51 protein-coding genes, 1 tRNA gene and 2 pseudogenes (1 of these 54 only partly in view) are annotated in these 56445 nt (G+C 63.0%); 24 read left to right on the forward strand and 30 right to left on the reverse strand.

Features of this window, described 5'->3' with window-relative positions:
- Positions 1-98: 98 nt before the first annotated feature.
- The 5 genes and pseudogenes from JV551A3_RS00005 to JV551A3_RS00025 form a co-directional block, all read right to left on the reverse strand.
- Positions 99-731 carry a hypothetical protein gene (locus JV551A3_RS00005; RefSeq protein ID WP_235874528.1) on the reverse strand — a complete coding sequence of 211 codons (633 nt, stop codon included), beginning with the start codon at positions 729-731 and terminating at the stop codon, positions 99-101.
- Positions 706-1287 carry a DUF6036 family nucleotidyltransferase gene (locus JV551A3_RS00010; RefSeq protein WP_133978218.1) on the reverse strand — a complete coding sequence of 194 codons (582 nt, stop codon included), beginning with the start codon at positions 1285-1287 and terminating at the stop codon, positions 706-708. Before JV551A3_RS00010 ends, JV551A3_RS00005 begins: the two co-directional genes overlap by 26 nt.
- Before the next feature lie 172 nt (positions 1288-1459).
- Positions 1460-1618, reverse strand: a pseudogene (locus tag JV551A3_RS00015) (helix-turn-helix domain-containing protein); the annotation flags it as partial.
- Positions 1619-2000: 382 nt separating this feature from the next.
- A tRNA-Thr gene (locus JV551A3_RS00020) sits at positions 2001-2076 on the reverse strand.
- A 98-nt stretch (positions 2077-2174) separates the two neighbouring features.
- The gene (locus tag JV551A3_RS00025) at positions 2175-2423 is read right to left on the reverse strand and encodes a hypothetical protein (RefSeq protein ID WP_112251364.1); all 249 of its coding nucleotides are present in this window, start codon (positions 2421-2423) and stop codon (positions 2175-2177) included.
- A gap of 306 nt (positions 2424-2729) precedes the next feature.
- On the opposite strand from JV551A3_RS00025, the gene JV551A3_RS30865 reads away from it, so the two are divergent.
- Together JV551A3_RS30865 and JV551A3_RS00030 are read left to right on the forward strand one after the other, a co-directional pair.
- Positions 2730-3038 carry a transposase gene (locus tag JV551A3_RS30865; RefSeq protein WP_133970486.1) on the forward strand — a complete coding sequence of 103 codons (309 nt, stop codon included), beginning with the start codon at positions 2730-2732 and terminating at the stop codon, positions 3036-3038.
- An 8-nt stretch (positions 3039-3046) separates the two neighbouring features.
- On the forward strand, positions 3047-3877 hold the full coding sequence (locus JV551A3_RS00030) for an IS3 family transposase (protein WP_235874529.1): 831 nt from the start codon (positions 3047-3049) through the stop codon (positions 3875-3877).
- 186 nt (positions 3878-4063) lie between these two features.
- Here JV551A3_RS00030 and ycaC (JV551A3_RS00035) read toward each other — a convergent pair whose 3' ends face one another.
- Complete coding sequence (ycaC, locus tag JV551A3_RS00035; protein WP_013974760.1) at positions 4064-4693, reverse strand: isochorismate family cysteine hydrolase YcaC; 630 nt, start codon at positions 4691-4693, stop codon at positions 4064-4066.
- Positions 4694-4972: 279 nt separating this feature from the next.
- On the opposite strand from ycaC (JV551A3_RS00035), the gene JV551A3_RS00045 reads away from it, so the two are divergent.
- From JV551A3_RS00045 to JV551A3_RS00055, 3 genes are all read left to right on the forward strand, one after another.
- Entirely contained in the window at positions 4973-5884 is a 912-nt protein-coding gene (locus tag JV551A3_RS00045; protein WP_133976284.1) for a LysR substrate-binding domain-containing protein, read from the forward strand.
- A gap of 289 nt (positions 5885-6173) precedes the next feature.
- The gene (locus JV551A3_RS00050; protein ID WP_133976286.1) at positions 6174-7436 is read left to right on the forward strand and encodes an OprD family porin; all 1263 of its coding nucleotides are present in this window, start codon (positions 6174-6176) and stop codon (positions 7434-7436) included.
- A 1-nt stretch (position 7437) separates the two neighbouring features.
- The gene (locus JV551A3_RS00055; protein ID WP_133976288.1) at positions 7438-9036 is read left to right on the forward strand and encodes an MFS transporter; all 1599 of its coding nucleotides are present in this window, start codon (positions 7438-7440) and stop codon (positions 9034-9036) included.
- 167 nt (positions 9037-9203) lie between these two features.
- On the opposite strand, the gene JV551A3_RS00065 is transcribed toward JV551A3_RS00055, so the two are convergent.
- From JV551A3_RS00065 to ycaC (JV551A3_RS00080), 4 genes are all read right to left on the reverse strand, one after another.
- The gene (locus JV551A3_RS00065) at positions 9204-11045 is read right to left on the reverse strand and encodes an amidohydrolase (protein ID WP_038410295.1); all 1842 of its coding nucleotides are present in this window, start codon (positions 11043-11045) and stop codon (positions 9204-9206) included.
- Positions 11046-11422: 377 nt separating this feature from the next.
- Positions 11423-12241: an alpha/beta fold hydrolase gene (locus JV551A3_RS00070; protein WP_133976290.1), complete on the reverse strand. Its 819-nt coding sequence runs from the start codon at positions 12239-12241 to the stop codon at positions 11423-11425.
- 39 nt (positions 12242-12280) lie between these two features.
- Positions 12281-12847, reverse strand: a complete 567-nt coding sequence (locus JV551A3_RS00075; RefSeq protein ID WP_133976292.1) for an antibiotic biosynthesis monooxygenase — start codon at positions 12845-12847, stop codon at positions 12281-12283.
- 114 nt (positions 12848-12961) lie between these two features.
- Positions 12962-13591, reverse strand: coding sequence for an isochorismate family cysteine hydrolase YcaC (ycaC, locus tag JV551A3_RS00080; RefSeq protein WP_133976294.1), 630 nt, complete (start codon positions 13589-13591; stop codon positions 12962-12964).
- A 313-nt stretch (positions 13592-13904) separates the two neighbouring features.
- Between ycaC (JV551A3_RS00080) and JV551A3_RS00085 the strand changes: the two genes are divergently transcribed.
- A complete protein-coding gene (locus JV551A3_RS00085; RefSeq protein ID WP_133976296.1) occupies positions 13905-15332 on the forward strand; it encodes a mechanosensitive ion channel family protein in 1428 nt (475 codons plus the stop codon).
- 108 nt (positions 15333-15440) lie between these two features.
- On the opposite strand, the gene amaA is transcribed toward JV551A3_RS00085, so the two are convergent.
- On the reverse strand, positions 15441-16727 hold the full coding sequence (gene amaA / locus JV551A3_RS00090; RefSeq protein ID WP_133976298.1) for an L-pipecolate oxidase: 1287 nt from the start codon (positions 16725-16727) through the stop codon (positions 15441-15443).
- 166 nt (positions 16728-16893) lie between these two features.
- Complete coding sequence (gene amaB / locus JV551A3_RS00095; protein ID WP_003253547.1) at positions 16894-18384, reverse strand: L-piperidine-6-carboxylate dehydrogenase; 1491 nt, start codon at positions 18382-18384, stop codon at positions 16894-16896.
- Between the two features lie 136 nt (positions 18385-18520).
- On the opposite strand from amaB, the gene JV551A3_RS00100 reads away from it, so the two are divergent.
- The gene (locus JV551A3_RS00100) at positions 18521-19411 is read left to right on the forward strand and encodes a LysR family transcriptional regulator (protein WP_133976300.1); all 891 of its coding nucleotides are present in this window, start codon (positions 18521-18523) and stop codon (positions 19409-19411) included.
- 202 nt (positions 19412-19613) lie between these two features.
- Complete coding sequence (hglS, locus tag JV551A3_RS00105; RefSeq protein ID WP_133976302.1) at positions 19614-21008, forward strand: 2-oxoadipate dioxygenase/decarboxylase HglS; 1395 nt, start codon at positions 19614-19616, stop codon at positions 21006-21008.
- 113 nt (positions 21009-21121) lie between these two features.
- Here the strand turns inward: hglS and JV551A3_RS00110 are convergent, their stop codons facing one another.
- Positions 21122-22048, reverse strand: a complete 927-nt coding sequence (locus tag JV551A3_RS00110; RefSeq protein WP_133976304.1) for a LysR substrate-binding domain-containing protein — start codon at positions 22046-22048, stop codon at positions 21122-21124.
- Between the two features lie 155 nt (positions 22049-22203).
- Here JV551A3_RS00110 and JV551A3_RS00115 point away from each other — a divergent pair, with 155 nt between their 5' ends.
- Positions 22204-23592: a NorM family multidrug efflux MATE transporter gene (locus JV551A3_RS00115; protein ID WP_133976307.1), complete on the forward strand. Its 1389-nt coding sequence runs from the start codon at positions 22204-22206 to the stop codon at positions 23590-23592.
- A gap of 122 nt (positions 23593-23714) precedes the next feature.
- On the opposite strand, the gene JV551A3_RS00120 is transcribed toward JV551A3_RS00115, so the two are convergent.
- The gene (locus JV551A3_RS00120) at positions 23715-25379 is read right to left on the reverse strand and encodes a putative bifunctional diguanylate cyclase/phosphodiesterase (RefSeq protein WP_133976309.1); all 1665 of its coding nucleotides are present in this window, start codon (positions 25377-25379) and stop codon (positions 23715-23717) included.
- A 254-nt stretch (positions 25380-25633) separates the two neighbouring features.
- Between JV551A3_RS00120 and rep the strand changes: the two genes are divergently transcribed.
- Positions 25634-27643, forward strand: a complete 2010-nt coding sequence (gene rep / locus JV551A3_RS00125; RefSeq protein WP_085621535.1) for a DNA helicase Rep — start codon at positions 25634-25636, stop codon at positions 27641-27643.
- 64 nt (positions 27644-27707) lie between these two features.
- A complete protein-coding gene (locus JV551A3_RS00130) occupies positions 27708-28280 on the forward strand; it encodes a xanthine phosphoribosyltransferase (RefSeq protein ID WP_133976311.1) in 573 nt (190 codons plus the stop codon).
- 111 nt (positions 28281-28391) lie between these two features.
- Here the strand turns inward: JV551A3_RS00130 and JV551A3_RS00135 are convergent, their stop codons facing one another.
- The 5 genes from JV551A3_RS00135 to dadA all read right to left on the reverse strand — a co-directional run bounded on the left by JV551A3_RS00135 (position 28392) and on the right by dadA (position 34221).
- Positions 28392-30254 (reverse strand): acetyl-CoA hydrolase/transferase C-terminal domain-containing protein, encoded by a 1863-nt coding sequence (locus tag JV551A3_RS00135; protein WP_133976313.1) that lies wholly within the window; start codon positions 30252-30254, stop codon positions 28392-28394.
- Positions 30255-30481: 227 nt separating this feature from the next.
- The gene (locus JV551A3_RS00140; protein WP_038408395.1) at positions 30482-30886 is read right to left on the reverse strand and encodes a c-type cytochrome; all 405 of its coding nucleotides are present in this window, start codon (positions 30884-30886) and stop codon (positions 30482-30484) included.
- 154 nt (positions 30887-31040) lie between these two features.
- Positions 31041-31589: a cupin domain-containing protein gene (locus JV551A3_RS00145; protein ID WP_013974777.1), complete on the reverse strand. Its 549-nt coding sequence runs from the start codon at positions 31587-31589 to the stop codon at positions 31041-31043.
- A 109-nt stretch (positions 31590-31698) separates the two neighbouring features.
- Positions 31699-32772, reverse strand: a complete 1074-nt coding sequence (gene alr / locus JV551A3_RS00150) for an alanine racemase (RefSeq protein ID WP_133976317.1) — start codon at positions 32770-32772, stop codon at positions 31699-31701.
- Positions 32773-32916: 144 nt separating this feature from the next.
- A complete protein-coding gene (dadA, locus tag JV551A3_RS00155; protein WP_112249918.1) occupies positions 32917-34221 on the reverse strand; it encodes a D-amino acid dehydrogenase in 1305 nt (434 codons plus the stop codon).
- A gap of 156 nt (positions 34222-34377) precedes the next feature.
- On the opposite strand from dadA, the gene dadR reads away from it, so the two are divergent.
- Positions 34378-34866 carry a transcriptional regulator DadR gene (dadR, locus tag JV551A3_RS00160; RefSeq protein ID WP_003258963.1) on the forward strand — a complete coding sequence of 163 codons (489 nt, stop codon included), beginning with the start codon at positions 34378-34380 and terminating at the stop codon, positions 34864-34866.
- 2 nt (positions 34867-34868) lie between these two features.
- On the opposite strand, the gene JV551A3_RS00165 is transcribed toward dadR, so the two are convergent.
- Entirely contained in the window at positions 34869-35222 is a 354-nt protein-coding gene (locus JV551A3_RS00165) for a YkgJ family cysteine cluster protein (protein ID WP_013974780.1), read from the reverse strand.
- 210 nt (positions 35223-35432) lie between these two features.
- Between JV551A3_RS00165 and JV551A3_RS00170 the strand changes: the two genes are divergently transcribed.
- Positions 35433-36725, forward strand: coding sequence for an NAD(P)/FAD-dependent oxidoreductase (locus JV551A3_RS00170; RefSeq protein WP_133969729.1), 1293 nt, complete (start codon positions 35433-35435; stop codon positions 36723-36725).
- A 143-nt stretch (positions 36726-36868) separates the two neighbouring features.
- Here the strand turns inward: JV551A3_RS00170 and JV551A3_RS00175 are convergent, their stop codons facing one another.
- Positions 36869-37099 carry a DUF1127 domain-containing protein gene (locus JV551A3_RS00175; RefSeq protein WP_133969866.1) on the reverse strand — a complete coding sequence of 77 codons (231 nt, stop codon included), beginning with the start codon at positions 37097-37099 and terminating at the stop codon, positions 36869-36871.
- A 177-nt stretch (positions 37100-37276) separates the two neighbouring features.
- On the opposite strand from JV551A3_RS00175, the gene JV551A3_RS00180 reads away from it, so the two are divergent.
- Entirely contained in the window at positions 37277-38707 is a 1431-nt protein-coding gene (locus JV551A3_RS00180; RefSeq protein ID WP_166674199.1) for an aminotransferase-like domain-containing protein, read from the forward strand.
- A gap of 60 nt (positions 38708-38767) precedes the next feature.
- On the forward strand, positions 38768-40321 hold the full coding sequence (locus tag JV551A3_RS00185; protein ID WP_133969731.1) for a phospholipase D family protein: 1554 nt from the start codon (positions 38768-38770) through the stop codon (positions 40319-40321).
- Positions 40322-40451: 130 nt separating this feature from the next.
- On the opposite strand, the gene JV551A3_RS00190 is transcribed toward JV551A3_RS00185, so the two are convergent.
- Positions 40452-41591 (reverse strand): MFS transporter, encoded by a 1140-nt coding sequence (locus JV551A3_RS00190; RefSeq protein ID WP_133969732.1) that lies wholly within the window; start codon positions 41589-41591, stop codon positions 40452-40454.
- A gap of 141 nt (positions 41592-41732) precedes the next feature.
- Positions 41733-43226: an aldehyde dehydrogenase gene (locus JV551A3_RS00195; protein WP_133969733.1), complete on the reverse strand. Its 1494-nt coding sequence runs from the start codon at positions 43224-43226 to the stop codon at positions 41733-41735.
- Positions 43227-43422: 196 nt separating this feature from the next.
- Between JV551A3_RS00195 and JV551A3_RS00200 the strand changes: the two genes are divergently transcribed.
- Positions 43423-43782 carry a cupin domain-containing protein gene (locus JV551A3_RS00200; RefSeq protein WP_112249410.1) on the forward strand — a complete coding sequence of 120 codons (360 nt, stop codon included), beginning with the start codon at positions 43423-43425 and terminating at the stop codon, positions 43780-43782.
- A 169-nt stretch (positions 43783-43951) separates the two neighbouring features.
- On the opposite strand, the gene rpmG is transcribed toward JV551A3_RS00200, so the two are convergent.
- Positions 43952-44107 carry a 50S ribosomal protein L33 gene (rpmG, locus tag JV551A3_RS00210; RefSeq protein ID WP_003253507.1) on the reverse strand — a complete coding sequence of 52 codons (156 nt, stop codon included), beginning with the start codon at positions 44105-44107 and terminating at the stop codon, positions 43952-43954.
- A gap of 11 nt (positions 44108-44118) precedes the next feature.
- The gene (gene rpmB, locus JV551A3_RS00215; protein ID WP_003253504.1) at positions 44119-44355 is read right to left on the reverse strand and encodes a 50S ribosomal protein L28; all 237 of its coding nucleotides are present in this window, start codon (positions 44353-44355) and stop codon (positions 44119-44121) included.
- A 361-nt stretch (positions 44356-44716) separates the two neighbouring features.
- Between rpmB and JV551A3_RS00220 the strand changes: the two genes are divergently transcribed.
- Positions 44717-46324 carry an ABC transporter substrate-binding protein gene (locus JV551A3_RS00220; RefSeq protein ID WP_133969734.1) on the forward strand — a complete coding sequence of 536 codons (1608 nt, stop codon included), beginning with the start codon at positions 44717-44719 and terminating at the stop codon, positions 46322-46324.
- A 123-nt stretch (positions 46325-46447) separates the two neighbouring features.
- Here the strand turns inward: JV551A3_RS00220 and radC are convergent, their stop codons facing one another.
- Positions 46448-47128, reverse strand: coding sequence for a RadC family protein (gene radC, locus JV551A3_RS00230; protein WP_133969736.1), 681 nt, complete (start codon positions 47126-47128; stop codon positions 46448-46450).
- 128 nt (positions 47129-47256) lie between these two features.
- Here radC and coaBC point away from each other — a divergent pair, with 128 nt between their 5' ends.
- The 4 genes and pseudogenes from coaBC to argB all read left to right on the forward strand — a co-directional run bounded on the left by coaBC (position 47257) and on the right by argB (position 51377).
- On the forward strand, positions 47257-48468 hold the full coding sequence (gene coaBC / locus JV551A3_RS00235) for a bifunctional phosphopantothenoylcysteine decarboxylase/phosphopantothenate--cysteine ligase CoaBC (protein ID WP_112249413.1): 1212 nt from the start codon (positions 47257-47259) through the stop codon (positions 48466-48468).
- Between the two features lie 5 nt (positions 48469-48473).
- Positions 48474-48929 (forward strand): dUTP diphosphatase, encoded by a 456-nt coding sequence (gene dut, locus JV551A3_RS00240; protein WP_133969737.1) that lies wholly within the window; start codon positions 48474-48476, stop codon positions 48927-48929.
- 144 nt (positions 48930-49073) lie between these two features.
- Positions 49074-50441: pseudogene (locus tag JV551A3_RS00245) on the forward strand (phosphomannomutase/phosphoglucomutase); the annotation flags it as partial.
- A gap of 30 nt (positions 50442-50471) precedes the next feature.
- Positions 50472-51377, forward strand: coding sequence for an acetylglutamate kinase (argB, locus tag JV551A3_RS00250; protein ID WP_085621522.1), 906 nt, complete (start codon positions 50472-50474; stop codon positions 51375-51377).
- 161 nt (positions 51378-51538) lie between these two features.
- Here argB and pyrE read toward each other — a convergent pair whose 3' ends face one another.
- Positions 51539-52180 carry an orotate phosphoribosyltransferase gene (gene pyrE / locus JV551A3_RS00255; protein ID WP_003253405.1) on the reverse strand — a complete coding sequence of 214 codons (642 nt, stop codon included), beginning with the start codon at positions 52178-52180 and terminating at the stop codon, positions 51539-51541.
- Between the two features lie 80 nt (positions 52181-52260).
- Between pyrE and JV551A3_RS00260 the strand changes: the two genes are divergently transcribed.
- On the forward strand, positions 52261-53040 hold the full coding sequence (locus tag JV551A3_RS00260) for an exodeoxyribonuclease III (protein WP_003253401.1): 780 nt from the start codon (positions 52261-52263) through the stop codon (positions 53038-53040).
- Positions 53041-53155: 115 nt separating this feature from the next.
- Here the strand turns inward: JV551A3_RS00260 and JV551A3_RS00265 are convergent, their stop codons facing one another.
- The gene (locus tag JV551A3_RS00265; protein WP_133969739.1) at positions 53156-53524 is read right to left on the reverse strand and encodes a DUF4870 domain-containing protein; all 369 of its coding nucleotides are present in this window, start codon (positions 53522-53524) and stop codon (positions 53156-53158) included.
- A 23-nt stretch (positions 53525-53547) separates the two neighbouring features.
- Positions 53548-54270 carry a ribonuclease PH gene (gene rph / locus JV551A3_RS00270; RefSeq protein ID WP_051096411.1) on the reverse strand — a complete coding sequence of 241 codons (723 nt, stop codon included), beginning with the start codon at positions 54268-54270 and terminating at the stop codon, positions 53548-53550.
- Positions 54271-54498: 228 nt separating this feature from the next.
- On the opposite strand from rph, the gene JV551A3_RS00275 reads away from it, so the two are divergent.
- Both JV551A3_RS00275 and gmk read left to right on the forward strand, forming a co-directional pair.
- On the forward strand, positions 54499-55362 hold the full coding sequence (locus JV551A3_RS00275) for a YicC/YloC family endoribonuclease (RefSeq protein WP_025341114.1): 864 nt from the start codon (positions 54499-54501) through the stop codon (positions 55360-55362).
- Positions 55363-55375: 13 nt separating this feature from the next.
- The gene (gmk, locus tag JV551A3_RS00280) at positions 55376-55996 is read left to right on the forward strand and encodes a guanylate kinase (RefSeq protein ID WP_133969740.1); all 621 of its coding nucleotides are present in this window, start codon (positions 55376-55378) and stop codon (positions 55994-55996) included.
- A gap of 125 nt (positions 55997-56121) precedes the next feature.
- Here gmk and JV551A3_RS00285 read toward each other — a convergent pair whose 3' ends face one another.
- Positions 56122-56445, reverse strand: partial view of an APC family permease gene (locus JV551A3_RS00285; protein WP_112249420.1) — the 3' end only. It continues 1218 nt past the right edge of the window; the window shows 324 of its 1542 coding nt (coding positions 1219-1542); its start codon lies beyond the right edge, outside the window — the gene reads right to left on this strand; the stop codon is at positions 56122-56124.

Raw genomic sequence — 56445 nt, forward strand, 5'->3', positions numbered from 1 at the left:
ACTTCACAGCGAGTTTGATGCGGTGGTGCGTTAGGCTTGATTGAGATCAATCTGGGAGGAGTACAGCCACTACAAACAACTGACCCAACATTACCGGATCAGTGGTGAGGGGGACGCGTTGCCAACTGGGCATAGCCGTTCGGCAGATGATGGGCATCCACGAAGTGCCGGGTTTGCAGTTCTAGCACCATGTTCATCAGACTGGATACGGGCTCAGCCACGCCCCACGTAGCAGCAACCTTGTCGTAACGGTTTACCGCTTGCGCCTTTTCTACCTGTTTTCCATTCAGAGCTTGAGCCAGGTCCTTCCAGCGGGTGACCAGCTTCTTCATCTGCTCGGCTTGTTCCGGCTTCATGCATGGAAAACGGCGAAGCCGGTCAACCAGATACATCAGGCGCCGCTTCCTTACGGGGGCGAGCCTTGGCATGTTCAAGCGATTTTCCAGCGCTTCGCGCATATCCTCATTTCTGTACCAGAAGAGGAGAGCGAAGGTCTCGGCGACGGCCTTGTCGAGCTTGTCCAGGGAGGTTTTTGTAGCTTGAACGACGAGGTGATCGAGTGCCTGACGGGCATGTTGATCAGAGGAGGGCATGTCAGAGGACACAAGCGCCCAGAGTTTTTCTAGCGAGTAATCGAGCGAGGAGGTGTCGCAATGCCGGGCCCCATGCGCCGTATTCGAGGGCACAGTCATCGCCTCACTGGTATTACTGGCCCCACTCTCGCGCTTCATCGAGAATCAACCTCAGGCAGCTGGTTACGGTGCTTCTATCACAGGGGTAATAGTCGATTGCCTCCCTGGCAAGCCTATCAAATTCCTTGAGGTTCAGCTTGCCTGACCTGATAAGCAGATTGATGTCATCCTGGTCGCGTTCGGTGAATCTCCCGAGTTTCGAAATGGCGAGATCGATCGGGTGAGCGATGAAAACCTGTAAAGGAGAGGACTCTTGGCCGGGAAGGAGGATTGCCCGCGCATCGTAGTCTTCATGCAAGGGGCATAGCGAGTTATTGAATTGCTGGTCGAACACCACGGACAGGTCCTGACCATCCTGCTCGTAGTCTTCCGGCGCGGCATAAACTGCCTTTATTTCCTCCCTGAGCAGGTGTTCGCTGGCCTGAATCTCCGCATCGACGTCCGCACTGCCGCGGGCATTCGTCAGCATGTGCAAGGCGCACCCGCCAAATACATAGATCTTGACTGTTCCCGAACGCTGTCCAGCCAGTAGTGGCAAGGCTCTATCGAAGAGTTGGCGCACAGCCTGCGCCAAAGGGGTTTGCAGGTGCAGCATGAGGCAGGCTCCTGAGGTAGGCAGGGCACTTTAACCACGGATGGCGCCAGAGTTGTTTCGTTGAAACATCGCTTTGCAAAAAGCAGAGTTGTGGCTCTTTAGCACGCTGTGCGTAGGGTCTGCGCTACGTCTTTATTGCTCAAACACGAGCAGCAGGAAATGGGGTGTTGGTTCAGCTGCCAGGTGCCTGAGTGATCACGATCTGCGGCGGTGAACCGGCATCGTTCGAGGGCAGGGTGAGGCTGGTACGAAAGCCGAGCTTGTCGAGCATGTCTATCATGGCGTCGAGGGTGAACTTCTCGATCCTGCCATTTGCAAGTTCAGATATTCGTTTTGGGTGTTGATAAGAGAGTGGTGTCTTCTTTGGGATTGCTGGGGCCGCTGCGCAGCCCATCGCAGGCAAGCCAGCTCCTACACCGACCGCATTGACCTCAAGCCTTGCGCTAATTCTGTAGGCTTTAGCCGCGAAAATCGGTGCAGCCGGTGCCCTCCACCGAGTCGCCTGATTCGCGGGTGAACCCGCTCCCACAGGTACTGCGCTGGCTTCGGGTTAACGCTGTACATGTGGAGCCTGGCTTGCCAGCGATGGGGTCGGTACAGGCGATACAAGCCATTTGCCCCTGTCCCAGCCTGGGCCAAGGCTGAGACGTGCTTTGGCGACCCTGAAAACAAAAAAGGCCCACCTTTCGGTGAGCCTTTTTTGATACTTCGTATGGTGCCGGCACCAGGAATCGAACCCGGGACCTACTGATTACAAGTCAGTTGCTCTACCATCTGAGCTATACCGGCAATGGGGCGTCATTATAACGATCGGTTGGCGCCTGTAAACCACTTCCTTGCGAATGTTCGCAAATGACCTAAGTCACCGGCCTGAAAGAAGAATTTTCCTACCAGCCACGGTGGATGGTGGTGACGCTCGGCTCGGTTTTGCCCGGGTTGAAGAACAGCTTGTCGTTGTCGCAGCCGCGCTTGCGGCAGGGGCTTTCCGTGCGCAGTGGCAGGCCGTTGTCGCCGCCCAGCTGCATGGCGGGGTGGTTCCAGCCCAGGCTGCTGGTGGGATGGGGCGCGGTGCCGCTGGCGCAGCCGGTCAGGGCCAGGGCGAGGGTCAGCAGGGCGAGGGGCTTGGTCTGGGTCACGATGGTCGGGTCCGTTAGTCCATTGTCGGTTCTGGCGCAACGCCAGAAGGTCGCGGGGCTGGCGGGCAGCGCGCGACGTCACTTTTTAATCATTTGGGGGGCGGATGATACACCGTAGGGCGGGATCAGCGGTGAGGCTTTAGCTTTTTTGTTGCCTGTTCTGGCCTCTTCGCGGGTGAACCCGCTCCCACAGGGAATATCACTATTCTTACGTCCTGGTGAGTACGTGTGGGAGCGGGTTTGAACTGGCCTAATGATCCCGGACACCTCTTAAGGGCGATATGATTCGCCCAATCAGGAGGTTTCATGCAAGAACGAAAGACCTACACCCGCGAGTTCAAGCAACGTGCCGCCAGCATGGTTCTAGATGACCACTGCTCGATTCCCGACGTCTGCGCTTCAATGGACGTCGGCCCTACAGCCCTGCGCCGCTGGGTTGATCAGGTACGTAAAGAGCGACAGAAGGGCCAGCCAGTAGCCGGTACCAAAGCGATCAGCGACGAACAGCGAGAGCTCCAGCAGCTGCGAGCCAAGATCAAGCGCCTGGAGACCGAGGCTGAAATCTTAAAAAAGGCTACGGCTCTCTTGATGTCGGATCCCGATCGTTTTTCCTGATCGAGGAACTGAGAGAGTCAGGCTCGTATCCGACCAGCCTCCTTTGCAGTGCGCTGAGCGTGTCCCGTAGCGCGTTTTATGACTGGCTTCGCCGCCGTTCAGCACCGAATACCAAGCGTGACGAACTCAGAGAAAAAGTCGTTCAGCTGCACGTCGAAAGCAGGGGAAGCGCGGGTGCGAGAATGATCTCTGAGTACCTGAAGGCCCAGCAGCTCAAGGTGGGACGGTATCTGGCCGGAAAACTCATGGAGGAGGCGAATCTGGACAGCAAGCAACGCCGTCCGCATCGAAATCGCTCCAAAGGCGTTGAAGCGTTTGTGGCCAAGAATCTGCTCGCGCGTAACTTTGAGCCAACAGCAATTAACCAGGTCTGGTGCGGTGATGTGACCAGTTTGATGGTCGGGAAGCGCTGGTATCACCTAGCAGTAGTGATTGATTTGTTCGCGCGTCGGATCGTTGGCTGGGCGTTTTCTCTGATCAACGACGCCAACCTGGTTAGCAAGGCGCTGAGGATGGCAGTAGGGGTCAGGGGCAAGCATGCAGGCTTGATGTTTCACTCGGATCAAGGCTGCCAATACACCAGCCAGCGCTTCCAGTCCGAGCTGCTTGAGCATGGGATAACGCAGAGCATGAGCCGCAGGGGACAATGCTGGGACAACGCACCGACAGAGCGTTTCTTTGGGACGCTAAAGTCAGAATGGGTGCCGCCTAAGGGCTACAAGGAAGTTGAAGAGGCCAAGCAGGACATGACCAGCTTCTTCATGCGATACAACCGAATCAGGCTCCATAGCTACAACAACTACTTGTCGCCAATAGCTATGGAGCAGCAGGCGGCTTGATCACCGTAACTGGTGTCCGGAAATACTTGACCAGAACAAACCCGCTCCCACAAGGATCACCACAGGCGCTGAAACTGTGCAGTACCTGTGGGAGCGGGTTTACCCACGAAAGGGCCAGCGCAGCAAACAAAAAAGGCCAGCTCCCTACAGAGGAAGCCGGCCTTTTTGCATTCAACTAACGGGCTGTTACTTACCCGCAGTCAGCGCGTTGTAGCTGGTAATCAGGTTGCGATAATCCGGAATGTGGTTGGAGCACAGCGCCGCCAGCCCTTCGATGTCGTTGCGCCAGTCGCGGTGCAGCTCACAGGCCACGCCGAACCAGGTCATCATTTGCGCGCCGGCGCGGCTCATGCGGTCATGGGCAGCATCGCGGGTCATTTCGTTGAAGGTGCCGGAAGCATCGGTCACCACGAACACTTCGAACTCCTCTTCCAGGGCCGACAGCGCCGGGAAGGCTACGCACACTTCGGTCACCACGCCGGCGATGATCAGCTGCTTCTTGCCGGTGGCCTTCACCGCCTTGACGAAGTCTTCGTTGTCCCAAGCATTGATCTGGCCTGGGCGGGCGATGTACGGGGCGTCCGGGAACAGGGCCTTCAGCTCTGGTACCAGCGGGCCGTTGGGGCCTTGCTCGAAGCTCGTAGTGAGGATGGTCGGCAGGTTGAAGAACTTGGCCAGGTCGGCCAGGGCCAGTACGTTGTTCTTGAACTTGTCCGGCTCGATGTCACGGACCAGGGACAGCAGGCCAGCCTGGTGGTCAACCAGCAGGACAGCGGCGTCGTCTTTGTTCAGGCGGTTGTAGGTGAATTTGCTCATGGTCTGTGCTCCTAAGGGTTATGAATTTTTCAGCAATCTGGGGTGTTTCGCGTTGATGGGCACAGATTAAAATCATCACCTTTGTGGCGGTAGATAGCAGAATTTGGCTTTAGCGTTCCGTTTTATGAACGATGGATTTGTGGGGGCTGTGCCGGCCTCTTCGCGGGTAAACCCGCTCCCACAGGGATGGCGCCGGGTTTGAGCCCTGTGCAGTACCTGTGGGAGCGGGCGTGTCCGCGAAGAGGCCAGTACAGGCAACCAACAACCGGAGACCGATCATTGGAAGACCTCAACTCCCTCTACTACTTCACCCAGGTAGTCGAGCACGGCGGCTTCGCCCCGGCTGGCCGGGCGCTGGACATGCCCAAGTCGAAGCTCAGCCGGCGCATTGCCGATCTCGAAGACCGACTGGGCGTACGCCTGCTGCACCGCACCAGCCGCCACTGCTCGCTCACCGAGATCGGCCAGGCCTACTACAATCGCTGCCTGGCCATGCGCGTGGAGGCCGAGGGCGCGGCGGAGATCATCGAGCGCAACCGCAGCGAACCGCGCGGTCTGGTGCGTATCAGTTGCCCGACCACCCTGCTCAATTCCTGGGTCGGGCCGATGCTGACCCGCTACATGCTCAAGTACCCGCAAGTGGAACTGTTCATAGAGAGCACCAACCGCCGCGTCGACCTGCTGCACGAGGGTTTCGACGTCGCCCTGCGGGTGCGCTTTCCACCGCTGGAGAACACCGACATGGTGATGAAGGTACTGAGCAACAGTACCCAGTGCCTGGTCGGTCAGCCGCAGTACCTGGAGCAACTGCCCAAGGGGTTTGACCCACAGTTGCTGGGCACGCTGCCCAGCGTGCATTGGGGCAGCGCGCAGCGGGAGTATCAATGGGAGCTGTTCCAGGGCGAGGACAGCAGCCGCAGCATCGTCATCCCGCACACGCCACGCATGGTGACTGACGACCTGTTCGCCTTGCGCCATTTCGTGGTGGCGGGGGTGGGCATTGCGCACCTGCCGCGGGTGGCGGTGCGCGAGGACCTGGCGGCAGGGCGGCTGGTGGAGTTGCTGCCGGACTGGCACCCGCGCTGCGGCATCGTGCATGCGATCTTCCCGTCGCGGCGCGGGTTGCTGCCGTCGGTGCGGGCGCTGATCGACCATCTGGCCGAGGAGTTTGCGATCAGCGACATGGCTTGAGCCGGTTGCCGCCTGTGCCGGCCTCTTCGCGGGTAAACCCGCTCCCACAGGGTCATCACTAGCTCCAAGGCCTGTGCAGTACCTGTGAAAGCAGGTCACCATTAGCTCCAAGTCCTGTGCAGTACCTGTGAAAGCAGGTCACCATTAGCTCCAAGTCCTGTGCAGTACCTGTGGGAGCGGGTTTACCCGCGAAGAGGCCGGCACCGGCAAAACCAGCCAGAGCACACATATACAAGACCCCTGGCCTATCCTTCATTCACAGTCCCGGATCATTCCCCCAGGAGCCTCCATGATCCGCGCCACTCACGGACCAGGCCGCACCCTGCTCGCCACCCTCGCCCTGTGCCCGGCGCTCAGCCAGGCCGAAGAGCCCGGCTGGTCGCTGCTCAGCCGCAACTACTTCCTGCACAGCGACTTCCGCTCGCCCTCCGGTAGTGGCCAGAACTACCGCCAGGAATGGGCCCAGGGCTTCATTGGCGAAATCCGCTCCGGCTTCACCGAGGGCACGCTCGGCGTCGGCATCGATGTCCATGGTTTTCTCGGCCTCAAGCTCGACGGCGGCCGCGGCCATGCCGGCACTGGCCTGCTGCCGCGCGACAGCGATGGCCGGGCCGAGTCCGACTACTCCAGCGCCGGCGCGGCACTCAAGCTACGCCTGGGCAACACCCAGCTGCGCTACGGCGAAATGACCGTGGAAACCCCGGTGTTCGACACCAGCGACAAACGCCTGCACCCGGAATACGCCACCGGCTGGTTCCTGGACAACACCGACCTGCCAGACTGGCGCCTGCAGGCCGGGCGCTTCACCGCCTTCAACAACCAGGACAACAGCTCCAGCCATGATGACTTCAGCGGCTACGGCGCTACCACCGACAACCGCGCCATCAGCCTGGCCGGTGCCGCGTTCGCTCCCGACGGGCCATTCGGCGGCGCGCTGTACGCTGGCCAGCTGGAGGACACCTGGCGCCAGGCTTACCTCAACCTGAACCTGGCCGAAGGCAACTGGCGCCTGGACGGCAACCTGTACAAGACCCGCGACACCGGCAATGCCAGTGCCGGGGCAATCGACACCCTCGCCTACAGCCTGCTGGCCAGATACAGCGTCGGCGCCCAGGCGCTGAGCCTGGCCTACCAGAAGGTCGAGGGCGACACCCCGTTCGACTTCGTCGGCGGCGATTCCATTTACCTGGCCAACTCGATCAAGTACGCCGACTTCAACGGCCCCGGCGAGCGCTCGTGGCAACTGCGCTACGACCTCGACTTCGCCACCCTCGGCGCCCCCGGCCTGAGCCTGATGGGCCGCTACGTCAGCGGCCGTGGCATCGACGGCAGCCATGCTCCGGCCGGCGGCGCCTATGTGGACCAGTACGGCGACGGCGGCAAGCACTGGGAGCGCGACATCGACCTGAAATACGTGGTGCAGTCCGGCGCCGCCAAGGACCTGAGCCTGTCGTTTTCCCACGTCAGCCACCGCGCCAACCAGGCCCAGGCCGGCGATGACATCGACCGGATCTACCTGATCATCGAATACCCACTCAAAGGCAGCTTCTGACATGAGCACGTCCCCTTCAGGCGCCTGGAGCCCATTGCGCAACACCACCTTCCGCATGCTGTGGATCGCCACCATCGCTTCCAACATCGGCACCTGGATGCATGAGGTAGGCGCCGGCTGGCTGATGACCACGCTGTCGGCCAGCCCGTTGCATGTGGCTCTGATCCAGGTAGCCGGCTCGCTACCGATGTTCTTCCTCGCCCTGCCGGCCGGCGCGGCGGCGGATATCGTCGACAAGCGCCGCTACCTGTTGCTGGTGCAGTTGTGGATGTCGTCGGTGGCTGTGGTGCTGGCGGCCCTGACCCTGCTCGGGCTGATGAACGTCACCCTGCTGCTGGCGCTTACCCTGGCGCTGGGCATCGGCACGGCACTGATGATGCCGGCCTGGAGTGCGCTGACACCGGAGCTGGTGGGCAAGGACGACCTGGCCAACGCGGTGGCGCTATCCAGTGTCGGTATCAACGTGTCGCGCGCCATCGGCCCGGCTTTGGCGGGCGTGGTGGTGAGCATGGTCGGCCCGTGGCTGACCTTCGCCCTGAATGCCATCTCGTTCGCCGGGGTGATCCTGGTGCTGTTCCTGTGGAAACGCGAGGTGAAGGAACCGCTGCTGCCGGCCGAGCGCTTCGTCGGCGCCATGCGCACCGGGCTGCGTTTCGCGCGCAGCGCCAAGCCCTTGCAAGCCGTGATATTGCGCGCCTTGGCGTTCTTTTTCTGCGCCAGCGCCGGCACCTCGCTGCTGCCGTTGATCGTGCGTGGCGAGATGCACGGCACCGCCGCCGATTTCGGCCTGCTGCTGGCGGCCATCGGCATTGGCGCGGTGGCCGGCGCCACCTTGCTGCCACGCCTGCGCGAACGCATCAGCCGCGACCGCCTTGTGCTGCTCGCCAGCCTGCTGTATGCCCTGTTCCTGCTGGCACTGGCGCTGGTGCGCAATTTCTATGTGCTGCTGCCGGCGATGCTGCTCAGCGGCGCGGCGTGGATCGCCGTGCTGTCCAACCTGCAGGTGGCGGCGCAGACCTCGGTGCCGGCCTGGGTACGGGCGCGGGCGTTGTCGGTGTACATCCTGATCTTCTTTGGTGCCATGGCCAGTGGCGGGTTGCTGTGGGGCACGCTGGCCAGCCATGCGACGATCACCTTGAGCCTGCTGCTGGCCGCAGGTGGCCTGGCGCTGGGCACGCTGCTGACCTGCAAGGTAGCGCTGCCGGAAACCGCAGCCGAGGAGCTGACGCCGTCACTGCATTGGCCAGTGCCGCTGCTGAGCGACGACATGGACAAGGAAAGCGGGCCGGTGATGGTCACCGTGGAATACCACATCGAGCCAGCCAAGGCGGACGCGTTCCAGCAGGCTGCGCGGGAGCTGGAGGCGATGCGCAAGCGCAATGGCGCGTTGTCGTGGGGGTTGATGCGCGACAGTGCGGACCCGGCGTTGTGGCTGGAGTTCTTCTTCGAGGAATCGTGGCTGGAGCATTTGAGGCATCACCACCGGGTAACCCGGGGTGAGCTGAAGATCGAGGCCCGGGTGCGGATGTTGCAGACCGAGGGTGTGGAAGTGAAGATTCGGCATCTGTTGGCTGGAGCTGAGCACAAGGCTCACCATTGATGTTGGCCTTTCTGGCCTCTTCGCGGGCTCGCCCGCTCCCACAGGTACAACGACAACCTTGAGGTTTGTGTTATCCCTGTGGGAGCGGGCGAGCCCGCGAAGAGGCCAGCACAGAAGGAACAAAAAAGGGGGCCAATAACTGGCCCCCTTCTCCACATCAGCTCAGCTTAGAAAGCAAAGCACGAACAACCCAACGCCCCCCAGAAGCCCTGGAAGTCATTCACCGGCACATTCGAATGCCGTGCCTTCTCATGGCTGTGCGCATGCACCCCGCAAGGCCCCACACACTGGTGCGCCACCGCTGCCAGCGATGGCGTGCCCACGCGCCAGTGGCCCGGCACCTTGGTCACCGGCGACCATTCCGGCAGCACTGGCACCTGGGGCGGGCCGAGCTTGTCGAATTCCGCCGCGCCATACACCACCTTGCCGTCGACCACGGTCAGCACCGACTCGATGCCCTTGATCGCCTCTTCATCGACACTGAAGAAGTCCAGCGACAGCGCCGCCAGGTCGGCCAGCTGGCCCACCTTGATCTGGCCTTTCTTGCCCTGTTCGCTGGAGAACCAGGCGCTGCCTTGGGTGAACAGCTGCAGCGCAGTGTCTCGGCTGAGGCCTTCCGGGTACAGCTCCATGCCACCGACGGTCTTGCCGCTGACCAGCCAGTACAGCGAGGTCCACGGGTTGTAGCTGGACACGCGGGTAGCGTCGGTACCGGCGCCCACCGGCACGCCCATGTCGAGCATGCGCTTGATCGGCGGGGTCTGCTCGGCGGCCTTGGCACCGTAGCGGTCGACGAAATACTCACCCTGGAAGGCCATGCGGTCCTGGATGGCGATACCGCCGCCCAGCGCACGCACTCGCTCGATGTTCTGCGGGGTGATGGTTTCGGCGTGGTCGAAGAACCACGGCAGGCCATTGAACGGGATGTCGCGGTTCACCTTCTCGAACACATCGAGCATGCGCGTGATCGATTCGTTGTAAGTGGCATGCAGGCGGAACGGCCAGCGCTGCTCGACCAGGTGGCGCACCACCGGTTCCAGCTCTTGTTCCATGGTCTGCGGCAGGTCCGGGCGCGGCTCGAGGAAGTCCTCGAAGTCGGCGGCGGAGAACACCAGCATTTCGCCAGCGCCATTGTGGCGCAGGAAGTCGGTGCCGCTGTGCAGCTTCACGCTGGAGGTCCACTTGCGGAAGTCGTCCAGCTCTTCCTTGGGCTTCTGGGTGAACAGGTTATAGGCAATGCGCACGGTCAGCTGGTTGTTGTCGGCCAGCTCCTGGATCACCTGATAGTCGTCCGGGTAGTTCTGGTAGCCACCACCGGCATCGATGGCGCTGGTCAGGCCCAGGCGATTGAGCTCGCGCATGAACTGGCGAGTGGAGTTGACCTGGTATTCCAGTGGCAGTTTCGGCCCCTTGGCCAAGGTGGCGTAGAGAATCATCGCGTTGGGGCGGGCGATGAGCATGCCGGTCGGGTTGCCGAACTTGTCTCGCTGGATCTCCCCACCCGGCGGGTTGGGCGTGTCCTTGGTGTAACCGACGGCCTTGAGCGCGGCGCGGTTGAGCAGCGCACGGTCATACAGGTGCAGCAGGAATACCGGGGTGTCCGGTGCAGCCTGGTTGATTTCTTCCAGGGTGGGCATGCGTTTTTCGGCGAACTGGAACTCGTTCCAGCCACCGACCACGCGCACCCACTGCGGGGTGGGCGTACGCGCGGCCTGGTCCTTGAGCATACGCAGGGCATCGGCCACCGACGGCACACCTTCCCAGCGCAATTCCAGGTTGTAGTTCAGGCCACCACGGATCAGGTGCAGGTGCGAGTCGTTCAGGCCGGGGATTACCGTGCGCTGCTTGAGGTCGATGATCTGCGTGGTAGCGCCCTTGTGGGCCATGGCTTCGGCGTCATTGCCTACCGCGATGAAACGGCCATCCTTGATGGCGACGGCGGTCGCGGTGGGCTTTTCACGATCAACGGTGTGCAGTTTACCGTTGAACAGAATGAGATCGGCGGTCATGGAACCTCCTTGGGTGGATGCGTGAGCGGAACCGGCGGAGCCGGTAAAGGGCAATGCGGACCAGAGCGCGCCGGCGGCACCGAGCACGGTACTGGTGGCGAGGAACTGGCGACGGGTCTTGTCGTTGCGGTCCTGGGACATGGTCTTCTCCGTCCGGGTGCGGTAGCGGCAGGCGCAACTGCGGAGCATGCCGGTTGGTGTAGGGGCAAGGCTTGGATGGATGTGCGGTGGGTGGTTGAAGGTTAGCCCGGTTCAGCATTTGTGCTGCCTGGGCTGGCTTCTTCGCGGGTGAACCCGCTCCCACAGGGGATATCACAGTTTTCAAGGCCGGTGGTGTCCCTGTGGGAGCGGGTTTACCCGCGAATGCCCCAGCACAGTTACTTCTGAAGGAACGCCAGCAAGTCTTGATTGAGTTGCTGTGCATGAGTCACCGCAAACCCGTGCGGCGCCCCTGCATACACCTTCAGCTCAGCCCCGCGAATCAGTTCCGCCGCCTGCTTGCCGGTGGTCTCGAACGGCACGATCTGGTCGTCATCGCCATGGATCACCAGAGTCGGCACATCGATCTTGGCCATATCCGGGCGGAAGTCGGTTTCGGAGAACGCGGTCACGCAATCCAGGGTGCCCTTGATCGATGCCATCAGCGCAATGTTCAGGGTCTGGGTCTGCACACCTTGGGACACCTGCTGCCCATGGTTTATGCCATAGAACGGCGCAGCGAAATCGGCGATGAACTGCGCCCGGTCGGCGCGCAGGCCGGCGCGGATGCCCTCGAACACCGACAGGTCGACACCTTCAGGGTTGTCGTCACGCTTGCCGAACACCGGCGTTACCGCGCCCAGCAGCACCAGCCCTGCCACCCGCTCGCTGCCGTGTCGGGCGATGTAGCGGCTGACGTCACCGCCACCCATCGAGAAGCCCACCAAGGTCACGTCGCGCAGGTCGAGGTGCTCGATCAGCTGGGCGATGTCATCGGCGAAGGTGTCGTAGTCGTAACCGCTCCACGGCTGGCTCGAACGGCCGAAACCACGGCGGTCGAAGGCGATGGCGCGGTAGCCGCGGCTGGCCAGGAATTCCATCTGCGAATCCCACATGTCGGCATCCAGTGGCCAGCCGTGGCTGAACAGCACGGGCTTGCCACTGCCCCAGTCCTTGAAGTAGATCGAAGTGCCATCGCGGGTAACGAACGTGCTCATGTCGGTATCTCCTTGAAAATGTCGAGGTAAAGGCTTGGCTCAGCCACGCAGCCAGTTGGCGCAGCGGCGGGTTACCCAAGGCATGATGTAGAACACCACGGGCAGGATGACGAACAGGTTGACGATCAGGTTGCTGGTGATTGCGCCCCCCAGCTGCGGGAAGCGTGCGAACAGCGGCGCCAGCAGTTGCGGAATGACCATGGTCATCGGGCAGATCACCAGGTAGGTCAGCAGCGCCTGCTTCCAGCGCGGCGGCTGCGCTGCGCTGGTGCTCGGCGGGGTGAACCAGAACTCCGGGTCGTCGTGCACCTGGGTGTGGTCACCGCCCTCGAGCAGCGGCAGTACTTCGTTGACCAGTGTCTGGCGCTCGGCCGAGTTGACCCAGGCCTGCAGCAGGCTGGCATCGGCGAAGCGCACCACGGTGGTGAAATGCAGCCCGCCGTCGTCAGGGCGGATGACGTTGACGTCCAGGTGCCCCGGTTGGCGGCGCGCAGCGCTGACCGTGCGCTTGAGCCATGCTTCGTATGCGACCAGCGAAGTGGCGCGAACCTTGTGCTGGATGACCAGGGTCACCACGTTGCGGTTGTCTTGGGGTGCGGTGTTCATCGGCGTTCCTTGGGATGAGCTTGCCCGCATCCACTGTGCAACGGCGGACGGGCGCTGGATTGGACAGGTGTGCTGCCTTGGTGGGCACCGGCTGGCGGTGCCCGCGCATCTGGCTTACTTGTTGGCGTTGAAAGCGTTGTAGCTGCTGATCAGGTTGCGGTAGTCCGGGATGTGGTTGGAGCACAGCGCGGCCAGCCCTTCAATGTCGTTGCGCCAGTCGCGGTGCAGCTCACAGGCCACGCCGAACCAGGTCATCAGTTGTGCGCCGGCCTGGCTCATGCGGTCGTGGGCGGCGTCGCGGGTCATGGCGTTGAAGGTGCCGGAGGCATCGGTGACCACGAACACTTCGAACTCTTCTTCCAGGGCCGACAGTGCCGGGAAGGCTACGCACACTTCGGTCACCACACCGGCGATGATCAGCTGTTTCTTGCCGGTGGCCTTCACTGCCTTGACGAAATCCTCGTTGTCCCAGGCGTTGATCTGGCCTGGGCGGGCGATGTACGGGGCGTCCGGGAACAAGGCTTTCAGTTCCGGAACCAGCGGGCCGTTCGGGCCTTGTTCGAAGCTGGTGGTGAGTATAGTCGGCAGGTTGAAGAACTTGGCGAGATCGGCCAAGGCCAATACGTTGTTCTTGAACGCGTCCGGCTCGATATCGCGGACCAGGGACAGCAGGCCAGCCTGGTGGTCGACCAGCAGGACAGCGGCGTCGTCTTTGTTCAGGCGGTTGTATTTGAAGTTGGTCATGGTCGTTGCTCCTGAAGATTTTGATCTTTGTTGGGTGTTTCGCGTTGATGGGAGAAGATTAAAACCATGACATTTTTGGCGGTAGATAGCGGTTTTTGGCTCTAGCGTTCTGTTTTATGAACGATGGTTTTGTGTGGACTGTCCCGGCCCTTTCGCGGCTAAAGCCGCTCCCACAGGGATTGCGCTGGATTTGAATCGGGCGCAATACCTGTGGGAGCGGCTTTAGCCGCGAAGAGGCCGGCACAGGCCCCATTGCCTGCCCGGCCAACCTGCTCTATTACTACCCACAGCCCTCCCCTCACCCGAGACCACCATGCTGGCGTTCATCCAGTCATACCCGTTGTTGCTCGGCACCGCCTTGATCCTGCTCGACCTCGTGCTCTGGCAACTGATTCCTCTCCAGCAAAGGGCCTGGCGCATCGGCGCGCGGCTGGTGCTGTTCCTGCTGTTCAGCTCGGTGCTGGTGGCTGCCGGCATGAGCCCGCTGCAACCGCCACCCTGGCCCGATGATGTCTCGCGCAACCTGATCGCCACGGTACTGGCGATCGGCTGGTGGCTGTTCGGCGCACGCACGGTGACGGTGGTGTTCGGCCTGTTGCTGGTTGCCCGCGGCAGCCATGGTGGGCGTTTGCTGCAGGATGTGCTGGGGGCGCTGATCTTCCTGGCAGCCGTGGTCGCTGCCGCGGGCTATGTGTTGCAGTTGCCGGTGAAAGGCCTGCTGGCCACATCGGGGGTAATGGCCATCGTTATCGGCCTGGCGCTGCAGAGCACATTGGCCGATGTGTTCAGTGGCATCATCCTGAACACCACGCGGCCGTATCAGATTGGCGACTCGATCTCCATCGACAACACCGAAGGCAAGGTATTGGAAATCGACTGGCGTGCCACCCGCCTGCTCACCAGCACCGGCAGCCTGGCGGTGATCCCTAACTCGGTAGCGGCCAAGGCCCGGCTGCTCAACCACAGCCGCCCGGCCGATGTGCACGGGGTGTCGATCAGCGTGGTGGTGCCGGCCAAGGTGCGGCCCAAGCGGGTGTTCGATGCGCTGGAAAAGGCCTTGCAAGGGGTCAGTGCCATTCTTGCAACCCCAAAACCAAAGGTAACGGTGAAAGCCTCGACGCTGGAATCAGTGGAGTACGAAGCCAGTGGCTTCGTGGCCGACGCGGGCGCGAAGGGCGACGCGCGCAACCAGCTGTTCGACCTGGCCCACCGGCACCTGGAGGCCAGCGGGGTAATGTGGAACGCCGACCTGGCCATGCCACCACGCAGCCGACAGCGCGAGGTGCTGGACGAGGTGCGGGTGTTCCGCTCGCTGAGCGCTGAAGAGCGCGACGCGCTGAGCCAGCGCATGACGGCGGTGGAATACCTGGCGGATCAGGTAATTCTGGGCGTGGGCGAGCATTCCGATCATTTGCTGGTGATTGGCAGCGGGGTGGTTTCGGCGTCGATTCGCGATGGCGACAGGCTGGTCGAGGCCGGGCGCATGGGGCCGGGCGAGGTGCTAGGTATCGAGGGGATCATCGACGAAGAAGAATCGCTGGCCGAGTTCCGCACGTTGACCGGTTGCGTGCTGTATCGAATCGACAAGGAACAGGTGAAGAGCTGCCTCGTGCAACGCGGCGATGTGCAGACGGCGTTGAGCAAGTTGCAGCGATTTCGGCGGCAGAGCCGGGAGTCGTTGTTGTTGCAGAAGCCGGTTTCGATCAAGAAGGGCGGCTTCCTCAGCTGGTTGCACAAGTAAGCCTGTGCTGGCCTCTTCGCGGGTAAACCCGCTCCCACAGGGACCACACAGGCCTCAAGGACAGTGGAGATCCTGTGGGAGCGGGTTTACCCGCGAAGGGGCCAGTGCTTACAACACAACTCTCAGGCATTGCCCCGCGTGGTACAGCGAGAACCCGGACTCATAGAACGCAGTCCGCAGCGAGGGCGCACTCACGCCCTTCATCGGCGAGAACGGAATCGGCAGGCTGCCCTCCTCACCCTTCAGCAGGAACTCGGCAAACGCCCGGCCAATCACGGTCCCGGTGGTATTGCCCCGCCCATTGTATCCGGTCACCGCCACCAGCCCTGGCGCCGGCTCGAACAGGCGCATCAGGTGATCGGGGGTGAAATCGATACAGCCGGTCCAGTGCATTTCCCACTCGACCTTGCCCAGCTCCGGGTAGTAGTGGCTCTGGATGCGGTCGGCCCAGCTGCGCACGAACCACGCCGGCTTGTTGTCGACCCGGCCCAGGCTGCCTAGCAGCAGACGGCCCTGGTCGTCGCGACGGATGCTGCTGAGCACGGTGCGGGTGTCCCAGGAGCCTTGACCATGTGGCAGCACCTTGTCGGCTGCAGCCCCCTGCAACGGCTTGGACGCCACCTGGTAGTAATAGCCACGGAAGAACTGCTTCTGCAGGTTGCTCCAGTCGCCTTCGGTGTAGGCGCCGGTGGATATCACCACCTTGTCGGCGCGCACCGAACCACGCGCGGTCTTCACCCACCAGGCATCGCCGTCACGCTCCAGGCCTTCGACCGAAGACTGCTGGAACAGCTTGCCACCCAGGCGTGCCACCGCTGCGGCCAGGCCCTGGGTGTAGCCCATGGGGTTGATGGTGCCAGCGCGGCGGTCGAGCAGCGCGGCGGAAATCTTGTCAGTGCCGCAGTATTCCTGGCACTGGGCGCCGGTCAGCAGCTCCACATCGGCACCACGGCGGCGCCATTGTTCGTGGCGGGCTTCGAGGTCGGCGATACCGGTGGCGTTGTGCGCCATGTGCAGCGTGCCTTTGTGCTGGGCCTGGCAGTCGATGCCGAGGCGTTCGATCATGGCGAACACTTCAGCCGGGGCTTCGCCGAGCACCTTGTTCAGACGGCTGCCCTGCTGCAGGCCGAGGGTGGCCTCGACATCGTCGGGGCGGATCCATGTGCCAGCGTTGACCAGGCCGACGTTGCGCCCGGAGCCACCGTGACCGATCTTCCAGGCCTCCAGCAGGATCACCGACTTGCCCTGTTCGAGCAGGTGGATGGCCGCCGACAGGCCGGTAATGCCGCCACCGATCACGCAGACATCGGCCTTGTGCTCACCAGCCAGGGCCTGGGCGGCGACGGTCGGTTTGCTGACGAATTCCCACAAGCATTCTTGACGCAGTTCGGACATGGCCCGGCTCCAGCAACTTGTTCTTGTTAGGGGCCATTGTGCGGCCCATTCGCGGGTAAACCCGCTCCCACAGGTGCATCACAGGTTTCGAAACTGTGTTGTACCTGTGGGAGCGGGTCCACCCGCGAACCGGGGGCCAGGCCCCCGGCCATGCAGCATCAGCCGATCAGTCGAACACGATACCCTGCGCCAGCGGCAGTTCGCGCGAGTAGTTCACGGTGTTGGTCTGACGACGCATATAGCCTTTCCAGGCATCCGAACCGGACTCACGGCCACCGCCGGTCTCCTTCTCGCCACCGAACGCACCGCCGATCTCGGCGCCGCTGGTGCCGATGTTGACGTTGGCGATGCCGCAGTCGCTGCCCGAGGCGCTCTGGAAGCGTTCGGCTTCACGGATGTCGGTAGTGAAGATGCACGACGACAGGCCTTGTGGCACTTCGTTGTTCAGGCGCAGGGCCTCTTCGAAGTCGTCGTAGGCCAGCACGTACAGGATCGGGGCGAAGGTTTCGTGGCGTACCACGTCGCTTTGCGCCGGCATTTCAGCGATTGCAGGCGATACGTAGTAGGCGTTGGGGTACTGGTCGGCCAACTGACGCTCGCCACCGAATACCTGGCCACCTTCGTCGCGGGCCTTGGCCAGCGCGCCCTGCATGGCGTCGAACGACTGCTTGTCGATCAGCGGGCCCACCAGGTTGTCCTTGCGTGGGTCACCGATACGTACCTTGCCGTAGGCGGCTTTGACGCGGGCCACCACTTCGTCCTTGATCGAACGGTGCACGATCAGGCGGCGCAGGGTGGTGCAACGCTGGCCGGCGGTGCCGACTGCGGAGAACAGGATGCCACGCACGGCCAGGTCGAGGTCGGCGCTGGGGGCCAGGATCATGGCGTTGTTGCCACCCAGTTCGAGGATGCTGCGGCCGAAGCGGGCAGCCACACGTGGGCCGACTTCGCGCCCCATGCGGGTGCTGCCGGTGGCGCTGACCAGCGGAACGCGCGGGTCGTCGACCATGGCTTCGCCGGCTTCACGGCCGCCGATCACCAGTTGTGCTAGGCCTGCCGGGGCATCACCGAAGGCTTTCAGGGCTTTTTCGAACAGCGCCTGGCAGGCCAGGGCGGTCAGCGGGGTCTTCTCGGACGGTTTCCATACCACCGAGTTACCGGCGACCAGGGCCAGGGCGGTGTTCCAGGCCCAGACTGCGACCGGGAAGTTGAAGGCGCTGATCACGCCGACCACGCCCAGCGGGTGCCAGGTTTCACGCATGTGGTGGCCAGGGCGCTCGGAAGCGATGGTCAGGCCGTACAGCTGGCGCGACAGGCCAACGGCGAAATCGCAGATGTCGATCATTTCCTGCACTTCACCCAGGCCTTCCTGAGTGATCTTGCCGGCTTCGATCGAAACCAGCTCGCCGAGGTCGGCCTTGTGCTCACGCAGCACTTCGCCAAACAGACGCACCAGCTCGCCACGGCGCGGGGCCGGCACGCTGCGCCAGGCTTCGAAGGCGCTCTGGGCCTGATCGATGCGGGCGATGGTCTCGGCCTTGCCGAGCAGTTTCACCGAGGCGATCTGGCTGCCGTCGATCGGCGTGTGAACAGGGTAGTCGCCCTGGGTGTAAGCCTCGGCAGCAACGCCAAGGCGCTCGAGCAGTCCAGCAACCATTTGTGCATCTCCTACATCGGGTGATGGGGTGGAAAAATGATGTGGATCAGTATTAATCCGATCACACCAGTGCAACAAACGACCTTTATTCCGCATATCATTCCGTCAGGTAATGATTTGAGCCGCAGAGACCGCTATGTCCAAACGCCTGGTGCCCTCCATGACCGCCCTGCAGTGCTTCGAAGCTGCAGCCCGCCATTTGAGCTTTACCCGTGCCGCCGAGGAGCTGCACCTGACCCAGAGCGCGGTCAGCAAGCAGGTGGCGCAGCTTGAAGACATGCTGCGCCATCACCTGTTCCTGCGTATCCGCCGCCGCCTGCAGCTGACGCCAGCGGGCAGCCTGTACCTGGCCGAGGTCAACAAGATCCTCACCCAGGTGGATATGTCCAGCCGCTACGTGCTCACCTACGGCGAGCAGACCGAGATATTGAAGGTAGCTACTCAACCGAGTTTTGGCGTGCGCTGGTTGATCCCGCACCTCAAGGGCTTTGGCAAGCGCCACAACAACATCCACCTGGATATCCGCAACGAGATGGAGCCGTTCGCCCTGCTGCAGGGCTCGGCGGACGTGGTGTTCTTCTATGGCCAGGGCACTTGGCCGGGGGCCACCTGCGTGGAGCTGTTCGGTGAGGAGGTGGTGCCGGTGTGCGCGCCGGAGCTGCTGGCGGGGCTTGAGCTGGGCGATGCCGCGGAGCTGGCCAATTTGGTGCTATTGCAGAGCACCTCGCGGCCGGAAGCCTGGCACGAGTGGTTCCTGGAATTGGGTTTGCAGAGCGTCAGTGCCTACCATGGGCCGCGCTTCGATACGTTCTACATGGCCCTTAGTGCGGCGCAGGCCGGGTGCGGGGTGGCGTTGGTGCCGCGCTACCTGGCAGCGAAGGAGTTGGCCGAGGGGAGTTTGGTGGTGCCGTGGAACCACGCGATGCGCAGTGCCGGGGCGCATTACCTGGCGTATGCCGAGCATGCGGCCGAGGTGCCCAAGGTAAGGGCGTTGGTGGAATGGATTCGTGAGCAGTTATCGGCTTGAGGGCCTCTTCGCGGGCACGCCCGCTCCCACAGGGACCGCGCAAGTTCTGAACTCTGTGCAGTACCTGTGGGAGCGGGCGTGCCCGCGAAAGGGCCCTTGAGGTCGATCATAAAAGGAATGACACTCTCACTTTTTTTCGCTTGTGAGCCAAGTGCATTCCCAGCTTTCATGTAAGCGTCCGAACCCAACCAGGAAGCTAGCGATGCCCGCCCACGATTTCGTCAGCCCCGACAGCATCCGCGCGCAGTTCTCTGCCGCCATGTCGCTCATGTACAAACAGGAAGTGCCCCTGTACGGCACGCTGCTGGAGCTGGTGAGCGAAATCAACCAGCAGGTCATGGCCCAGCAACCTGAGGTTGCCGCGGCCCTGCGCTGGACCGGCGAAATCGAGCGCCTGGACCAGGAGCGCCATGGTGCCATCCGTGTCGGCACCGCCGCAGAGCTGGCCACCATCGCCCGGCTGTTCGCGGTCATGGGCATGCAGCCAGTCGGCTACTACGACCTCAGTTCCGCCGGCGTGCCGGTGCATTCCACCGCCTTCCGCGCTGTGCACGAGCAGTCGCTGCACGTCAGCCCGTTCCGCGTCTTCACTTCGCTGCTGCGCCTGGAGCTGATCGACAACCCGCAACTGCGCGAGCTGGCAGAGAGCATCCTGGCCAAGCGCCAGATCTTCACTGCCCGCGCCCTTGAACTGATCGACCAACGCGAGCGCGATGGTGGCCTGAACGCCGCCGATGCCGAGGCGTTCGTGCAGGAAGCGCTGCACACCTTCCGCTGGCACCATGACGCCACCGTCACTGCCGAGCAGTACCAGCAGTTGCACGACCAGCACCGCCTGATCGCCGATGTGGTGGCCTTCAAGGGCCCGCACATCAACCACCTGACCCCGCGCACCCTGGACATCGATGCAATCCAGCTTGGCATGCCGGCCAAGGGCATCCCGCCGAAGGCCGTGGTCGAAGGCCCGCCCACCCGCCGCCATCCGATCCTGCTGCGCCAGACCAGCTTCAAGGCCCTGCAGGAAAAGGTCGCCTTCAGCGACCAGCAGGGCAGCGAAGGCAGCCATACCGCGCGGTTTGGCGAAATCGAGCAGCGCGGCGCGGCGCTGACGCCTAAAGGCCGCCAGCTGTACGACAAGCTGCTCGACGCCACCCGCGCCGCCCTGGGTGGCGCCCCGGCCGAGGCCAATGCCGAACGCTACATGGCGTTGCTGAAGGACACCTTTGCCGAATTCCCGGATGACCTGGCGCAGATGCGTGAACAGGGGCTGGCCTACTTCCGCTACTTCGCCACCGAAAAAGGCCTGGCCGCGCGAGACCAGGACGGCCGCCCGACCACACTGGAAGGGTTGATCGAGGCTGGTCATGTGCACTTCGAGGCGTTGGTGTACGAGGACTTCCTGCCGGTGAGCGCGGCGGGGATCTTCCAGTCCAACCTGGGTGACGATGCGCAGGCCGAGTATGGCAGCAACGCCAATCGCGATGCGTTCGAAGCGGCGCTGGGGCTGCAGGTGCAGGATGAGCTGGCGCTGTATGCGCAGAGCGAGCGCCGGTCGCTGCAAGCCTGTGCACAGGCGTTGAACCTGGGCTCGATGTAAGGCGTTGCGGCCTCTTCGCGGGTAAACCCGCTCCCACAGGTTCGGTGCAGTCCTTGAGGCCAGCGCTGCACCTGTGGGAGCTGGCTTGCCGGCGATGAGGCCAGTACAGGCGATCAGAGTGGCGGCAGGATTTCCACATCCGGCAAATCCATCGCCGCCACCTCCTCTTCCAGAAAATCGCTCAGCCGCCGCAACCGCTCGCCCCCCGGCCGAGTGCGCGGCCACACCAGGTAATAATCCATCCCACTGGGCACCGCCGTAGGCCATGGCAGGCTCAAGCGCCCCTGCGCCACATCCTCGGCCACCATCAGCAAATCGCCCATGGAAATGCCGTAGCCACGCGCCGCAGCAATCATGCCCAGTTCCAGGGTGTCGAACACCTGCCCGCCCCTGAGCGAAACCTTGTCACTCAACCCCATGCGCTCCAACCATTCCCGCCAGTCGCGCTTGTCCACCGTGGGGTGCAGCAGTTCGATGCAGGCCAGCCGACGCTCGTCCCAGGGCTCCTCGTCGAGCAAGTCTGGCGCACCTACGGGGATCAACAACTCCGGGAACAACTTGCGCACTTCCCATTCCGGCGGGAACACCCCGTCGCTGAGCAACACCGCGCAATCGAAAGGTTCCTGATTGAAGTCCACGTGGTCGACATCCATCCAGGCGCTGGTCAGCTGCACTTCGTTGCCAGGCTGCAAGTGGCGAAAGCGGCTAAGGCGCGCCAGCAACCAGCGCATGGTCAGGGTCGAGGGGGCCTTCATGCGCAGGATGTCATCCTCACCGCGCAAGGTATCGCAAGCCCGTTCCAGCGCGGCAAAGCCTTCGCGCACGCCGGGCAGCAGCACCCGCGCCGCTTCGGTCAGTTGCAGGCTGCGGCCGCTGCGCACGAACAGGCGGCAGGCAAAGTGCTCCTCCAGTGTGCGGATATGCCGGCTGACCGCGCTCTGGGTAATCGACAGCTCTTCGCCGGCGCGGGTGAAGGAGCTTAGCCGCGCAGCGGCTTCGAATGCGCGCAGGGCATACAGCGGGGGAAGCTGACGGGACATGAGGCACCTGCCATACGGGGCTGTGGGGTGAATCACCGGGGAGCATATATGCATGAGTCATACTCATGCCAATGATCGCTTTTATCCTTTTGTGCAAAGTTGACCAAAGCCTCAGAATCGCCCTTCGTTAATCACCCCAGGAAAAGGACTGCCCCATGCATGTCGCGCCCACAACCGAACTCAAGGCTTTGCTGCGCCTGGCCGGGCCGCTGATCGCCTCGCAGTTGGCGCACATGCTGATGGTGCTGACCGATACCCTGATGATGGCCCGCATCAGCCCGCAAGCCCTGGCTGGCGGCGGTCTGGGCGCGGCAAGCTACTCGTTCGTGTCGATCTTCTGCCTGGGCGTGATCGCTGCGGTCGGTACCCTGGTAGCGATTCGCAAGGGCGCCAACGACATCGAGGGCGTCACCCGCCTGGCGCAGGGTGGCCTGTGGCTCGCCTGGGGCCTGGCCCTGTTCGCTGCGCTGGTGCTGTGGAACCTTGAGCCGGTGCTGCTGCTGTTCGGGCAAAAGCCCGAGAACGTTGCCTCGGCCGCCGAATTTCTCACCCTGCTGCCACTGGCCCTGCCCGGCTACCTGACCTTCATGGCCTTGCGCGGCTTCACCAGCGCGCTGGGCCGGTCTACCCCGGTGATGGTCATCAGCCTGATAGGCACGGTGCTCAACTACCTGTTCAACGTCGCGCTGATCGAAGGCATGTTCGGCCTGCCCAAGCTGGGCCTGATGGGCATCGGCCTGGTCACTGCGGTGGTGTCGATGGGCATGGCCATTGCCTTGGCGTTGTATATCCGCTGGCACCCGGCGTATATCGCCTACCCGCTGCGCAAGGGCCTGTCACGCCCGTCGCTGCCGGCCCTGCGCGAGCTGTGGCGGCTGGGCCTGCCGATTGGCGGCACCTACATGGTGGAAGTCGGCCTGTTCGCCTTCGCCGCGCTGTGCATGGGCGTACTGGGCAGTACCGAGCTGGCGGCGCACCAGATCGCCCTGCAGATCGTCTCCACGGCGTTCATGGTGCCGACCGGGTTGTCGTATGCGGTGACCATGCGCGTGGGGCTGTACTACGGCGCCGGCAACCTGCTGGCGGCGCGCAGCGCCGGGCGGGTGGGCATCGGCTTCGGGGCGATGATCATGTTTGCCTTCGCCGCACTGTTCTGGCTGCTGCCCGAATCGCTGGTGGGGTTGTTCATCGACCGTAATGACCCGGCATTTGCGGCGATCTTCCAGCTGGCGGTGCAGTTGCTGATGGTGGCAGCGTGGTTCGAGCTGTTCGATGGCATGCAGACGATTGCGATGGGCTCGATCCGTGGGCTGAAAGATGCCAAGACGACCTTCCTGATCGGGCTGGTGTGCTATTGGCTGGTGGGGGCACCTAGCGCCTGGCTGTTCACCTTTACCCTGGGCGGTGGCGCGGTAGGGGTCTGGTGGGGGCTGGCGTTGGGGCTGGCTTGTGCGGCGGTGGCGCTGACCTTTGGCTTTGAGTGGCGGATGAAGCGGCTTTTGAGAAAGGCTGATTTGCCTGACGGGTCTGCACTGTCTGTGTAATTGCTGGGGCTGCTTTGCAGCCCTTTCGCGACGCAAGGCCGCTCCCACATGGTCCTGCGTTCGCCGATCAATGTGGGAGCGGCCTTGTGTCGCGATGGAGGGCGAAGCCCTCCCCTGCAATGTCACATGCTAACCAGCCTCGGCTTGCTGTAATCCAGCAAGAACTCCATCAACTCCCCCACCGGCAGCGGCTTGCTGACCAGGAAGCCCTGCACCTGGTCACAGCCAAACCCGCGCAGCAAAGCCATCTGCTCTTCACTCTCCACCCCTTCGGCCACCACTTCCAGGTTGAGGTTGTGCGCCAGGTTGATCATGGCGTGCACGAGCTTGCGGTTCTCCTCGCGCATTTCCATTTCCGCGACAAAGCTGCGGTCCACCTTCAGCAAGGTGATCGGCAAGCTGTTGAGGTGCACGAACGAAGAGAACCCGGTACCGAAATCATCGAGCGAGAAGCGCACACCCAGGCGCCCCAGGGCGTCCATGGTCTGGCGCACCAGCTCGTTACGGCGCATGACCGCCGTTTCGGTCAACTCGAACTCCAGCCAGCGGGCATCCACGCCATGTTCGAGGATCAGGCGGCTCAAGGTCGCCAGCAGCTGGCTGTCCTGGAACTGGCGGAAGCTCAGGTTGACCGCCATGTGCAGTGGTTCCAGGCCGCGCTCGCACAGCGCCTGCATGTCGCGAAGGGCACGGGATATCACCCAGTACCCCAGCGGCACGATCAGGCCGCTCTGCTCGGCCAGCGGCACGAACTCGCTGGGCGGCAACAGGCCGCGCTCGGCATGCCGCCAGCGCACCAGCGCCTCGAGGCCGACGATGCGCCCGTCGGCCAGGTTCAGCCGCGGCTGGTAATGCAGCTCCAGCTCGTCCCGGCGCAAGGCGCGGCGCAGTTCGCTTTCCAGGTCGGCAAGGCTGCGGGCATTGCGGTTGATGCGCTCGTTGAACACATGGAAAGTGCAACCCTGGCTGCCCTTGGCCTGGCGCATGGCGATGTGCGCGTGCCACATCAACGGGTCGGCACCACCCTGGGCACGGGCGTGGGCCAGGCCCAGGCTGCAGCCCAGCAACAGGCTTTCGCCGTCGACCCAGTAAGGTTCGGCCAACGCCTCGACAATCCGCTCGGCTATCCATTCGGCACGGTTGGGATCGCGTCGGGTATCGATCAGCAGGGCGAACTCGTCGCTGCCCAGGCGCGCCAGCTGGTCGCCGGCCTCCAGTTGCTGTTTAAGCCGCGCCACCACCAGCAGGATCAGGCGGTCGCCACTCTGGTGGCCGAGGGCGTCGTTGACGTGGCGGAAGTTGTCCAGGTCCAGGTGGCCAAGGGCAAGGCCACCGCCGTCGTTCTCGGCCAGGCGCGCGGTCAGCAAGGCCTGGAAGCCCTGGCGGTTGGCGATGCCGGTCAACGGGTCCTGCTCGGCCAAGCGCTGCAAGGTGGCCACCAGCACACCGCGCTCGCGCACATGGCGCAACGAGCGGCGCAAGGTGTCGGCATTGAGCTGGTCACGCACCAGCCAGTCGCTGACAGCGCTGGGGGCTATCTGGGGCTCGTGGTCAAGTAGCAGGATGCTCGGCAACTCGCAGCGTCCGGGCGCGGGCTGCAGGGCCGGGGTTGCCAGCACAATGGCCTGGCGGTCCTGGTTGAACAGGCTGTCGACCGACTCCCAGTTCGGCGCTGTCAGCAGCACGGCGCTGCCACCCAGGGCAGGCATGCACGCGCGTAGCAGCGCCCCCCATTCCGGCTCATCGGCCAACAGCAGCAAACGCAATGGTTCGACAGGCGTGGACAAGCGGGCTCCTTAGGGTTTCACGGTGCAACGGAAACTGCCAGGTATGCTACTGCATTAATGAAAATGATTTTCACTTTAATGCATGTTTTTACCGCTGTAGCATCCCGACGTATTTTGTCGTGCATCCTGCGCGAAACTGCGCCAGCCGGCAAATCCCGTTTACATATTTGACTCAGACGTCAGACGGTCGCGCCACAAACGCCCCATGCCTGTTAGAATGCGCGGCTATTTTCTGGCGACCCCCGGTTTCTAGCATGTCCCGACTCAATCCCCGGCAGCAGGAAGCCCGTGACTATGTCGGCGGCCCTCTTTTGGTGCTCGCCGGTGCAGGCTCGGGCAAGACCAGCGTGATCACGCGCAAGATTGCCCACCTCATCCAGAACTGCGGCATTCGTGCCCAGTACATCGTGGCGATGACCTTCACCAACAAGGCCGCACGCGAGATGAAGGAGCGGGTCGCCACCCTGCTGCGTCCGGGGGAAGGCCGTGGCCTGACAGTGTGCACCTTCCACAACCTGGGCCTGAACATTATCCGCAAGGAGCACGAGCGCCTGGGCTACAAGCCGGGTTTCTCGATCTTCGACGAGTCCGACATCAAGGCGCTGCTGTCGGACATCATGCAGAAGGAATACTCCGGCGACGACGGCATCGACGAGATCAAGAACATGATCGGTGCCTGGAAGAACGACCTGATTCTGCCCGCAGAGGCTCTGGAGAAAGCGCGCAACCCGCGCGAGCAGACCGCCGCCATCGTCTACACCCACTACCAGCGCACGCTCAAGGCGTTCAACGCGGTAGATTTCGACGATCTGATCCTGCTGCCGGTCAAGCTGTTCCAGGAGCACCCTGATGTGCTGGAGCGCTGGCAGAACCGCGTGCGCTACCTGCTGGTGGACGAATACCAGGACACCAACGCCAGCCAGTACCTGCTGGTGAAGATGCTGATCGGCATGCGCAATCAGTTCACCGTGGTGGGCGACGACGACCAGTCGATCTATGCCTGGCGTGGCGCCCGGCCAGAAAACCTCATGCTGCTCAAGGAGGACTACCCCTCCCTGAAAGTGGTGATGCTGGAACAGAACTACCGCTCGACCAGCCGCATCCTGCGCTGCGCCAACGTGCTGATCGCCAACAACCCGCACGCGTTCGAGAAACAACTGTGGAGCGAGATGGGCGTGGGCGACGAGATCCGCGTCATCCGTTGCAAGAACGAGGAAGCCGAGGCCGAACGCGTGGCCATGGAAATCCTCACCCTGCACCTGCGTACCAACCGCCCGTACAGCGACTTTGCCATCCTCTACCGCGGCAACTACCAGGCCAAGCTGATCGAACTGAAGCTGCAGCACCATCAGGTGCCGTATCGCCTGTCGGGCGGCAACAGCTTCTTCGGCCGCCAGGAGGTCAAGGACCTGATGGCCTACCTGCGCCTGCTGGTGAACCCGGACGATGACAACGCCTACCTGCGGGTGATCAACGTACCGCGCCGCGAAATCGGCTCCACCACGCTGGAAAAACTCGGCAACTACGCCACCGAGCGCGGTATTTCGATGTACGCCGCCAGTGAGGAACTGGGCCTGGGCGAGCATCTGGACGCCCGCTACACCGAGCGTTTGCAGCGCTTCAAGCATTGGCTGGACGGGGTGCGCCACAAGGTCGCCCTGGAAGACCCGATTGCCGCGCTACACGAGATGATCCGCGATATCGACTACGAGAACTGGATCCGCCAGCAGACCGCCAGCGACAAGGCAGCTGAGTTCCGCATCAGCAACGTCTGGTTCCTGGTCGAAGCGCTGAAGAACACCCTCGAGAAGGACGAAGAGGGTGACATGACCATCGAGGACGCCATCGGCAAGCTGGTGCTGCGTGACATGCTCGAGCGTCAGCAGGAAGAGGAAGAGAACGCCGAAGGTGTGCAGATGATGACCCTGCATGCCTCCAAGGGCCTGGAGTTCCCCTACGTGTTCATCATGGGCATGGAAGAGGAAATCCTCCCGCACCGCTCCAGCATCGAGGCCGACACCATCGAAGAAGAACGCCGCCTGGCCTACGTGGGCATCACCCGCGCGCGCCAGACCCTGGCCTTCACCTTCGCCGCCAAGCGCAAGCAGTACGGTGAAATCATCGACTGCACGCCCAGCCGGTTCCTCGACGAACTGCCACCGGACGACCTGGCCTGGGAAGGCCTGGACGATGCGCCGGTCGAGGTGAAGGCCGCACGGGGCAACAACGCCCTGGCCGATATCCGGGCAATGCTCAAACGCTGATCAACCATTACTCTTTAACTTTGCCGCTATTTGCGGCCACCTTTGCTACATCGAGGAAAACAAAGTGGAAGCACTGCATCAGAAGATTCGCGAAGAAGGCATCGTGCTTTCCGATCAGGTTCTCAAAGTCGACGCGTTTCTCAACCACCAGATCGATCCGGCGCTGATGCAGCTGATCGGTGACGAGTTCGCCCGCCTGTTCGCCGACGCGGGCGTGACCAAGATCGTCACCATCGAAGCCTCGGGCATTGCCCCGGCGGTGATGACTGGCCTGAAGCTGGGCGTGCCGGTGATCTTCGCGCGCAAGCACCAGTCGCTGACCCTGACCGAGAACCTGCTGACCGCCTCGGTGTACTCCTTTACCAAGCAGACCGAGAACACCGTTGCCATCTCGCCGCGTCACCTCAACAGCAGCGACCGCGTGCTGGTGATCGATGACTTCCTGGCCAACGGCAAGGCGTCGCAGGCACTGATCTCGATCATCAAGCAGGCCGGCGCCACCGTCGCCGGCCTGGGTATCGTGATCGAGAAGTCGTTCCAGGGCGGCCGTGCCGAGCTGGACAGCCAGGGCTACCGCGTTGAATCGCTGGCCCGGGTGAAGTCGCTGGAAGGTGGTGTGGTTACCTTCATCGATTAAGGCCGCTACGCGATCTCTGTGGGAGCGGGTTTACCCGCGAATGCGATGGCACATTCCCTACCGCATTCGCGGGTAAACCCGCTCCCACAGGGGGCCGATGCACCCAGGGATCTATTGGGTTGCCGCCAACCCCGCCAGCAACAACCGTTGGTAAAGCTCTTCCTTCATCCCCTGCGGCTGATCCAGCCCCATCCGCGCCAGATGCCGCTCATACCCCTCCGACCCCGGCGCATCCAGCGCTGCCTTGCCCAGCTCCAGCACCTCGCTCAGCTTGAACTTGCCCTTCAACCAGTTAAGCGCCCGCAGCAAATCCCGCTCTTCAACCGTAAAGTCCGTGCCCAGCGGATATTCCGGGAACAACCGCGAGTGACGCGCCCTGATCGCTTCCAGCCGCTGCGGCGTGTTGTCGGTAAAGCGCGCCTCCAGTTGAAAATCCCTGGCCAGTTTGCCGGCATCTTTCGCCTGCTCGATCAGCCCCTGCTGGAACCGCGAATCACACACCGCCAGCAACCGCGCAATCACCTCGCTGTCGGTCTGCCCGCGCAAATCAGCAATGCCGTACTCGGTCACCACGATATCGCGCAGGTGCCGGGGGATGGTGCAATGGCCATAGTTCCAGAACAGGTTCGAGGTCACCTCCCCACCCGCCTCACGCCAGCTGCGCAGTAGCAGGATCGAGCGTCCGCCCTCCAGCGCATGGCCCTGTGCGACGAAGTTGTACTGCCCGCCCACGCCACTGAGTACCCGGCCATCCTCCAGCTGGTCGGCCACCCCGGCGCCGAGCAGGGTCATGCCGAACACGGTGTTGATGAAACGCGCATCGCGGCGCTGGCGGCGCTTGAGGTCCTCCTGCCCATACAGCTCGTTGATGAAGCTGATACGCGTCATGGCAAACCTTGCGCGCTGTTCCAGCGGCATGTCGCGCAAGCGCTGGTAGAACGCCTGGGGGCCGAGGAAGAAACCGCCATGCAGCACTGCCATCCCCTGCTCGTCCGCCGGGCGCCGCAACAGGCCCGCTTCGGCCAGCGCCAGCAAGCCGTTGACGAACATCTCGCTGCAGCCGTACAGGCCTTGAGCGAAGGTATCCAGGCCCCCTTCCCGTTCGATCAGCGCTTGCCACGAGCCAGCACCCAGCGCGTCAAGCACGGCACGATAACCGGCGTTGTCACCCTGACGCGCCAGCAATGCGGCAGCCACCGCATCGCCCATGGCACCAATGCCGATCTGTAGCGTGCCGCCGTCGCGAACCAGGCTGCTGGCGTGCAGGCCGATGCAGTGGTCCTGAGTGTTGACCGGCATGTTCGGCGTGGAGAACAGGCGGCGTTGCTCGGCTGCATCGATCAGCAGGTCGAATGTATCGATGGGTAGCTCGGCATCACCCGGCATGTAAGGCAACTCGGCGTGCACCTGGCCGAGCATGAGGATGGTCTCGCCGGCGGCGCGGCGCTTGGCAACCATCGGCAGCAGGTCGAGGGTGATGTCGGGGTTGCAGGCCAGGCTCAGTTGCACCGGCCTCTCGGGCGTGGCGGCCACCAGCTGCGCGATCAGATTCAGGCCCTTGGCGTTGATGTCGCGTGCGGCGTGGCTGTAGTTGCTGCTGATGTAGCTCTGCTGGGCCGACGCGCTGTGCAGCAGGCTGCCGGGCTGCATGAAGAACTGTTCCACCCGGATGTTGGGTGGCAACGTGTCGTTGCGCAGGTCGGTGAGGTAGGCGAGTTCTTCGTAGTCGGCGAAAACGCGTTCGACAAAGGGTTCGAGAAAGCGCCGTTGCAAACCGTCACCCAGTGACGGGCGTCCGAGGGACAGGGCCGTGTAGATGGTCAGCTGCCGTTCGGGCAGCTCGCGGATGCGGGCGTAAAGCGCGTTGACGAAGGCGTTGGGCTTGCCCAGGCCCAGCGGCAGGCCCATGTGGATGTGGGCTGGCAGGCGTGACAGGACTTGCTCGACAGCCTGGTCGATGGAGCAGAGGTGCATCGGGGCCTCCTGAGACATCCATGGGTTCAGGGGTTGGACATGGGCTTTGGTGGGTTGGTTGCCTGTACCGGCCCTTTCGCGGCTAAAGCCGCTCCCACAGTTACAGCACAAGATTCAAGAACTGCGAGATTCCTGTGGGAGCGGCTTCAGCCGCGAAAGGGCCGGTACAGGCACCACAAAAACAAAGCCCGCCATAAACGGCGGGCCTCATGCAATTCAGCTGTTTCTCACAGCCCGGACATCTTCTTGATTGCCCCTTTCAGGTCGTCATCCGAACAGTCCGCGCAGGTGCCTTTCGGTGGCATGGCGTTGATGCCGGTAATGGCCTTGGCCAGGATGCCATCCAGGCCGCCCTGGTGGTCGGCGCGTTCCTTCCACGCCGCAGTATCGCCAATCTTCGGCGCGCCGAGCAGGCCGGAGCCATGGCAGGCATTGCAGTGCTTGGCGATGATCTCGTCCGGCGTCTTGGCACCACCGCCACCTGCGGCGGCGGCCACTTCCATGCCCTTGCACTCCTGGCCCTGGACGCACACCTGGCCGACGGGCTCCAGGCGCTTGGCGATGTCATCATTGGTCGCAGCGGTTGCGCTCATTGCCCAGAGGGCGAATACGGCTGCTGGTACGGCCAGCATCTTCTTGATTTGGTTCACGCGAACACCCTCATGGTGGCTAATCACGCTCGCGGCCACGGATCGGCGAGCGTTGAAAAGTATAGCGGGAACCCAGAGGCCGTGAAACGACCCCACACAGGAAAGGGGTATTGCCGAATCAATGCACTGCGCTGGATCAAAAGTTTGAAGGTGTCGCCGCACTGATCAGGCGCGCCGGCCGGTCGAACGGGTTACGAAAACGGTGCGGGCGGGTGCTCTCGAAGTAGTAACTGTCGCCTTCTTCAAGGATGAAGATTTCGTTGCCGACCACCAGCTCCAGGCGGCCTTCGAGCAGGATGCCGGTTTCCTCGCCGTCATGGGTAAGCATTTCGGCCCCCGTGTCGGCACCCGGTGGATACACCTCGGTGAGGAAGGCGATGGCACGGTTGGGGTGCGACTTGCCGACCAGCTTCATGGTCACGGCACCGTCGGAGATATCGATCAGCTCATGGGCCTTGTAGACGATCTGCGTGGGGCTTTCAGGTTCCAGTTCGACCGAGAAGAACTCGACCATGGACATGGGAATGCCGCTCAACACCTTGCGCAGCGAGCTGATCGACGGGCTCACGCTGTTCTTCTCGATCATCGAGATGGTGCTGTTGGTTACGCCGGCACGCTTGGCGAGTTCGCGCTGGGACAGGCCCTTGAGCTTGCGGATGGCTTGCAGTCGTTCGCCGACGTCCAAAGCTGGAGCCTCCTGAAACGGTGGAAAGGGGGGTGGATGTGAACGATATCATGGCAATGCCGTTCAGTATTTACAACACACCGCCCCTCAACCTGTCCGCTTCAGCGTGTCATTCGCCGATGTAGTCCCGCGGTACCCGCTTCAGGTTGCAAAAAATCTGGTACGGAATGGTACCCGCCTGTGCGGCCACTTCACTGGCAAGAACATGCTTGCCCCACAATTCGACCGGGCTGCCGACGGTGGCTTCCGGCACATCGGTCAGGTCGATGCTGAGCATGTCCATCGATACCCGGCCAATCAGTTGGGTGCGCTTGCCAGCGACCAGCACCGGGGTACCGTTGGGCGCCTGGCGCGGGTAACCATCGGCGTAGCCCATGGCAACGACACCAACGCGGGTTGGCCGTGGGCTGACGAACTTGGCGCCATAGCCCACCGGCTCGCCGGCAGGCAGCTCGCGCACGCTGAGCACCCGCGATTGCAGGGTCATCACCGGCTGCAGGCGCTCGGCCTCGGCCTGGGCCACTTCGAACGGCGTGGCACCGTACAGCATCAGGCCCGGGCGTACCCAGTCGCTGGGGGCCTGCGGCCAGCCCAGCACACCGGGGGAGTTGCGCAGGCTGCATTCGGCGGCCAGGCCCTGGCGGGCGGCTTCGAACACGGCGATCTGCTGGGCGGTGGCGTCGGCATCCAGTTCGTCGGCGCGAGCGAAGTGGCTCATCAGCACGATGCGCGCGACCTTGCCGCTGGCCAGCAGGCGCTGGTAGGCCTCGTGGTAGTCCTTGGGGTGCAGGCCGACGCGGTGCATGCCGCTGTCGAGCTTGAGCCAGATGGTGAGCGGCTTGTGCAGCTGGGTCTTTTCGATCGCTTCCAGCTGCCACAGCGAGTGAACCACGCACCACAGGTCGTGCTCGGCGATCAGGGCCAGTTCGCTGGCTTCGAAGAAGCCCTCCAGCAGCAGCACCGGGGCCTTGATACCGGCAGCGCGCAGCTCCAGCGCTTCTTCGATGCAGGCCACGGCAAAGCCGTCGGCTTCGGCTTCCAGGGCCAGGGCACAGCGCACGGCGCCGTGGCCGTAAGCATCGGCCTTGATCACGGCCAGGGCTTTGGCACCGGTCAGTTCACGGGCCAGACGGTAGTTGTGGCGCAGGGCCTGGAGGTCGATCAGGGCGCGGGCGGGACGCATGGCGGCTGCCTTATGGTGGTTCGGGTTGAAATCGGTGTTGGGTTCTTCGCGGCTGAAGCCGCTCCCACAGGGGACCACAAAATGTCCGGAAACATACGATCCCTGTGGGAGCGGCTTTAGCCGCGAATAGGCCGGTACAGGCTATTACTGCTGGTGAGCCGGCGCAGTCTGCCCGTGCTTGGCCACTTCCGGGCTGTTGCCATAACGGGAAATGTCCAGGCCTTCGGCACTGATCTGCGGCTTTTTGCGCGCAATCAGGTCGGCCAGCAGGCGACCGGAGCCGCACGCCATGGTCCAGCCCAAGGTACCGTGGCCGGTGTTCAGGAACAGGTTGCGGAACGCCGTGGCACCGACGATCGGCGTGCCATCCGGGGTCGCCGGGCGCAGGCCGGTCCAGAAGCTGGCCTGGCTCAGATCACCGCCGCGAGGATAAAGGTCGTTGACGATCATCTCCAGCGTTTCGCGCCGACGCGGGTTCAGCGACAGGTCAAAACCGGCAATTTCAGCCATGCCGCCGACGCGGATACGGTTGTCGAAACGGGTAATGGCAACCTTGTAGGTCTCGTCGAGAATGGTCGAGGTCGGGGCCATGTCGGCGTTGGTGATCGGCACAGTCAGCGAGTAGCCCTTCAGCGGGTACACCGGGGCCTTGATGCCCAGTGGCTTGAGCATTTGCGGCGAATAGCTGCCCAGCGCCAGCACGTAACGGTCGGCAGTTTCCAGCTTGCCGTCGATCCATACACCATTGATGCGGTCACCAGCAAAGTCCAGGCGCTGGATGTCCTGGCCGAAGCGGAACTCCACGCCCAGCTTCACGGCCATTTCGGCAAGCTTGGTAGTGAACAGCTGGCAATCGCCGGTCTGGTCGTTGGGCAGGCGCAGGGCGCCGGCCAGGATGTCCTTGACGCCAGCCAGGGCCGGTTCGACGCGGGCAATGCCGTCGCGGTCGAGCAGCTCGTAAGGCACGCCGGACTGTTCCAGCACGGCAATATCCTTGGCCGCAGCATCTACCTGAGCCTGGGTACGGAACAGCTGGGTAGTGCCCAGGCTGCGGTTTTCGTAGGCGAGACCGGTTTCGGCGCGCAGTTCGTCGAGGCAGTCACGGCTGTACTCGGACAGGCGCACCATGCGCTCCTTGTTCACCGCGTAACGGCTGGCGGTGCAGTTGCGCAGCATCTGTGCCATCCACAAGTACTGGTCGACGTCGCCGGTGAGCTTGATGGCCAGGGGCGCGTGACGCTCCAGCAGCCACTTGATGGCCTTCAGCGGCACGCCTGGGGCGGCCCAGGGCGAGGCATAGCCGGGCGAGATCTGGCCGGCGTTGGCAAAGCTGGTTTCCATGGCCACCGCTGGCTGGCGATCGACCACCGTTACTTCGAAACCTTGCCGGGCCAGATAGTAGGCACTGGCGGTTCCGATCACACCGCTACCAAGTACCAGAACTCGCATCGTTTTATCCCTCGCACGCGGCGCGCCGCAGACTTTTATTGAAATGGCATGAATGCGCGCAGTATAGGAATTTGAAGGCAGTGCAATTCACTATATAAAAGCCTATTATTGGCGAGAATTCTCGGCAAAATCGCCTTTCACGGAGGGGCATCCCCTATGAGAACCCAGCACCAGAGCAAGCGTGAACTGGACAAGATCGACCGTAACATCCTGCGTATCCTGCAGAATGACGGGCGTATTTCCTTCACCGAACTGGGCGAGAAAGTCGGGCTTTCCACCACCCCTTGCACCGAGCGGGTCCGCCGCCTGGAGCGCGAGGGCATCATCATGGGCTACAACGCCCGCCTGAACCCGCAGCACCTCAAGGGCAGCCTGCTGGTATTCGTGGAAATCAGCCTGGACTACAAATCGGGCGACACCTTCGAGGAGTTCCGCCGCGCAGTGCTGAAACTGCCCCACGTGCTGGAATGCCACCTGGTTTCAGGCGACTTCGACTACCTGGTGAAAGCGCGCATTTCCGAGATGGCCTCGTACCGCAAGCTGCTCGGCGACATCCTTCTGAAGCTGCCGCATGTGCGCGAATCGAAGAGCTACATCGTGATGGAAGAGGTGAAGGAGAGCCTTTGCCTGCCGATCCCGGACTGAAGTCAGACCAGCACCTGGCGGGTGGTGGCAATGAACTGGTGGACCAGCTGCTCGGCAGCGGGCTCGATCATCTGTTCAGGGCCACGACCACGCGGGCAGGCCAGACGCGGCGTGGTGCCGAACAGGCGGCAGATCATCGGGCGCTCTTCATACACCGTGCAGCCGTTGGGGCCCAGGTGCACACAGTCCAGGCGCTCCAGAGCGGCGTCCTGCTCGGCCTGGGACTTGCGTGGCAGGCGGGCCATTTCTTCCGCCGAAGTGGTGACCGGGCCGCAGCAGTCGTGGCAGCCGGGCTCGCACTCGAAGGAAGGGATGAGTTCGCGCAGGAAGTGGATCTTGTGGCGGTTGCAGGACATGGCTGGGTACAAAACTAGGAAATTGGCCAGATTATAGGCCCATTCGCGGGCTTGCCCGCTCCCACAGGTAACCCACCCATCTCAAAATTGTGGAGCACCTGTGGGAGCGGGCAAGCCCGCGAACGAGGGCGCCGCCCTCGCCTTGTTGCCCACCACCCTACCCCGGCTTATCCTCCTCCCTCTCAGCCCACCAGCCTCAGGACCTGCCCAATGATCCACAGCGCGCAGCACGCCGCCTCCTATTACGCCGCCAGCAGCGCGCCACACCCCGACCACTCCTTCCTGCAAGGCGAGCACAGCGCCGATGTGTGCATCGTCGGCGGTGGCTACTCAGGCCTGAATACCGCCATCGAACTGGCCGAACGCGGCTTCTCGGTCATCCTGCTGGAAGCGCGCAAGCTCGGTTGGGGCGCCAGCGGGCGCAATGGCGGCCAGCTGATCCGCGGCGTCGGCCACGGCCTGGAGCAATTTCTCCCGGTCATCGGCGAGGAAGGCGTGCGCAGCCTGAAGCTGATGGGCCTGGAAGCCGTGCAGATCGTCCGCGAGCGGGTCGAAAGGCATGCCATCGCCTGCGACCTGACCTGGGGTTACTGTGATCTGGCCAACAAACCCGCCGAACTGCTGGGCTTTGCGGAGGATGCCGAGGAACTGCGCAGCCTCGGCTACGCACATGAATTGCGCCTGGTCGGCAAGGACGATATCCACAGCGTGGTCGGTGCCGACTGCTATGTCGGTGGGCTGGTCGACATGGGCTCCGGTCATCTGCACCCGCTCAACCTGGCCCTGGGTGAGGCTGCCGTGGCCAGCCGCCTGGGCGTGAAGCTGTTCGAGCAGTCCGAGGTAACACGCATCGACTACGGCCCGGAAGTACAGGTGCACACCGCCCAAGGGCGCGTCCGGGCCAAGACCCTGGTGCTGTGCTGCAATGCCTACCATAACGACCTCAACCGCGAGCTGGGCGGCAAGGTGCTGCCAGCCGGCAGCTACATCATCGCCACCGAGCCGCTGGGCGAGGAACGCGCCCGCGCGCTGCTACCGCAGAACATGGCAGTGTGTGACCAGCGTGTCGCGCTGGATTACTACCGCCTCTCTGCCGACAACCGCCTGCTGTTCGGCGGTGCCTGCCATTACTCGGGCCGCGATCCGAAGGACATTGCCGCCTACATGCGGCCGAAGATGCTCAAGGTGTTCCCGCAGCTGGCCGACGTACGCATCGACTACCAGTGGGGCGGCATGATCGGCATCGGCGCCAACCGCCTGCCGCAGGTTGGCCGCCTGGCCAGCCAGCCGAACGTGTATTACGCCCAGGCCTACTCCGGCCATGGGCTCAACGCCACCCACCTGGCGGCGCGCTTGCTGGGCGAGGCTATCAGCGGCCAGGAAAGCGGGCGGTTCGACCTGTTCGCCAAAGTGCCGCACATCACTTTCCCCGGGGGCAAGCACCTGCGCTCGCCGCTGCTGGCGTTGGGGATGCTGTGGCATCGCCTGAAAGAGCTGATCTGAAAGCAAGCACTGCCTCATGTGGGAGCGGCCTTGTGTCGCGAAAGGGGTGCGAAGCAGCCCCAGCAATTCATGCAGTTGTGCAAATATCCTGGGGCCGCTGTGCGGCCCTTTCGCGACACAAGGCCGCTCCCACAACAATCGCATCAGTCCTTCCAGAAAGGCTTTTGTCCTTCAAGGCGGGCCTGCTCCCAGCTCAGTCCGACATCGCGCAACTCATCGTCAGTCAGCTGCAACAACGCCCTGCGGGTGTGCCAGCGATGCAGCATCAGCCCCCAACGCCCCAACCCTTCCGGCGCGTTGAACACCTTGGCCTGCTGCCCGGCTTCCAGTTCCCTGGCCAACAGTTGCAAGCGCACATCGCTCATGCCACCCATCGCTGCGTTCTCCATTCGATTGATACCGTGGAGAAAGCATGCGCGTCGACAGCACCGGCAATACAGATCCAATACAGCCTTATTATTCCCATACAGAATTGGCCGTAGAGAGACTGAATGCTGTATTTTCCAAGCAACTGTACCGGTCGCTACCCTACTGCAGGGCAGGAGTATGCCGTGACCCTTTATCTGAACCTCGCCGAGTTGCTCGGTGCCCGCATCGAGCAGGGCCTCTATCGCCCCGGCCAGCGCCTGCCGTCAGTGCGCGCCCTGAGTGTGGAGCACGGGGTCAGCCTGAGCACCGTGCAACAGGCCTACCGCATGCTGGAAGATAGCGGCATGGTCTCGCCCCGGCCCAAGTCCGGTTACTTCGTCAGCGACCACCGCCAGCTGCCGGCACTGCCCGCTGTCAGCCGCCCGGCCCAACGCCCGGTGGACATCTCGCAGTGGGAACAGGTGCTGGAACTGATACGCAGCACCCCGCGCCAGGATGTGGTGCAACTCGGCCGTGGCATGCCCGACATCGATAGCCCCACGCTCAAGCCACTGCTGCGCAGCCTCGCCCAGCTGAGCCGGCGGCAAGACATGCCTGGCCTGTACTACGACAACATCCACGGCAACCTGGCCCTGCGCGAACAGGTGGCCCGGCTGATGCTTGACTCCGGCTGCCGCCTGAGCCCGGCCGACCTGGTAATTACCACCGGCTGCCATGAGGCACTGTCATGCAGCATCCGCGCGGTGTGCGAGCCGGGCGATATCGTCGCGGTCGATTCCCCAAGCTTCCACGGCGCCATGCAGACCCTGAAGGGCCTGGGCATGAAAGCCCTGGAAATCCCCACCGACCCGGTCACCGGCATCAGCCTGGAGGCGCTTGAGCTGGCCCTGGAGCAGTGGCCGATCAAGCTCATCCAGATCACCCCCAGCTGCAACAACCCGCTCGGCTACATCATGCCCGAGGCCCGCAAGAAGGCGCTGCTGGGCCTGGCCCAGCGCTACGATGTGGCCATCCTGGAAGACGATGTTTATGGCGACCTTGCCTATACCTACCCGCGCCCGCGCACACTCAAGTCGTTCGACGACGATGGTCGTGTGCTGCTTTGCAGCTCGTTCTCCAAGACCCTCGCCCCCGGCCTGCGGATAGGCTGGGTAGCGCCCGGGCGCTACCTGGAGCGGGTGCTGCACATGAAATACATCAGCACCGGCAGCACGGCCAGCCAGCCGCAGCTGGCCATCGCCGACTTCATCGCTGGCGGGCACTACCAGCCCCACGTACGGCGCATGCGCAGCCAGTACCAGCGTGGTCGCGACCTGATGAGCGACTGGGTGACCCGCTACTTCCCGGCGGGCACCCGGGTCAGCCGGCCCCAGGGCGGCTTCATGCTGTGGGTGGAATTGCCTGAACATTTCGATACGCTGCGGCTGAACCGCGCTTTACTGGAAGAAGGCGTGCAGGTTGCCGTGGGCAGCATCTTTTCGGCCTCGGGCAAATTCCGCCACTGCCTGCGCATGAACTTTGCCGCGCGGCCAACGCCACAGATCGAAGCTGCCGTGCGCAAGGTGGGTGAAACCGCCCTTCGTCTACTGGATGAAGAAAACGCCGGCGCGTAACTTTGCGCCGCCTATCACGGTCCAATCCTTCAAGCCTTCGTTGCACAGGACGATCTACCCTTGAGACTCCAGCGAGCCCTGCCTCTGCTGCTGGTGCTGCTGCTCGGCCTTGCCGGCTGTGCCAGCGTCGGCACGCCCCGCGAGACCAGCCAGGCGCTACCCGCCAACGACTCGGCCTTCGGCCGCTCGGTACTGCGCCAGGCCGCGCCCTACGGCGGCCGCTCGGGCTTTCGCCTGTTGCCCAACAGCAACGAGGCGTTCCGCGCCCGCGCCGAACTGATCCGCAATGCTCAAGCGAGCATCGACCTGCAGTACTACATCGTCCACGATGGCCTCAGCACCCGTGCCCTGGTGCATGAGCTGCTGCGCGCCGCCGACCGCGGCGTGCGCGTGCGCATCCTGCTCGACGACACCACCAGCGACGGCTTGGACGTCATCATGGGCACTCTCGATGCCCACCCGAACATCCACATCCGCGTGTTCAACCCGCTGCACCTGGGCCGCAGCACCGGCGTGACACGCGCCGTGGGCCGCCTGTTCAACCTGTCGCGCCAGCATCGGCGCATGCACAACAAGCTGTTCCTGGTGGACAACAGCATGGCCATCGTCGGCGGGCGCAACCTGGGCGATGAGTATTTCGATGCCGAACCCAACCTGAACTTCACCGACATCGACCTGCTAGGGGTAGGCCCGATAGCCGAGCAGTTGGGGCACAGCTTCGACCAGTACTGGAATAGCGCCCTCAGCCGACCTATCACCGACTTCCTCTGGCACGACCCGGATGCCAGCGACCTGCGCGCCAGCCGCCACCGCCTGGAAGTGTCGCTGGCCGAGGCCAGGATCCAGCGCAAAGCCCTGTATGACCGGTTGATGGCCTACCAGTCGCAGCCGCGCCTGGATGTGTGGCGCAACGAGCTGATCTGGGCCCATGCCCAGGCGTTGTGGGATGCGCCGAGCAAAGTGCTGGCTGACGACGAACCGGAACCGCAACTGCTGCTGAGCCACCAACTGGCGCCGGACCTGGCCAGCGTGCAGAGCGAGCTGATCCTGATGTCGGCCTACTTCGTGCCGCGCGAGCCGGGCCTGCTGTACCTGACCGGCCGCGCCGATGCCGGCACTTCGGTGAAGCTGCTGACCAACTCGCTCGAAGCCACCGACGTGCCGGCAGTGCATGGCGGCTATGCGCCCTATCGCCGGGCCTTGCTCGAGCACGGCGTGCAACTGTACGAGCTTCGCCGCCAGCCAGGCGACCCCAGCGCCGGGCGCTTGAGTTATCACGGCAGCTCGGATTCGAGCCTGCATACCAAGGCGATCGTATTCGACCGGCGCAAGACATTCATCGGCTCATTCAACTTCGACCCGCGTTCGGTGCTGTGGAATACCGAGGTTGGCGTACTGGTGGATAGCCCGGAGCTGGCCGAATACACCCGCGAGCTGGCCCAGCAGGGTATGGCGCCTGCATTGAGCTATCAGGTGAAGCTGGTGGGTGACCAGATGGTGTGGGCGACCGAGGACAATGGCCACCGGCACATGCTGACCGCCGAGCCTGGTGGGATATGGCGGCGGTTCAACGCCTGGATCAGCAAGGCGGTTGGTTTGGAGAAGATGTTGTAGCCGCAATTGCTGGGGGCGCTCTGCGCCCCTTTCGCGACGCAAGGCCGCTCCCACAAAGGTGCAGCGTACGCAGTCCAAAATGTGGGAGCTGGCTTGCCGGCGATGGGCCGCAGAGCGGCCCCACAATCCATCAGGCAGAAACCGGCTCGAAGGCCCCACGCCGCCGGGTCAACACCACCAAGCCCGCCGCGCCCACCGCCATCAGCAACGGCAACGCATGCCCGCTGATCCATTGGCTGCCTGCCCCCGCCAGCAATGGCCCGAGCAAGCAGCCAATACCCCACAGCTGCGCCACATGAGCGTTGGCCCGCACCAGCGCGTCATCCCGGTAGCGCTCACCAATAAGCACCAGCGACAAGGTGAACAAGCCCCCCGCACTGGCCCCGAACAGCACCCACAACGGCCAGATCGCTGGTGTATGCAGCAGCAGTGGAATCGCCAGGCTGGACACCAGCAGCGTTACCGCGCAGCCGGTGAACAGAGAACGTCGCGACATGTGGTCGGCCAGCGCGCCGATGGGCAGCTGCAGCACCGCATCGCCCACCACCACGGTACTGACCATGAACAGGGCGACCTCGGTGCTGAAGCCCTGCTGCAGACAATACACCGGCAACAAGGTCAGGATCATCGCCTCGAACGAGGCGAACAGGGCAATGGCCCAGGCGATTACGGGCAAGCGCCGGCAGAAGGCGAACAGGTCGCCGAAGGTGACGCTGCAGGCCTCTGTGCTGGGTGCCCCGCCACGGCCGAGGAGAATCAGCGGTGCCACCAGCAACAAGCCGGTAGCGGCCCAGAAGCCGAAGTCGTCATCCGAACCGAGAAAGCCCAGCACCAGCGGCCCGGCCAGCTGGCTGAGGGCATAGCTGCTGCCGTACAGCGCCACCAGGCGACCACGCCATTGCTCCACCACCAGCTGGTTGATCCAGCTTTCGCCGAGTATGAACACCACAGTCAGCGACATGCCGATCAGCAACCGCAGCAGCAACCACAATGGGTAGCTGGGCAGCAGTGCGACCAGGCCGATCGACAGCGCCCCGCCCCACAGGCACAGGCGCATGGCCGAGGGCACGCCAACCCAGCCGGCCAGGCGGCTGGCCAGGCTGGCACCTACCAGCACGCCCAGCGCCGGCATCGCAGCCATCACACCGATGGCGAAGCTGCCGTAGCCCCAGGCCTCCAGGCGCAGGGATACCAGCGGCATGCTCACGCCGAGTGCCAATCCGACACTGAGCACCGATGCCAGTACGGCGAAGTAGGTACCCCAACGCATTGCAGCCTCCCAGGCCAAGAATTTTCCATGGCCATTCGCGGGTAAACCCGCTCCCACAGGTACTGCACCGCCCTTGAGAGCGGTGCAGTACCTGTGGGAGCGGGTTTACCCGCGAATGGGCCGCAAAGCGGCCCCCCGGGATTACAGCTTGATCCAGGTCGCCTTCAGCTCGGTGTACTTCTCCAGCGCATGCAGCGACTTGTCACGGCCGTTGCCCGACTGCTTGAAGCCACCGAACGGCGCGGTCATGTCGCCGCCGTCGTACTGGTTGACCCAGACGCTGCCAGCGCGCACGGCACGGGCGGTCTTGTGGGCCTTGGAGATGTCCGAGGTCCAGATGCCAGCGGCCAGGCCATACGGCGTGTCGTTGGCAATGGCGACGGCTTCTTCGGCGGTATCGAAGGCGATCACCGACAACACCGGGCCAAAGATTTCTTCCTGGGCAATACGCATGGCATTGGTTACGCCGTCAAAGATGGTCGGCTCGACATAGGTGCCACCGGTTTCTTCCAGGGTGCGCTTGCCGCCGGCCAGCAGCTTGGCGCCGTCCTTGTGGCCAGCCTCGATGTACGACAACACGGTGTTCATCTGCTGAGTGTCCACCAGCGCACCGACAGTGGTCTGCGGGTCCAGCGGGTTGCCTGGTTTCCAACCTTTCAGGGCCTCGACCACCATCGGCAGGAACTTGTCCTTGATCGAACGCTCGACCAGCAGGCGCGAACCGGCAGTGCACACTTCGCCCTGGTTGAAGGCGATGGCGCTGGCGGCAGCTTCGGCGGCGGCTTGCAGGTCCGGAGCGTCGGCGAAGACGATGTTCGGGCTCTTGCCACCGGCTTCCAGCCAGATGCGCTTCATGTTCGATTCGCCCGCGTAAACCATCAGCTGCTTGGCGATCTTGGTCGAACCGGTGAATACCAGGGTGTCGACGTCCATGTGCAGGGCCAGGGCCTTGCCCACGGTGTGGCCGTAGCCTGGCAGCACGTTCAGCACGCCAGCCGGGATACCGGCTTCGATAGCCAGCTGGGCGATGCGAATGGCAGTCAGCGGCGATTTTTCGGACGGTTTGAGCACTACCGAGTTACCGGTGGCCAGGGCTGGGCCGAGCTTCCAGCAGGCCATCAGCAGCGGGAAGTTCCACGGTACGATGGCACCTACCACACCCACTGGTTCGCGGGTAACCAGGCCAAGCTGGTCGTGCGGGGTCGGAGCGACTTCGTCATAGACCTTGTCGATGGCTTCGGCAGTCCAGTGAATGGCTTGCGCCGCACCTGGGATGTCGATGCTGGAGGAGTCGCCGATCGGCTTGCCCATGTCCAGGGTTTCCAGCAGCGCCAGCTGTTCTACGTTCTTGCGCAGCAGGTCGGCGAAGCGGATCAGCTTGGCTTTGCGCTTGGCCGGGGCCAGCTGCGACCAAACGCCGGAGTTGAAGGTGGCACGGGCATTTTCCACAGCGCGGTTGGCATCGGCCAGGTCGCAGCTGGCAACCTTGGCCAGGAAGCGTCCGTCGACCGGGCTCAGGCACTCGAAGGTTTCACCGGATGCGGCATCGGTGTATTCGCCGTTGATGAAGGCACGGCCTTCGATCTTCAGTTGCTGGGCACGTTGTTCCCAGTCCGCACGAGTCAGGGTGGTCATACGAAACTCCTCCTCTTGTTTAGGTGCAACGCCGCACTGAGGACTCACAGGCGTTGTCAGAATTCTGGCCGGGCGACGAGCGCACACTGGCAAGCGATACCCTAAACCAGCCCGGGTAAACTATCAATATATTTGACACAGAAGGCTCAAAAGCCTACTGATGTGCATTTTATTAAACAACAACAGGAGCCGAACCATGAGTATCGCCAGCATCATCGACTTCGCGCAGGTCATCACCGAGGCCGAACGCTACCGCCCGGCGGCGGAAAAAATCCTCAAGGGTGAGCCTGATCAGGCGGTCTACAACCATTATTCCAGCCCGTGCGGGCAGTTTGCTGCAGGCGTGTGGGAAGGTGAGGTGGGGCAGTGGACGGTGAACTACACCGAGCATGAATACTGCGAGATCGTCCAGGGCGTTTCGGTGCTGCGGGACCAGGATGGCGGAGCCAAGACCCTGCGTGCCGGTGATCGGTTTGTCATCCCGGCCGGCTTCAAGGGCACCTGGGAGGTGCTGGAGCCTTGCCGCAAGATTTATGTGATGTTCGAGCAGAAATGATCTGAGGCTGTGCCGGCCTCTTCGCGGGCTTGCCCGCTCCCACAGGTACATCACAGCCCTGAGAGCAGTGAGATCCCTGTGGGAGCGGGCAAGCCCGCGAAGAGGCCCGAGCAGGCATAAAAAAACCCGCGTCCTTTCGGATGCGGGTTTTTTTCAGGTCGCCGATCAATTACTTGATCTTGGCTTCCTTGTACACCACGTGCTTGCGAACAACCGGATCATATTTCTTGATCTCGATTTTGTCCGGAGTGGTGCGCTTGTTCTTGTCGGTGGTGTAGAAGTGGCCGGTACCGGCACTCGAAACCAGACGGATCAATTCACGCATGATGTTCTCCCTTAAACCTTGGCGCCAGCTTTACGGATGTCAACCAGAACGGCGTCGATGCCGCGCTTGTCGATGATACGCATGCCTTTGGCGGAAACGCGCAGACGCACGAAACGCTTCTCGGATTCAACCCAGAAACGGTGGTGCTGCAGGTTCGGCAGGAAACGACGACGGGTTTTGTTGTTTGCGTGGGAAATGTTGTTCCCGGTTACTGGACCCTTACCAGTAACTTGACAGACTCTCGACATGACTCAGCCCTCTAAAACCACATGCCCAACCCGGCATGGGTTGGCCGCTTAATCTCTCAGTCTTTGGCGCCTGGGCGCCGTGATTCTGGAGGTCTTACCGACCGGATACGCTGACGCGACAGGCCGAGCCCCTAGAAAAGAGCGCTGCTTTATACCAGAAAGACTCGGCCACAACAACAGAAGATACGTTTCCGGCACCGGCCAAGCGCGCCGGGCCAGCATAGCGGCAGGCGCCGCCAGGCGTCGACCGCTCGTCGACAGTTTTGTAAAAAAGGGTGTGGTCATTTCCCGACGGGCACACTAGGGTAGGCCTTTTCCAGACTGCACTGGCAGATGGGCCACTGACAGCCAAGGAGCCACCATGCGTGCCGCCGCCCTTTCCTTATTGTTCAACTCCTTGTTCGCCGCAGGCGCCCTGTTCGCCGCCGGCGTTGCCCAGGCAGCCCCGCTGAGCGTCTGCAGCGAGGCCAGCCCCGAAGGCTTCGATGTGGTGCAGTACAACTCGCTGACCACTACCAACGCCACGGCCGATGTGCTGATGAACCGTCTGGTGGAATTCGACGCGGCGCAAGGCAAGGTGGTGCCGAGCCTGGCGGCCAGCTGGACGGTATCGGCTGACGGCCTGATCTACGACTTCACCCTGCGCGATGACGTGAAATTCCACACCACCGCCTACTTCAAGCCAAGCCGCGCGCTGAACGCCGACGATGTGCTGTTCAGCTTCCAGCGCATGCTCTACCCCGCCCACGCCTGGCACAAGACTGCGCCGGGTGGCTACCCGCATGCCCAGTCGCTGCAACTGGGCGGCCTGATCAAGGCGATCGAGGCGCCGGCACCGAACACCGTGCGCTTCACCCTCAACCACCCGGATGCCACGTTCCTGGCTACCTTGAGCATGGGCTTCGCCTCGATCTACTCCGCCGAGTATGCAGACAAACTGCTCAAGGCCGGCACGCCGGAGAAGCTCAACAGCCAGCCGGTCGGCACCGGGCCGTTCGTCTTCCAGCGTTTCCAGAAGGACGCCGTGGTGCGCTACCGCGCCAACCCCGACTACTTCGCCGGCAAGCCGGCGGTCGACCCGCTGATCTTCGCCATCACCACCGATGCCAACGTGCGCCTGCAGAAGCTCAAGCGCGGCGAGTGCCAGGTCGCGTTGTCGCCCAAACCGCTGGACATTGCCGAAGCTGGAAAGGATGGCAACCTCAAGGTGGCCACCACCCCGGCGTTCATGACCGCCTTCGTCGCCATCAACAGCCAGCACCCGCCGCTGGACAAGCCGGAGGTGCGCCAGGCCATCAACCTGGCCTTCGACAAGCAGGCCTACCTCAAGGCCGTGTTCGAAGATTCCGCGGTGGCAGCCAACGGCCCCTACCCGCCCAACACCTGGAGCTACGCCAAGGACTTGCCCGGCTACCCGCTGGACGTGAAAAAAGCCAAGGCCCTGCTGACCAAGGCCGGCCTGGCCGAGGGTTTCAGCACCACGATCTGGACCCGTCCTTCGGGTAGCCTGCTCAACCCCAACCCCAGCCTTGGCGCGCAGATGCTGCAGGCTGACCTGGCGAAGATTGGCGTGAAAGCGGAAATCCGCGTTATCGAGTGGGGCGAACTGATCCGCCGCGCCAAGGCGGGCGAGCATGACCTGCTGTTCATGGGCTGGGCGGGTGACAACGGCGACCCGGACAACTTCCTCAGCCCGCAGTTTTCCTGCGCGGCGGTGCAGTCGGGGACCAACTTCGCACGCTTCTGCGACAACCGCCTGGACCAGTTGATCAGCGCCGGGCGCACCACCAACGACCAGAGCGTGCGCAGCCGGCTGTACCAGCAGGCGCAGACGCTGATCCAGCAGCAGGCGCTGTGGGTGCCGCTGGCGCACCCTACGGCCGCGACACTGTTGCGTCAGGGGGTTGAGGGGTATCAGGTGAGCCCGTTCGGGCGGTTGGACTTCAGCAAGGTGTCGGTGAACAAGTAAGCCTGCACCGGCCTCTTCGCGGGCTTGGCCGCTCCCACAGGGACAGCACAACACTCAAGGTTGGCGCGATACCTGTGGGAGCGGGCGAGCCCGCGAAAGGGCCGGGCCAGGCAGCACAAATGCCTAAGCCACAACCCACCCATGCTCGACCATCGACAGCGGCTCCCCGTCACCAATGATGATGTGATCCAGTACCCGCACATCGATCAACGCCAGCCCCCGCTTCAACGACAGGGTCAGATGCACATCGTCCTGGCTGGGTTCACTGTTGCCCGAGGGGTGGTTGTGGCACAGGATCAAGGCCGCCGCGTTATGCAGCAACGCCCGTCGTACAACTTCACGCGGGTAGACACTGGCCCGATCTATCGTACCTCGGAAGAGGATCTCAAACGCCAACGGCCTGTGCTTGGTATCGAGAAAGAGGCATCCGAACACCTCGCTGACTTCATGTCGCAGCATCGCTTTCAAATAGCGCCTCACCGTTGCCGGACTGTCCATTGCGGATTCACGCTCAATCGAAGTTGCAAGATGCCTGCGCCCGATCTCTAGCAGCGCCTGCAGCTGGCTGTACCTCACCGGGCCCAACCCAAGCTCGCCGACGAAGGCCTCACGGTCGGCCTCCAGCAACTGGCGCAAGCCCCCGAACTTCACGAGCAGACCTCGCGCCAGCTCCACGACATTGCGCCCACGCACACCCGAGCCGAGAAATACAGCCAGCAATTCCGCGTCCGTCAGGCTTCCGGCCCCACGCTGCAGCAACTTCTCCCTCGGCCGCTCTTCAGCCGGCCATTCCCTGATATTCATCCCGTCCCTCTGCCCTTGCTGCGGCCCATTTCGGCCCTGTGTTAATCTATTTCGCCTCGTACATGCGACGTTCTGCCGCAGGCATTTTCAAACGTCGACGCCCGCTCTCACTGGAAAAAGGCAAGCCTATGCAGCGGCTGTATCGCAAGCGCATCGTTCTCGGCGTGGGAGGCGGCATTGCCGCCTACAAAAGCGCCGAACTGATTCGCCGACTCCTGGAGCACGGCGCGCAGGTGCGCGTCGTCATGACCCGTGGTGGTGCAGAGTTCATCACCCCGCTGACCCTGCAGGCGCTGTCGGGCCACCCGGTGCACATGGACCTGCTCGACCCAGCCGCCGAAGCGGCCATGGGCCACATCGAACTGGCCAAGTGGGCCGACCTGGTGCTGATCGCCCCGGCCACCGCCGACCTCATGGCACGCATGGCCCAAGGCATGGCCGACGACTTGCTGACCACCCTGGTGCTGGCTACCGATGCCACCGTCGCCGTGGCCCCGGCCATGAACCAGGCCATGTGGCGCGACCCGGCCACCCAGGCCAACCTCGAACTGCTCAAGAGCCGTGGCATCCAGGTGTTCGGCCCGGCGTCCGGCAGCCAGGCCTGTGGCGATGTGGGCCTTGGCCGCATGCTTGAAGCCACCGACCTGGCCTGGTGCGCCGCGGAAAGCTTCAAGCGCCAGGCCTTGACCGGCAAACACGTATTGATCACCGCCGGCCCGACCCAGGAAAACATCGACCCGGTGCGCTACATCACCAATCATAGCTCCGGCAAGATGGGCTTCGCCCTGGCCGAAGCGGCCGCCGAAGCCGGGGCTCGGGTCACCCTTGTCACCGGCCCGGTACACCTGCCGACCCCCGACCGGGTCAGCCGAATCGACGTGGTCAGCGCGCGGGACATGCTCGCGGCCTGTGAAGCGGCCATGCCGTGCGACCTGTTCATCGCCTCTGCGGCGGTTGCGGACTACCGCCCGGAGGTCGTTGCCACGCAAAAACTGAAGAAAGATCCTACGACCGGCGACGGCATGCTGCTGCAGATGGTGCGCAATCCCGATATCCTTGCCACCATCGCTGGCCGCGCCGACCGCCCGTTCAGCGTCGGTTTCGCCGCCGAGACCGAACACTTGCTCGATTACGCCACGCGCAAGCTCAAGGACAAGAACCTCGACCTGATCGTCGCCAATGATGTGGCCAACCCCAGCATCGGCTTCAACAGCGAGGAAAACGCCTTGACCGTGATCGACCGCCAGCAGCACCAGACCCTCTTCGCGCAGACCAGCAAAGGCAAGATTGCCCGGCAACTGGTCGCCTTCATCGCCGACCGGCTCAATCAGGTTCAATAAGTTACATGCACGCTCTTCAAGCCAAGATCCTCGACCCACGCCTGGGTAGCGAATTCCCGCTGCCGACCTACGCCACCCCCGGTTCCGCCGGCCTCGACCTGCGCGCCCTGCTCAAGGAAGACACCGTCCTCGAGCCAGGCCAGACCCTGCTGATCCCGACCGGCCTGTCGATCTACATCGGCGACCCGAGCCTGGCGGCGGTGATTCTGCCGCGCTCGGGTTTGGGCCATAAGCACGGCATCGTGCTGGGCAACCTGGTCGGGCTGATCGACTCGGACTACCAGGGCGAGTTGATGGTGTCGTGCTGGAACCGTGGCAACACGCCGTTCACCATCGCCGTTGGCGAGCGCATTGCCCAGCTGGTGCTGGTCCCCGTGGTACAAGCCCATTTCGACATCGTCGAAGCGTTCGATGAAAGCCAGCGCGGCGCTGGCGGCTTCGGCCATTCCGGCAGCCACTGAGCCGAGAAATGACCGTTCAGGCCAAGGATGGCGAACTCTCTGGCGAAACCACCGTCCAAGCGTTCAGTTTGCGCCTGCCCAGAAAGCCTTTGACTAATGGAGCTTCCAGAGATGAACGACATGGCCCACCTGGCACCCGCCGCGCTGCCAGACAGCATTTTCCGCGCGTATGACATTCGCGGCGTGGTCGGCAAGACCCTTCACGCCGAAACCGCCTACTGGATCGGCCGCGCCATCGGCGCGCAGAGCCTGGCCCAGGGCGAACCGCAGGTTTCGGTCGGCCGCGATGGCCGCCTGTCCGGCCCGATGCTGGTCGAACAGCTGATCAAGGGCCTGGTCGATGCTGGCTGCCAGGTCAGCGACGTCGGCCTGGTACCCACCCCGGCGCTGTACTACGCAGCCAACGTGCTGGCCGGCAAGTCGGGCGTGATGCTGACCGGCAGCCACAACCCGTCGGACTACAACGGCTTCAAGATCGTCATCGCCGGCGATACCTTGGCCAACGAACAGATCCAGGCACTGCTGACCCGCCTGAAAACCAACAACCTGAGCCGCGCCGAAGGCCGCGTGGAAAAGGTCGAGATCCTTGACCGCTACTTCCAGCAGATCGTCGAAGACGTGAAGCTGGCCAGGAAGCTCAAGGTGGTCGTGGACTGCGGCAACGGTGCCGCCGGCGTGGTCGCGCCGCAACTGATCGAAGCCCTGGGCTGCGAAGTGATCCCGCTGTTCTGCGAAGTCGACGGCAACTTCCCCAACCATCACCCGGACCCGGGCAAGCCGGAAAACCTCGAAGACCTGATCGCCAAGGTCAAGGAAACCGGCGCCGATATCGGCCTGGCCTTCGACGGTGACGGCGACCGCGTCGGCGTGGTGACCAACACCGGCAGCATCGTCTACCCAGACCGTCTGCTGATGCTGTTTGCCCAGGACGTGCTGTCGCGCAACCCGGGCGCCGAGATCATTTTCGACGTCAAATGCACCCGTCGCCTGACCCCGCTGATCGAGCAGCACGGCGGCCGCGCACTGATGTGGAAGACTGGTCACTCGCTGATCAAGAAGAAGATGAAGCAGACCGGCTCGCTGCTGGCCGGCGAGATGAGCGGTCACATCTTCATCAAGGAACGCTGGTACGGTTTCGACGATGGCATCTACAGCGCCGCGCGCCTGCTGGAGATCCTCAGCAAGGCCGGGCAGAGCGCCGAAAACCTGTTCGCCGCGTTCCCGAACGATATTTCCACGCCGGAAATCAATATTGATGTGACCGACGAGGGTAAATTCAGCATCATTGATGCACTGCAACGCGACGCCGACTGGGGCGAAGCCAACCTGACCACCATCGACGGTGTGCGGGTGGATTACGCTCACGGCTGGGGCCTGGTTCGCGCCTCCAACACCACCCCGGTGCTGGTGCTGCGCTTCGAGGCCGACAGCGACGCCGAATTGCAACGTATCAAGGATGTTTTCCGTACCCAGTTGCTGCGGGTTGAGCCTGAGCTGCAACTGCCGTTCTGACCGACTATCTGTTCCTTACAGGAGCCCTGCATGACCCTCGATCGCGATGCCGCTTCCCATGTAGCCGAGGTTTTGTCCGAAGCACTGCCTTACATTCGCCGCTTTGTCGGCAAGACCCTGGTGATCAAGTACGGCGGCAACGCGATGGAGAGCGAGGAGCTCAAGACCGGCTTCGCCCGTGACATCGTGCTGATGAAGGCTGTGGGCATCAACCCGGTGGTGGTCCACGGTGGTGGCCCGCAGATCGGCGACCTGCTCAAGCGCCTGTCGATCGAAAGCCACTTCATCGACGGCATGCGCGTCACCGACTCGGCGACCATGGACGTGGTGGAGATGGTGCTGGGTGGCCAGGTGAACAAGGACATCGTCAACCTGATCAACCGCCACGGCGGCAGCGCCATCGGCCTGACCGGCAAGGACGCGGAGCTGATCCGCGCCCGCAAGCTGACCGTCAGCCGCCAGACGCCCGAGATGACCACCCCGGAAATCATCGACATCGGCCACGTGGGCGAAGTGGTAAGCGTGAACACCGACCTGCTGAACATGCTGGTGAAGGGCGACTTCATCCCGGTGATCGCGCCGATCGGCGTGGGTGCCAACGGTGAGTCGTACAACATCAACGCCGACCTGGTGGCGGGCAAGGTAGCCGAGGCGCTGAAGGCCGAGAAGCTGATGCTGCTGACCAACATCGCCGGCCTGATGGACAAGCAGGGCGAGGTACTGACCGGCCTGACCACCGAGCAGGTCAACGAACTGATCGCCGACGGCACCATCTACGGCGGCATGCTGCCGAAGATCAAGTGCGCGCTGGATGCGGTGCAGGGCGGCGTGAACAGCTCGCACATCATCGATGGCCGCGTGCCGAATGCGGTGCTGCTGGAGATCTTCACCGACAGCGGCGTGGGTACCCTGATTACCAACCGCAAGCCGCGCTGATTGGTTGGTTAACCTGCACTGACCTCTTCGCGGGCACGCCCGCTCCCACAGGGATAGCGCCAACCCTGTGGGAGCGGGTTTACCCGCGAAGAGGCCAGAACAGGCGACACAAAAAAGGCGACCTTCACAAGAAGGTCGCCTTTTTCATTTCCAGGCCCGGATCAGATCCCGTACTGCGCCCGGTAAGCTTCCACAGCCGGCAGGTGCTGCTTCAGCTGCGGGTCATCAGCCAGGAATTCCAGCACCTGCGTCAGCGAAACGATGCTGACCACCGGAATACCGAAGTCGCGCTCCACTTCCTGAATCGCCGACAGCTCGCCATTGCCACGCTCTTCGCGGTTCAGCGCGATCAGCACGCCAGCGGCCTTGGCCTGCTGGGCATTGATGATCTGCATGACCTCACGAATGGCGGTACCAGCAGTGATCACATCGTCGATGATCAGCACGTCACCGGCCAGCGGCGCGCCGACCAGGCTGCCACCTTCACCGTGGTCCTTGGCTTCTTTGCGGTTGAAGCACCATGGCACATCGAGCTGATGCTGATCGGCAAGGGCCACGGCAGTAGTCGCTGCCAGCGGGATACCCTTGTAGGCCGGGCCGAAAAGCACATCGAACGGGATCTTGCTGTCGACGATGGCTGCGGCATAGCAACGGCCCAGTTCGGCCAGGGCGGAACCGGTGTTGAACAGGCCGGCATTGAAGAAATACGGGCTGGTACGCCCCGATTTCAGGGTGAATTCACCGAAACGCAGTACCCCGCGATCGATGGCAAAACGGATGAAGTCGCGCTGATACGGCTGCATGGATAGTCCCGGACACCACGGATTTAGCTAAATGGGTTGAGCTCGGGTATCATACACGCACGAGATTTTTGGGGCCATTTATGCGGATCATCAGTGTGAACGTAAATGGCATTCAGGCTGCGGCCGAGCGTGGTTTGCTCAGCTGGCTGCAAGCCCAGAATGCCGACGTCATCTGCCTTCAGGATACCCGCGCCTCGGCCTTTGAACTCGATGACCCAGCTTTCCAGCTCGATGGCTATTTCCTTTATGCCTGCGACGCGGAGGTGCCAGCCCAAGGTGGTGTGGCCCTGTATTCGCGCATGCAGCCCAAGGCAGTCATCACCGGCCTGGGCTTCGAGACAGCCGACCGCTACGGGCGTTACCTGCAAGCAGATTTCGACAAAGTCAGTATTGCCAGCCTGCTGCTGCCTTCGGGCATGAACGGCGACGAAGACTTGAACCAGAAGTTCAAGTTGATGGACGACTTCGCCAAGTACCTGGACAAACAGCGTCGCAAGCGTCGCGAATACATCTACTGCGGCTCGTTCTACGTGGCGCAGCAGAAGCTCGACATCAAGAACTGGCGTGACAGCCAGCAGTCGCCGGGCTTCCTGGCACCTGAGCGTGCCTGGATGGACGCGATCACTGGCGAGATGGGTTACGTCGATGCCCTGCGCGAAGTCAGCCGTGAAGGCGACCAGTACAGCTGGTGGCCGGACAACGAGCAGGCGGAGATGCTCAACCTGGGCTACCGGTTCGACTACCAGATCCTCACCCCGGGCCTGCGCCGCTTCGTGCGCAACGCCCGCCTGCCGCGTCAGCCGCGCTTCTCCCAGCATGCGCCGCTGATTGTCGACTATGACTGGACGTTGACCATCTAACAGCCGATTGGGGCCGCTTTGCGGCCCATCGCGACACAAGGCCGCTCCTACAGGATTACGCATTCCCCTGTAGGAGCGGCCTTGTGTCGCGATGGGCTGCAAGCAGCCCCAATGGCTATTTGATCGGCCGCCAGATCATCGGGTAGCGATACGGCTTGCCTTCATTGGCCCGCACCGCGGCAATGATGATCAGTACCAGCACCGCCACCATCAGCATGGCGAACAGCATCAGCCCGATGAACACGAACATCAGCAGGAAGCAGATGAACCCGGCAATGGTCACGCTGATCTGAAAGTTCAGCGCCTCTTTGCCCTGGGCGTCGATGAAAGGGTCTTGCTCGCGCTTGAGGTGCCACAGCACCAGCGGGCCCAGCAAGTGCCCGAGCGGCAACACCAGGCCCAGCAGCGCGGAGAGGTGGCAGAACATCGCCCACTGCCGGATTTCGGCATTGGGCGGGGTGATCGACAGGTTGGATTCGCTCATGCCCCGCACCTCCCTGGCTGGGTTCAGTCGGCCAGCGCCGCCTGCTGCAGTTCGAAGATCTCGGTCATGCCCTTCTGTGCCAGAGCGAGCATCGCGTTGAAGTCTTCAGGCTGGAACGGCGCACCTTCGGCAGTACCCTGCACTTCGATGAAACCACCGGCGCTGGTCATGACCACGTTCAGGTCGGTTTCGGCAGCGGAGTCTTCCAGGTAGTCCAGGTCGAGCACCGCTTCGCCCTGGTACATGCCCACCGACACTGCGGCGATCATGTGCTTGAGCGGGTTGCCGGCCTTCAGGCCACCGCGCTTCTTGATCACCGCCAGGGCATCGCACAGGGCGACCATGGCACCAGTGATGGACGCGGTACGGGTACCGCCATCGGCCTGGATCACGTCGCAGTCGACGTACAGGGTAATGTCACCGAGTTTGCTCATGTCCAGCGCAGCGCGCAGCGAGCGGCCGATCAGGCGCTGGATTTCCAGGGTGCGGCCACCCTGCTTGCCACGGCTGGCTTCGCGCTGGTTACGCTCGCCGGTGGAACGCGGCAGCATGCCATACTCGGCAGTCAGCCAGCCTTGGCCCTGGCCTTTGAGGAAGCGCGGCACACCGTTTTCCACGCTGACCGTGCAGATGACCTTTGTGTCACCGAACTCGACCAGTACCGACCCTTCGGCGTGCTTGGTGTAGTTGCGGGTGATGCGGATCGAGCGGAGCTGATCGGCGGCGCGACCACTTGGACGTTTCATCTGGGATACCTGTACTGGGACTTTGAATCTGCCGAGCATTATAGAGCCCACGGCCCGGGGAAGACATGCCTATTGTCGCGCCCGGCACAGCCCGTCGCCTTTTCCTACCGGCCAGGCCACCCGTCGGTAACATGGGTGGATTGGGCGCCAAGGCCCCACTGCGCTACAATCCTGCGCCTTGCAGCCGAGAGGCTCCCACCGTTCATTCATATACGCGAGGTACTCCCCATGGTGCACAGCATGACCGCTTTTGCTCGAGTCGAGCGCGCCGGCAGCCAAGGCACCCTGGTCTGGGAGCTGCGCTCGGTCAACCACCGTTACCTGGAGCCGCACCTGCGCCTGCCCGAGGCCCTGCGCGACCTCGAAGGCGCCGTGCGGGAAGGCCTGCGCCAGGGCCTGTCGCGGGGCAAGGTGGAATGCACCTTGCGCCTCAACGAAGACAGCAACGGCAAACCGCTGAAGGTGGACCGCGAGCGCGCCGCCCAGCTGGTTGCCGCCGCCGAGGAAGTGGCCGGGCTGATCAAGCAGCCGGCACCACTGAACCCGCTGGAGGTGCTGTCGTGGCCAGGCGTGCTGGTGGCCGACGCCAGCGATCCGCAGGCACTGAATACAGAAGCCATGGCGTTGTTCGACGAGGCGCTGGCCGAGCTCAAGGCCGGGCGCCAGCGTGAAGGCCAGGAACTGGCCCGGCTGATCAACGAACGTTTGGACAACATGGCCAGCGAAGTCACCACCCTGCGTGCCCTGGTGCCGCAGATGCTGGCAGCACAACGGCAGAAGATCCTCGACCGCTTCGGCGACATGCAGGCCGAACTCGACCCGCAGCGCCTGGAGCAGGAGATGGTGCTGCTGGCGCAGAAAAGCGACGTGGCCGAGGAACTCGACCGCCTCAGCACTCACGTCACCGAAGTACGTAGGGTACTCAAGGGTGGCGGTGCCGCCGGCCGGCGCCTGGACTTCCTGATGCAGGAACTCAACCGCGAGGCCAATACCCTAGGCTCCAAGGCCTTCGACCCACGCAGCACGCAAGCGGCGGTCAACCTGAAGGTATTGATCGAACAGATGCGTGAACAAGTACAGAACATCGAGTAAGGCCACACCGACCATGAACCACAGCAGCGGCACCCTCTACATCGTTTCGGCCCCTTCGGGCGCCGGCAAGACCAGCCTGGTCACCGCCCTGATCAAGGCCGACAAGCGCGTAAGCGTCTCGGTCTCGCACACCACCCGCGCCATGCGCCCGGGCGAGCAGCACGGCGTTAACTACCACTTCGTCAGCCATGACGACTTCAAGGGGCTGATCGCCAAGGGTGACTTCCTGGAGCACGCCGAAGTGTTCGGCAATTTCTACGGGACTTCGCGCAGCGCGCTGCAAGAGGTGCTCGACCAGGGCAATGACCTGATCCTGGAGATCGACTGGCAAGGCGCCCAGCAGGTACGCAAGCTGATGCCCGAGGCTTTGTCGGTGTTCATCCTGCCGCCAAGCCAGCAGGCCCTGCGCGAGCGCCTGGATGGCCGCGGGCAGGATAGCGAAGAAATCATTGCCGGGCGCATGCAGGAAGCGGTCAGCGAGATGGTGCACTACGACGAGTACGACTACGTGATCATCAACGATGATTTCGATGTGGCGCTGGAAGACTTGAAAGCGGTGTTCCGCTCCAATCGCCTGCGGCTGAAGAAGCAGCAACAGCGCAACAGCGGGCTGCTGAAAGAATTGCTTTCCTGAGAGACCGAGCGGGGCTGCCTTGCAGCCCATTCGCAGCACAAGGCTGCTCCTACATCGACAGCGTACATCGCGCCATTGTAGGAGCAGCCTTGTGCTGCGAATGGGGCGCAAAGCGCCCCCCAGCTTTATTCCTGCAAAGGCAAGGTAGCCTGCTGACGCAGGGTAGCCCCCAGGAAGTACGCCGGCGCGCGCAGGCGCGACAGCATCATCAGCACGATCCCCAGCACCGAGATGATCGCGGCGATCACGAACACCAGCCCCAGCCCGCCCACATGCGAGCCGCTGCCGAAGTCCGGCGAGGCGCTGTCGATGGCGGTACGCAAAAAGATCACCGACAGGATAACCCCACCCACCAGCGGGCACAGGCCGCGCATCAGGAAGTGGCGCAGACTGTCGAACAGGCTGTGGCGGAAGTACCAGACACAGGCGAAGGCCGTCAGCGAATAGTA

Origin of the sequence: Pseudomonas inefficax (assembly GCF_900277125.1) — a bacterium.
Classification (GTDB): Bacteria; Pseudomonadota; Gammaproteobacteria; order Pseudomonadales; family Pseudomonadaceae; genus Aquipseudomonas; species Aquipseudomonas inefficax.

What these genes read in the sequence shown, in the direction of transcription:
- JV551A3_RS00005 (WP_235874528.1), bottom strand. Translation starts at nt 731, where the DNA reads ATGAAGCGCGAGAGTGGGGCCAGTAATACCAGTGAGGCGATGACTGTG.
- JV551A3_RS00010 (WP_133978218.1), bottom strand. Translation starts at nt 1,287, where the DNA reads ATGCTGCACCTGCAAACCCCTTTGGCGCAGGCTGTGCGCCAACTCTTC.
- JV551A3_RS30865 (WP_133970486.1), top strand. Translation starts at nt 2,730, where the DNA reads ATGCAAGAACGAAAGACCTACACCCGCGAGTTCAAGCAACGTGCCGCC.
- ycaC (WP_013974760.1), bottom strand. Translation starts at nt 4,693, where the DNA reads ATGAGCAAATTCACCTACAACCGCCTGAACAAAGACGACGCCGCTGTC.
- JV551A3_RS00050 (WP_133976286.1), top strand. Translation starts at nt 6,174, where the DNA reads ATGATCCGCGCCACTCACGGACCAGGCCGCACCCTGCTCGCCACCCTC.
- JV551A3_RS00055 (WP_133976288.1), top strand. Translation starts at nt 7,438, where the DNA reads ATGAGCACGTCCCCTTCAGGCGCCTGGAGCCCATTGCGCAACACCACC.
- JV551A3_RS00065 (WP_038410295.1), bottom strand. Translation starts at nt 11,045, where the DNA reads ATGACCGCCGATCTCATTCTGTTCAACGGTAAACTGCACACCGTTGAT.
- JV551A3_RS00070 (WP_133976290.1), bottom strand. Translation starts at nt 12,241, where the DNA reads ATGAGCACGTTCGTTACCCGCGATGGCACTTCGATCTACTTCAAGGAC.
- JV551A3_RS00075 (WP_133976292.1), bottom strand. Translation starts at nt 12,847, where the DNA reads ATGAACACCGCACCCCAAGACAACCGCAACGTGGTGACCCTGGTCATC.
- ycaC (WP_133976294.1), bottom strand. Translation starts at nt 13,591, where the DNA reads ATGACCAACTTCAAATACAACCGCCTGAACAAAGACGACGCCGCTGTC.
- JV551A3_RS00085 (WP_133976296.1), top strand. Translation starts at nt 13,905, where the DNA reads ATGCTGGCGTTCATCCAGTCATACCCGTTGTTGCTCGGCACCGCCTTG.
- amaA (WP_133976298.1), bottom strand. Translation starts at nt 16,727, where the DNA reads ATGTCCGAACTGCGTCAAGAATGCTTGTGGGAATTCGTCAGCAAACCG.
- amaB (WP_003253547.1), bottom strand. Translation starts at nt 18,384, where the DNA reads ATGGTTGCTGGACTGCTCGAGCGCCTTGGCGTTGCTGCCGAGGCTTAC.
- JV551A3_RS00100 (WP_133976300.1), top strand. Translation starts at nt 18,521, where the DNA reads ATGTCCAAACGCCTGGTGCCCTCCATGACCGCCCTGCAGTGCTTCGAA.
- hglS (WP_133976302.1), top strand. Translation starts at nt 19,614, where the DNA reads ATGCCCGCCCACGATTTCGTCAGCCCCGACAGCATCCGCGCGCAGTTC.
- JV551A3_RS00110 (WP_133976304.1), bottom strand. Translation starts at nt 22,048, where the DNA reads ATGTCCCGTCAGCTTCCCCCGCTGTATGCCCTGCGCGCATTCGAAGCC.
- JV551A3_RS00115 (WP_133976307.1), top strand. Translation starts at nt 22,204, where the DNA reads ATGCATGTCGCGCCCACAACCGAACTCAAGGCTTTGCTGCGCCTGGCC.
- rep (WP_085621535.1), top strand. Translation starts at nt 25,634, where the DNA reads ATGTCCCGACTCAATCCCCGGCAGCAGGAAGCCCGTGACTATGTCGGC.
- JV551A3_RS00135 (WP_133976313.1), bottom strand. Translation starts at nt 30,254, where the DNA reads ATGCACCTCTGCTCCATCGACCAGGCTGTCGAGCAAGTCCTGTCACGC.
- JV551A3_RS00140 (WP_038408395.1), bottom strand. Translation starts at nt 30,886, where the DNA reads ATGCTGGCCGTACCAGCAGCCGTATTCGCCCTCTGGGCAATGAGCGCA.
- alr (WP_133976317.1), bottom strand. Translation starts at nt 32,772, where the DNA reads ATGCGTCCCGCCCGCGCCCTGATCGACCTCCAGGCCCTGCGCCACAAC.
- dadA (WP_112249918.1), bottom strand. Translation starts at nt 34,221, where the DNA reads ATGCGAGTTCTGGTACTTGGTAGCGGTGTGATCGGAACCGCCAGTGCC.
- dadR (WP_003258963.1), top strand. Translation starts at nt 34,378, where the DNA reads ATGAGAACCCAGCACCAGAGCAAGCGTGAACTGGACAAGATCGACCGT.
- JV551A3_RS00165 (WP_013974780.1), bottom strand. Translation starts at nt 35,222, where the DNA reads ATGTCCTGCAACCGCCACAAGATCCACTTCCTGCGCGAACTCATCCCT.
- JV551A3_RS00170 (WP_133969729.1), top strand. Translation starts at nt 35,433, where the DNA reads ATGATCCACAGCGCGCAGCACGCCGCCTCCTATTACGCCGCCAGCAGC.
- JV551A3_RS00175 (WP_133969866.1), bottom strand. Translation starts at nt 37,099, where the DNA reads ATGGGTGGCATGAGCGATGTGCGCTTGCAACTGTTGGCCAGGGAACTG.
- JV551A3_RS00190 (WP_133969732.1), bottom strand. Translation starts at nt 41,591, where the DNA reads ATGCGTTGGGGTACCTACTTCGCCGTACTGGCATCGGTGCTCAGTGTC.
- JV551A3_RS00195 (WP_133969733.1), bottom strand. Translation starts at nt 43,226, where the DNA reads ATGACCACCCTGACTCGTGCGGACTGGGAACAACGTGCCCAGCAACTG.
- JV551A3_RS00200 (WP_112249410.1), top strand. Translation starts at nt 43,423, where the DNA reads ATGAGTATCGCCAGCATCATCGACTTCGCGCAGGTCATCACCGAGGCC.
- rpmG (WP_003253507.1), bottom strand. Translation starts at nt 44,107, where the DNA reads ATGCGTGAATTGATCCGTCTGGTTTCGAGTGCCGGTACCGGCCACTTC.
- rpmB (WP_003253504.1), bottom strand. Translation starts at nt 44,355, where the DNA reads ATGTCGAGAGTCTGTCAAGTTACTGGTAAGGGTCCAGTAACCGGGAAC.
- JV551A3_RS00220 (WP_133969734.1), top strand. Translation starts at nt 44,717, where the DNA reads ATGCGTGCCGCCGCCCTTTCCTTATTGTTCAACTCCTTGTTCGCCGCA.
- radC (WP_133969736.1), bottom strand. Translation starts at nt 47,128, where the DNA reads ATGAATATCAGGGAATGGCCGGCTGAAGAGCGGCCGAGGGAGAAGTTG.
- coaBC (WP_112249413.1), top strand. Translation starts at nt 47,257, where the DNA reads ATGCAGCGGCTGTATCGCAAGCGCATCGTTCTCGGCGTGGGAGGCGGC.
- dut (WP_133969737.1), top strand. Translation starts at nt 48,474, where the DNA reads ATGCACGCTCTTCAAGCCAAGATCCTCGACCCACGCCTGGGTAGCGAA.
- argB (WP_085621522.1), top strand. Translation starts at nt 50,472, where the DNA reads ATGACCCTCGATCGCGATGCCGCTTCCCATGTAGCCGAGGTTTTGTCC.
- pyrE (WP_003253405.1), bottom strand. Translation starts at nt 52,180, where the DNA reads ATGCAGCCGTATCAGCGCGACTTCATCCGTTTTGCCATCGATCGCGGG.
- JV551A3_RS00260 (WP_003253401.1), top strand. Translation starts at nt 52,261, where the DNA reads ATGCGGATCATCAGTGTGAACGTAAATGGCATTCAGGCTGCGGCCGAG.
- JV551A3_RS00265 (WP_133969739.1), bottom strand. Translation starts at nt 53,524, where the DNA reads ATGAGCGAATCCAACCTGTCGATCACCCCGCCCAATGCCGAAATCCGG.
- rph (WP_051096411.1), bottom strand. Translation starts at nt 54,270, where the DNA reads ATGAAACGTCCAAGTGGTCGCGCCGCCGATCAGCTCCGCTCGATCCGC.
- JV551A3_RS00275 (WP_025341114.1), top strand. Translation starts at nt 54,499, where the DNA reads ATGGTGCACAGCATGACCGCTTTTGCTCGAGTCGAGCGCGCCGGCAGC.
- gmk (WP_133969740.1), top strand. Translation starts at nt 55,376, where the DNA reads ATGAACCACAGCAGCGGCACCCTCTACATCGTTTCGGCCCCTTCGGGC.